The organism is Nocardia sp. 348MFTsu5.1 (assembly GCF_000383535.1).
Classification (GTDB): domain Bacteria; phylum Actinomycetota; class Actinomycetes; order Mycobacteriales; family Mycobacteriaceae; genus Williamsia; species Williamsia faeni.
On sequence record NZ_KB911517.1, the window covers coordinates 57,672 to 115,139 of the forward strand.

A 57,468-nucleotide genomic window follows, 5' to 3' on the forward strand; every position below is an offset into this window, starting at 1 on the left:
ACATGCCATGACAGGACCTCTGACTGGAATCAAGGTTATCGAACTGGCCAGTATCGGCCCCGGCCCGCATGCCGGAATGATCCTTGCCGATCTCGGCGCCGACGTGGTCCGCGTCGAACGTCGGGATGGACCGTTCGGCATCGGCGCCCAAGGCCGCAATGAGCAGCTGCGTGGACGGCGAATCATCGCTGCCGATCTCAAGTCCGACGAAGACCGGACAACGGTATTGGAGATGGTCAAGCATGCGGACGTGCTGATCGAAGGATATCGGCCCGGGGTTGCCGAGCGGCTCGGACTCGGGCCCGAGGAATGCCACGCGGTGAATCCTCGGCTCGTCTATGGCCGGATGACCGGTTGGGGCCAAGATGGTCCGCTGGCACATCAGGCGGGTCACGACATCAACTATCTTTCGATCGCGGGCATCCTCAACGCCGTAGGCCGCGCAGGACAACGACCCGTCCCACCGTTGAACCTGATCGGCGACTACGGAGGCGGCTCAACCTATCTCCTCATCGGCATCTTGGCTGCGCTGTGGGAGCGGGAACGATCCGGGCAGGGCCAGGTCATCGACGCCGCAATGATCGACGGCGTCAGCAACCTCGCGCATATGTTGTGGTCGATGTACGGCGGCGGCGCATGGAGTGCCAACCGCGGCGAGAACTTCCTCGATGGCGGCGCACCCTTCTACGACACCTACGAATGCGCGGACGGCGGCTACATGGCGGTGGGAGCCGTCGAGCCCCAGTTCTACCGACGTCTACTCGAGTGCACGGGTCTGGCGGGCGACGAACTCCCCGACCAGCACGACCGCGCCGGCTGGCCAATTGTTCGCGCCCGGTTGACCGAAGCGTTCCTTGCACAGCCACGCAGTCACTGGGAGAACATCTTTGGTTCGGTCGACGCGTGCGTGACACCCGTGCTGACCTTTGATGAAGCCAGCCGCCACGAACACGTCGTCGCACGAGGCATCGTCGAGAACATGGGTGGCATCGTTCAGCCCACCCCCGCACCGAGGTTCTCCCGCACCGAGCCCGGCACTCCGGGCCGACCACCGAGTCATCCCCTCGACGCCGACGCGATTCTCTCGGATTGGCGTAAGGCGTCAAATCAGTCCTGACTTGCCCGAAATACAGTGCCTTCAACGATTTCGAACAACACAGAAAACCTCCGCCCGGAAGACCGAGCGGAGGTTTTTTCTGTACATTGCATTACCAGCAGCAGAGAACTTCAACGAATGCTGCTGGGCTGCAACCGCTTACACATTGTCGGACAGCAGCGACCACAGATCATCAGCTCCGGCAGCCAGTGTCAGTGTGCCGACTTCTTCGGCCCACCCTCGCGCAGCACCGCACTCGTCACGCCAACTCCAGATCCGCGTGGTGCACAGCCGGAGGTCGTGCTCCTCGGTGAACCCGATCGCTCCGTGTATTTGGTGAGCAATCCTGGCGACCGAACCCGCAGACTCTGCGGCGGACACCTTTGCGGCAGCGATCGCGAGTTCCCACGACTGTCCGTCGTCGAGCGCCAGTGCCGCCGACTCGGCAACAGTCCGGCACAGCAGGACTTCACTGGCCATCGCGGCGATCTGGTGTTGAACGCTCTGAAACTTGTCGAGCGAGCGGCCGAATTGCTCGCGCTCAGAAGCATAGGTGAGAGACATCTCCAGGGACCGCTGAGCCGCTCCTGCCAGCATCGCCAGGCGTCCCAATGCACCACGAGCGACGAACTGACGTTCATCGACCCCGCATCCCTCGGGGAGTTCATGAACTCTACTCTCCGACAGAGTGTTACGGCGGATCACCACGCGATCGCGCGGCTCACCGGCCATGTTGGTACCCGGCTCCGCATCGAACTCTTGGCGAGTGAGGACCACGACGTGCTGTCCGCTCAACACCACCAGGTGGTCAGCGATTCGAGCCCACGGGACGCGGTTCAACTGGCCATCGATCACCCAGCCATCCGCCACTCGCACGAGAGTGAGGCCGGACCCGCCCACGGCCGCCGTCATCGGCCCTTCCGGAAGCTCGGCCTCACACGAGCTGAGCAGCCAGGCCGCCTGCAATGCGGTTTCCGCGAAGGGCACTGCGGCGCAATGTTGTCCGAGCACCCGCAACACGGCAGCAGCCGCGTGGGCATCACCACCCGAACCACCGCGCTCTTCGGGCACCGACAGCAGTGTGATGCCGATCTGCTCCAATGCAGACCACAGCCGAGTGTTCCACTGCGCGCCATCCACCGTCGTCTCCGGCGACGGATGCCGACCACACGCATCGGTCACTGCGTCGATGAGGGCCTCGGTAATATCGTTCATGCCACCTTCACCGCTTTCGCCACGACTCCGCGCAATATCTCGTTTGTGCCCCCGCGAAGAGTGAATCCGGGGCTGTGTAGGACCGCTTCGGCAAGCATGCGCGGCAATCGTTGCAACGAGGCGAGGTCGGGTTCGACGCCGACCATCAACCGGACACTGTCGATGAGGTCTCCCTCGAAACGGGTGCCGAGATCCTTGACGATGGCCGCAGCGGTGGCGGGGTCTGCTCCCTCCTCGAGACGGCCGGCAACAGACAATGACATCTGACGCAGGGCCCACAATCGAGACATCAGCTCCCCCAGGCGAACCCGGTCGACGTCGAGACCGCTGTGGATCATGTGGCGCAGCGCCTCCACCAGGAGCGGGAAGGTGGACAGGATCCGCTCGGGACCGCTTCGCTCAAACGCCAGCTCACTGGTGACCTGCTTCCACCCGGCACCGGGCTCACCGAGTACGCGAGAATCCGGCACAAACGTGTCGTGGAAGACGACCTCGTTGAAATGATGTTCGCCGGTCAACAGTTTGATCGGGCGCACGTCGATGCTCGGGTCCGGAAGCTCGATGATGACCTGGGTCAGACCGGCGTGCCGGGACTCACCGAGTCGCTCTGTTCGGATGAGCGCGATCATTGCGTGCGCATGATGGGCGCCACTGGTCCAGATCTTGGTGCCGGAAACTCTCCAGCCGCCATCCACCTTGGTTCCGCGGGTCCGAACCGAGGCAAGGTCAGAACCGGTGTCGGGCTCGCTCATCCCGATGGCGAAGTAACACTCACCGCGGGCTATGCGCGGCAGAAAGGTCTGTCGCTGCTCTTCGGTACCGAACTTGATGAGCGATTGACCGGATTGCCGGTCGGCGATCCAATGTGCCGCTACAGGCGCACCCGCGGCAAGCAGCTCTTCAGTCACCACAAAGCGTGCCAGGGCGCCTTCTGCCGAACCGCCGTATTGCGTCGGAAAAGCCATGCCGAGCCAGCCACGATCGGCGAGCCGACGACTGAAGCTCGGGTCCCACCCCGCCAGCCACTGATCACAGTGCGGAACTATCCGCCCCTCGGAGATCTCCTCGTGCAAAAACTCACGAACATGCCGGCGAAGCTCGACGAGCCGCTCCGGCAGTGTCACAGGTGACAGATTCAGAAACTCCATCGATGCCCTTCCCTAGTCGGGCCACGCCCGGTCAGCTCACGTGTGGGTTTACACCTGGTCACAGCGCCCATCGCCCGGTGTAGTGGGGCGGGTCGGACTTGTCCAGGAACGCACGGAATGCCGCCGTAGCGTCCTCGGTAGCGAAGTTCACCGCCTGGGCGGCGGCCTCATTGCGGATTGCAGCAGCCAGGTCGGTCCCAACACCTTCATTGAGCAAGCTCTTCGACTGCTCCAGCGCGATCGGGGGCATCGCCGACAGCTTGTGTGCCAGATCGGTCACGAACTCGTCGATCTCCTCCACCGGCCGAACCCAGGTCACCATCCCCAAGCGATGCGCTTCGTCTGCATCGATGACCTCCGCAAGCAGGGCGAGACGTTTTGCCTGCTGGAGACCAACAATCCGCGGAAGCAGCCAGGAGCCGCCGAAGTCCATCGAAAGGCCGCGACGGACAAAGATTTCGCTGAACCGGGCCCGGCTGGAGGCAACCACGAAGTCACAGGCCAATGCCATGTTGCAACCGGCCCCGGCGGCAACACCATCAACCTTCGCGATCACGGGCACCGGCAGCTCAAACAGTGCAAGGGCGACGTCGCCGATGCGACGGAGCCGAGGAATGGGGTGCTCGTTGTGTTTGCTCTTGGCAACATCGGCGCCGGCGCAGAAGGCACCGCCGGCACCCTGCAGGACGACGACCCGCGTGTCGGGGTCGTTGCGGATGCCTTGCAGCATCTCCGTGAGCGTCCCCCACATCGCGGTGTCGATGGCGTTCTTGCGCTCTGGCAGGTTCAGTGTGATGGTCGTGATGCCCTGATCAGATGTCAGGACAACCGGATCCTGCGAGTTCATGATTGCAACTGCCCTTATCGGCCGTGGAACGACGGCGTGCGTCGTTCACTGAAGGCGGCGCGCGCCTCTATGGAGTCCTTCGTCCCGTGCACGACGGCGAGGTGGGACGAAATCAGGTCGAGCGCGGTTCGCAGGTCGGTATGAACCGACTGCTGTGCCGCCCTTTTGATCATGGCGACGTTGATCGGTGGTTGCTCAGCCAGCTTGCGCGCGAATGCCTGGTAGCCCTCATCGAACTCGCTGTCAGCAAATACCTTGGTGGCCAGCCCGATTCGCGACGCCTCTTCTGCATCGACGAAATCTCCGGTCCACAACAGTTCCAGGGCCTTCGACATGCCGACCAGACGCGGAAGGTAATAGCACCCGCCGTCGCCGGGAACCAGTCCGACGCGGATGTATCCCTCCGACATTCGAGCCGATTGCGTCAGCACACGGATGTCACACATCAGGGCCATATCCATTCCGGCGCCTACCGCCACACCGTTCACGGCGGCGATGATCGGCTTGGACAATGCGTCAACCGCCCGCGCGACCTCGTGGATGCGGTCGGTGAGCATGGATTTCAGTGCGAAGGGCTCGTCACCGACGGCCTCGAGCACCGACAGGTCGATGCCGGAGCAAAACGCGTTGCCGCTGCCGGTGAGCACAACGACCCGAACATCAGGGTCGGTGCGCGCCGAACGCAACGCGTCAGCCCAGGCCTCGATCATGTCGAACGTGAACGCGTTCTTGGCCTGGGGACGATTCAGCAGAATCGTCCCTACGCCGTTTTCAGCTGTGTACTCCAGGTCAGCCATCGGTCGGCCTAGCGCGGTGCCATGCGAAGGGCGCCATCGAGGCGAATCGTCTCACCGTTGATGTAGCCGTTCTCCAGGATGTGGCTTGCCAGATGTGCGAACTCGTCGGGGGTTCCAAGTCGTTGCGGGTTCGGAACACTGATTGCCAGGCTTTCGCGTACGTCTTCGCGCAGGCGCCCGAGCAGTGGGGTGTCCATGATGCCGGGAGCGATCGAGCAGACGCGAATTCCCTTGCTGGCCAAGTCACGAGCTGCGGTGAGCGTCATGCCCACGATGCCGGCCTTGGTTGCGGTGTACGGAATCTGCCCGATCTGACCTTCGTATGCAGCGACCGAAGCGGTCATGATGATGGCGCCGCGTTCACCGTTGATGGCCTCGTGCTTGGCCATGCGGGCTGCACCGAGCCGCAGCGCGTTGAAGCTACCGACCAGGTTGAGCTTGAGGACGAACTCGAAATCGTCGAGCGATCCCGGGTTGCCTTCCTTGTCGAGCAGACGCAGCCGGCGACCGGAACCGGCACAATGCACCAGCCCCTTGAGCGGTCCCACCTCGTCGGCAGCGTCGAGCGCGTCCCCGAACGATTTTTCGTCGGTAACGTCGCCCGGGGTGAAGATCGCGTTGTCGCCGAGCTCTTTTGCGACTGCCTCACCGTTGGAGCCGGGAAGGTCCACAAGAGCGACCTTCGCGCCGGCGCCGACCAGACGCTGTGCCGTGGCCAGGCCTAGTCCCGAAGCTCCGCCCGTGACCGCGATGACAGATCCGTTCAATTGCATGTTGTTCTCCTCTTCAGTCGTTGGGGGTGGCGCCACAAGCGCCGCCCAGGCAACTCGCTCCTTCGATCAGGAGACGAGTTGGTTTGAATTGTCGTGCCGGTACCCGGACGGGAAACCGGTCAGAGCAACTCAAGGATCGTGGCGTTCGCCAGACCGCCGGCTTCACACATGGTCTGCAGGCCGTAGCGGATTCCGTTGTCGCGCATATGGTGCACCAAACGCGTCATCAGGATGGCGCCCGATCCACCAAGGGGGTGCCCCACGGCAATGGCCCCACCGAGCGGGTTCAAACGGTCTTCTTTGGCGCCGACCTCGGCCAGCCAGGCCAATGGAACGGACGCAAACGCTTCGTTGACCTCGAAGGCGCCGATCTCGTCGATCGAGAGTCCCGACTTCTTCAATGCCAGCTCGGTCGCGCGAATCGGACCGGTCAACATGATCACCGGGTCGTCACCGGCCACCACAGCGGTGTGAATCCGGGCAAGGGGTTTGAGCCCGGCTGCCTTGGCGATGTCGGAGGTGGTCAACAGCAGCGCGCCCGAACCGTCGGAGATCTGCGAGGCGTTTCCGGCCGAAACGACTCCGTCGCTCTTGAACGGGGTCGGGAGGGTGGCAAGCTTCTCGAGCGTGCCGCCACGTCGAACACCTTCGTCGGACTCGAGTCCGGCAATCGAGACCAGCTGGGAGTCGAAAGCGCCGGCGTCGATAGCCTCGGCAGCCAACCGGTGTGACCGCAGCGAGTACTCATCGAGTGCCGTCCGAGACATACCCCATCGCTCGGCGATCATCTCGGCACCAACGCCCTGGTTGAAGCCGTCAACGCCGTAGCGTTCGAGCAGAACGGTGGGTGCGGGCTGGCCGCCCTGAGCCGCACTCCCCATCGGGACACGGGTCATCGATTCCACTCCGCCGGCCACAGCGAAGTCGTAGTGTCCAGCAATGACTCCGGCAGCGGCGAAGCTGACTGCCTGCTGGCTCGATCCACATGCCCGGTTCACCGAGGTGGCCGGGACGGTCTCGGGCCAACCGGCCGTAAGGACGGCGTTCCTACCGATGTTGCTGGCCTGTTCGGATACCTGGCTCACGCAACCCCAGATCACATCGTCAACAGAAGACGGATCGAAGTTGTTGCGCTCGGCCAGTGCCCGCAGCACGGTGGCGGAGATGACGGCGGGGTGGACATCCGCCAACGCTCCATTCCGCTTGCCAATGGGTGTGCGGACGGCATCGACGATCACCGCATCTCTCATGTTCCAGCTCCCTGATTTTTATTGTCTGTCAACCAACAAACTTTTGTCTGATGGAAACACAAACTGCGTATCTTTACAAGACCCCCACCTGTGTCGCACCGGTGAGGTGTTACTGCTTCGCGGTCTCGCCACCATCGATGACGTACACGGCCCCGGACACGAACTTCGATGCCGACGACGAGAGGTAGCAGACCAGAGGCCCGATCTCGTCCGGGTCGGCCATCCGCCGAGCGGGAATCTTCCGCACCCGCTTGGCCAAAATGTCCGGGTTTCCGGTGACAAACGACTGTGCCTCGGTGGCGAACGCTCCCGGAGCGATGGCATTGACCTGGATGTCGTGGCGGGCCCACTCGGCCGCAAGCGCTTTCGTCAATTGGATGGCAGCACCCTTGGACGCAGAGTAAGCAGCGAGCGTTGCCTTGCCGAGAATGCCCGAGGTGGACACGACGTTGATGATGCGCCCGCCCTTCCCCGCTGCGACGAAGTGGCGTGCCGCAGCCTGCGAGAGGATCGCGATGGAGGCGACATTGACTTCCATGGTCTCGTCGAAGAGCGACATGTCCATCTCGAGAAAGTCTGCCGCCAAGGCGATTCCGGCGTTGTTCACGACGGCGTCAAGACTGCCGAGCTGCTCCACAGCAACCGAGGCGAGCGCACCCACCTGGTCACGATCGCGCATATCGCACACCTGGGGGTGGATGGTGCCGGCGAACTCTTCGGCGGCCAACTCTTTGAGGCTCGCTTCGGATCTCGCCACCGCCAGCACGTTCGCGCCTTCAGCGGCCAGCGCCCGCGCGGCAGCTCGTCCCAGACCTTTACTCGCACCGGTGACGATGACGCCGCGGCCGGTCAGCTTCAAATCCATGTAGTTTCCCTCTCTAGTTCGAACGTGCGATCGCAGCTCACGCGCCCGTCCATACCGGTGCGCGCTTCTCTGTGAAGGCGAGCGCACCCTCTTTGGCATCTGCCGAGGACCGCACGGGCGCGGTCAGCTCGGATTGCCGCTCGAAGGCCTCTGCTGCAGGCCAACTCGGGCTGTCCTGCAGGATCCGCTTGGTAGCCGCAACAGCAAGTGGGCCGCAAGCCGCGATGTCGGCGGCGAGTTCCAGGGCGGCCGCGACGGCTGTGCCCGGCGCGACGATCTTGTTGACCAATCCGAGGCGTTCGGCTTCTCTTGCAGAGATCTGCCGTCCGGTGAGGCACAGTTCCATCGCCACGTGGTACGGCAGACGCCCGGGTAGTCGCAAGAGTCCACCACCGGCCGCGACAAGTCCGCGCTTGACCTCTGGCAATGCAAAGAACGCGTTTTCTGCTGCGACGATCATGTCGCACGCAAGGACGATCTCGAAACCACCTGCGACAGCGGGCCCGTCGACGGCCGCGATGATCGGCTTGCGGGGCGGCTCCTGAGCGATACCGGCGAACCCGCGACGCGCGGTGATCGGCCGCTCCCCACGCAGAAACGCCTTGAGGTCCATGCCGGCGCAGAACGTGGGACCGTTTGCCGCCAGAACCGCAACGGCGAGGTCGCGCCGTTCATCGAACTCGGTCAATGCCGCATCGATTGCCGCAGACATATCCAGATTGACCGCGTTACGCGCGGCGGGCCTATTCAGCGTGATCGTGCGTACGCCGTTGTTGTCGGAAACGAGCACCGGTTGCTCGACGAGGGTGTCCGTTGAAGTCACGGTCAGCTCCAGAAAGGTAGTGGGTGATTCGAAGCGGTCGAGGGTTTGCCGCTCGAATCGAGTTCCCGTTGATTTATGCGATTGCTTTCGGCTCTATCCGCAGGAGCCGAGCGAGGTTGCCCCCGAGGATTCCGGACTCTTCCTCAGCGGTGAGACCGAGTGCCTTGATGGCAGCGATCTCCGTAGCGGGGTCCGTCATCGGCCAGTCGGATCCGTACACCACGCGGTCGGCCCCGTGCCGCCGAATGATGTTGATGATCCGCTCCTTGGGAAGCGTGCCCATACTGGGTGGCCACGATGTCTCGAGGTGGACATCGGTTCCGACGGACCATTGCTCGGCCTCGTCGAGAACCTGGTAGCCGCCATAGTGGGCGGCGATGAAGCGCAGACCCTTGACTTCAGTCAGCATGGCGTGGAGGTCTTTCGGCGCGCCGCGCTCATTCTGGTGCGCGTCTCCACCGGAGCCAACGTGCGCGATGACTGGGATGTCGTTTTCGGCGAGCGCCGTGAGAACCTCACGCGTACGGGCATCGGCAAAGGCCACCGATTGAAACAGTGGATGCAGCTTCACGCCGACCACGCCGTTGTCCCGGAGGGCCACGAGGTTCTCGTCCACAGACAGATCGGGATGCACCGTACCGAACGGAATGAAACGCGATCGATCGACCTTGCCGACGAATTCGTTTGTGCGCCAGACATTCTTACCGACGTTGGCGACAGCGAGGGTCATTGCCATGTCGATGCCGGCAGCGTCCATTGTGCGACGCAGGCCGTCGAGGGTGCCGTCATGCACCGGATCCAAACCGACAGGACGATCAGCCAGCACTTTGCGAGCGATCTCGTCGGGCCATACGTGGCAGTGCGCGTCGATGATCACCGGGCGTGCTCCTTGATGAGTTTCTTTGACAGCGAGTCGAGCAACACCTCGGTCGCACCTTCGTACACACGCATCGGGCGGGCTGCCCTGTAGAGACGTTCGATCCGCGATCCACGAATCAGACCGAACCGACCCATGACCTGCACACTGCGGTCAACGGCACGGCCGGCAACTTCTGTTGCGCCGATCTTGGCCATCGATGACAGGTGGAGACTGCCGAGCGGATCAGCCGCAGCGGCGCGGGCAACCTGGTAGGTGAACGTCCGGGCCATCTCGATCTCGGTCCACGACATCGCCAACATCTGAGGCACCGGACCAAGACGGGCGAGGGGTACCCCGAATTGTTCACGACCGGTGGTGTGCGCGAGCGCGTCGTCGAGCGCAGCCTGAGCTGAACCGATGGCAGCGCCGGCCACCGACACCCGGAAGGTCGCCAGAGTGGCTAGCACAAGAGAGAAACCTCTACCGGGGTTACCGAGCCGATGTGAGCTCGGCACTCGGACCTCGTCGAATACGATGTCGCCCAACACATGTGGAGCGATGATCTGGTGGGGCCGACTTGTGGTGACCCCAGGCGTGTCGGCGGGAACCAAGACCAGGGAGTAGCCCACACCACCGTCTGCAGCGTTCTCTTTGCCGAGTACACAGTAGTAGCTGGCGTCGCCACCGTTGGTGATGAAACTCTTTGTCCCGTTGACGATGACATGGTCACCGTCGGCCACGATCGTGGTGGACAGCGCCTTGAGATCTGATCCCACATCCGGCTCGGTGAGAGCCAGGGCAGCGATCGCGTCCATACCGGCGACCAGCGGAAGCCAGTGCTCCTTCATCTCATCGGAGCCCCCGACCGCAATCGCGTAACTTCCGATGCCTTGCATCGCGAAGAGTGAATCGAGGTGGCTCGAAGACGCCGCGAGTTGCTCGCGCACGATAGTCACACCGAGCGAGTCGGGACTCTCGAAATGACCCCCGTATGCGGCCGGAACCTGCACGGCCGCAAGGCCACTGTCTTTGAGGAGCTTGAGAACTTCGGTGTCGACCGAATCGCTCTCATCGGCGCGTTCTGCGTGCGACAGGGCGCTGTCGGCGAGGACACGGGCGCGGTCTTGAAGTTCGATGTACTCCGCCTCGAGCGGATTGAACTGCGCGCTCACAGCTTCACCACCACGAACCTGGTTTGCGTGTAATGGCGCAATGCCTCCATACCCTTCTCTCTTCCATATCCACTGTTTTTGACGCCTCCGAACGGCCCCTCGACCAGACCTGCCAACCAGTCGTTGACGTAGATCTGCCCTGCCTCCAGCTGAGACGCGACGCGGTGGGCTCGGCCCACATCGCCCGTCCACACGCCTGCGGCGAGGCCGAACTCGGAATCGTTTGCGATTGAGATGGCTTCGTCCTCGGTCTTGAACTTGAGGACGGCGAGCACCGGTCCAAACACTTCTTCGCGTGCGATCGCCATCGTGTTGGTCACCTCGGTGTAGACGGTCGGCTCTACGAGCCACCCCTCACCCGTCGCGGCACCGCCGGCAGCGAGAGTCGCTCCATCTTCGCGGGCAACATCGAAATAGGTCTTGACCTTGTTGAACTGCTCTTCGGTGGTCATCTGGCCATAGGACTCCCCTGGCCGCACCTTCTTGACCTCCTCGAGCAGGAGGACAACAAGCTCGTCGTGGATGTCTTCGGCGACCAGCAAACGGGTTCCCGCACTGCAGATCTGGCCGGCGTTCGCCGTGAACGCACGAACCGCTCCGGCGGCGGCTTCAGCGAGGTTCGCGTCGGCGAAAACGATGTTGGCCGACTTCCCGCCGAGCTCGAGGGTCAGCGGCAGTATGCGGTCTGCGGCGACACGTCCGATCTGACGTCCGGCCCGCAGCGAACCGGTGAAGGCCAGCTTGCGCACGTCAGGATGTTGGACGAGTGGTTGGCCCGCACCTTGTCCGGTGCCTGTCACGACGTTCAGGACACCGTCCGGAAGGCCTGCCTCGGTCGCGATGCGAGCAAGCTCGAGCGTGGTCGCGGACGTGAACTCCGACGGTTTGACCACGGCAACGTTGCCTGCGAGCAATGCGGGCGCCACTGCCCGAGCAGCCTGATTGAGCGGCGCATTCCATGGCGTGATCACGCCGATCACACCGTAGGGCTCATGCGTTGTATAGCCGTGCCGCCCCGGACCGAGGTCGATCACCTCACCCGCCGGAATGTTGGCCAATCCGGCATAGAAGTCGAAGTAGCTTGCAGCGGCTTCGATTTCACGGAGCGACTGCGCAGCCGGCTTGCCGGCCTCATCGCCTTCGAGCTGGGCGAGCAACTCTCGTTCAGCGCGCAGACCATCGGCGATGTCGGCCATCAATCGTCCACGTACGCCCGGCTTGAGGGTGCGCCACGCCGTGAATGCGGCTGACGCTGAATCAACTGCCGCCTCCACGTCGGAGCGGTCGCCCGCCGCGATCTCTGCAACCGTCGAACCCGTCCACGGCGACGTCGACGCAATTCGCTCGCCATCTTCCGAAACGCGCTCGGCACCGCCAATCCAGTGGCCGTACTTCTTCACGAGATCACCTCCTGCTCGGTCGACCCTGACCGTCTGCTGTTCATTCACTCAGCATGCCCGAAATTTTTAATTTGTCAACCAACAAAGATTTTCCTTCACTTCGGCGTCCGAGTGCGCTATGACTGTCTATGGGCAATTAAATTCAATTCCGGCGCATCCGCTCCTGGCCCCGGCAGTCACGCCATCGGGCCGCAAAAGCCGAGCCGCGAGCCTCCTTCCACCGGCTGCGCTACGCATCAGAGAGACGATTCATGGACTTTGACGACACCCCCGACCAGGCCCACCTTCGTGTTTCGGTACGGAAGTTCCTCGCCGAACACGACAGCGAACTCGCGCATGGTGACGGCGCATACCTGGAGGAGCCGGGAACCGACAGGGTCGACGAGCTTCGCCACACACAGGCCGTACTCTTCGACGGAGGCCTCATCGGTCTGACATGGCCGCAGGCCTACGGCGGTGGCGGCCGCACCAACGCACAGCAAGCCGTTGTCAACGAAGAAATGCATCGCGCCCGGGTTGCCGGGCCGATCGGACACGTCGGCCTGGGCATGTGTGGGCCAACTGTCCTCCGTCACGGCAGCGAGGACCAGAAAGAGCGCTACATCCGTCGACTCCTCCGCGCGGATGACATCTGGTGCCAACTCTTCAGCGAACCCGGAAGTGGCAGCGACCTGGCGGCCCTTCGAACCAAAGCAGTGCGCCGTGATGACGGCTGGCACATCCAGGGACAGAAGGTCTGGACCACTCTCGCTCAGTATTCCCGATACGGAATCCTGCTGTGCCGCACCAACCCCGAGGCAACCAAGCACCGCGGCCTGACGATGTTTGTCGTCGACATGCACGCACCTGGCGTCACCGTTCGCCCGCTACGCCAGATGAATGGCCATCAGAGTTTCAACGAGGTGTTCTTCGACGATGTCGTGATCGACGATTCCGAACGTCTCGGCGACGTCGATGACGGATGGCGCGTCGCCCTGACCACGTTGATGAACGAGCGGATGGCGGTTGGCGGTGGCGGCGGCGAGATCGGTGTTCGCAGCGACGCGTTGACAGCGCATGCGGCGCAACGACTCCCCCAACTCAGCGACGACCGGCGCACCCTCGCTGTCGAAGCGCTCGGCAAGGTACTGGTTGAGTCGTTGGCGGCCAGGTACACCGGCTACCGCTTGCAGACAAGTATGGAAAAGGGCGGTCGCCCTGGTCCTGAAGCCAGCGCCGGGAAGCTGACCGCCGTCCGGGTCGCGCACGCAACCGCAGACCTCGGTCAACGCCTCCTCGGCGATGATGCTGTCTTCGCGCGGTCGAGCGACGGAGACTGGCGTTGGGCGACATCCCAGGCCTCGACCCCCGGCATCGCGCTTGCCGGCGGCGCTGACGAGATCCTCCGCAACATCATCGGTGAGCGCGTATTGAGACTCGCACCGGATCGCACACCGCCCCAGACCAAGCAAGCCGAGAGCAGGTAAGGCACTCATGGATTTTGACATCAACGACGAGCAGAGGAACTTCGCCGAACACTCGCGCGAGTTCTTCACCGAGCACGCCGGACCAGAGTTCGCAAGGACACTGCTCGACAACCCCGGCGAGGCAGCACCGGGCCGGAAAGTGCTCGCCGAGTTGGGCTTTTCCTCGTTGACCATCCCCGAGGAAGCCGGCGGCATCGGAGCTGAGCTCCTCAACATGGCGCTTGTTGCCGAACAAGCCGGACGACAGCTTGCCGGCCCGTCGCTTGCCACTGCAGCGCGGACCGCAGTCCTGCTGGAAGGCGATACCGAGCGCCTACAAGCCATCAGCGACGGGCGCTTGGCGCTGGCGGTCATCGACGGTACCCCCCGTGGTTCCATCCCCTCGATGGACGTCGTCGGTGCAACCCATTTCCTCGCTCTCGACGGAGACGATCTTGTCCTCGGAGAAGGCATGGTGACACCCGGTGAGGCCATCGACGCAACACGCGGCATCGGCTATGTCGAACTGACGTCGTCGGAGATCATCCAGCGCGATGCCCGCAGCCGGTGGGAGAAGGCGAAACACATCGCGTGTGTGGTGCTTGCCGCAGAGGGGCTTGGTGCCGCCGACCGCGTTGTCGAGCTCGGTGTCGAACATGCCAAGGACCGCAAGGCATTCGGCCGAGAGATTGGCGGCTTCCAAGCCGTCAAGCACCGACTGGTCGACGATTGGGTTGCCGTCAATCAACTGCGGTCCCTCGTGTGGTGGGCGGCCTGGACAGCCGATAACGCGCCCGACCAGCTACCCATCGCCGCGTCGGCTGCGAAAGCCTACTGCGCGAACACGTTCCAGACCGTTTGCGAAAGCCTGATCCATGTACTCGGTGGCGTCGGTTTCACCTGGGAACACGACGCACACCTGTACTGGCGCCGCGCGAAGGTTGACCGGCTGCTCCTCGGAGATGAGAGCGAGCATCTCGCCGAGGTGGCCCTGAGAAGTATTGCGGCGGCACAGTCCTCGGATACAGATGCAGTAGCCGTCTCCGCCTGAGCAACAAGCAAAGGTCGAGCCTTTCCGATCCCCGAGATGTGGTCGAACACCACCTCGTGCGGATCGGGAAGGCCGACCTTTTTCGCGTGTGCGATCACATTTCCCCGTACCGCGAACGCACCTGACACAAAGGTGGTGGCGCCCGGGGATCACCCCGGACGCCACCACGATTTGTAGTGCACTAATGCATGATTCAGATGTAGTAGCCGCCGTTGATTGCGACGTTCTGTCCCGTCATGAACCGCGCACCATCACCGACCAGGAAGGTGATGACCGGTGCGATGTCTCGATCCGGGTCCCCGAACTCACCGCCGAGCGGTACCTTCTGCCGCATCACCTCGGCGTAGGTAGCCTTCTCTTCATCATTCATCTTGCTCAGATGCTGTTCGAGCATCGACGTCGCAGCCGACGGGTGGACCACATTTGCACGGATCCCGTACTTCGCCCACTCGACTGCGATCGTTCGGGTCCAAGCTGTCACGGCGCCCTTCGACGCCGCATATACCGCGCCATTCGGATATGCGGTCAGCGCAGCCGACGAGGCGAAGTTCGTGATGCTACTCCGCTCCCCCTTCTTGAGATGCGGAAGGGCAGCCTGGTTCGTCAGCATCGGACCCCGGCCATTGACGTCCATGACACGGGACCAATCCGCGTCGGTTGCTTCCTCGGCCGGACCCTGCACCAGGATGCCGGCAACGTGAACCAGTGCGTCGAGGCCGCCCATATCGGCTGCTGCTCCATCGACGGCGTCGAACACCTGGTCACGGGCGGTCACATCGCACAGCCGAAAGCGTTGTCCGGCTTGCTCTGCCACTTTCCGGCCCTGTTCCTCGGAACGGTCGAGCGAGACCACCGAAGCGCCTGCCGCGGCCAGGGACCGCACGCAGGCCGCACCCACACCGCTGGCGCCTCCCACGACGATGACCTTCTTGTCCATCTCAGTTCTCCTGTCCGGCAGTCCAATTGAGCCAACGCGCCGGATTCGACTCGAAGCTCCTGGGCTCATCCGAAGTCGCGACCTCGGTGTGCAGGATGTGGCCGGTCCGCGGATCGAGGTACTTGCGGGTTTCGACACCCTCGTTCACCGATTCCACCAGCACCGGGCAGCCGTCGCTCCAATGTCCCGGAGCCTTCGCCAGGACCGCACCCGAGCGGACGCTGACGGCAAAGCCGCCACGCTGCTCGACACCCGGCGCGATCGGCAGCGGCCGACTCGACTCGATACCATCCGCAGCGTCTTGATCCGGAGCATCGAGCGCCGGGCGCGCCTGCGCCAACCGTTGCTCGAGCAGTTCGGCACGACGCGAGGTGGTGAGGTCCGAAACATCGACACCGTACACATCACTCGCTTGCTCGGCAGTGAACAGGCCGGCTTCGACATCAGCAAGAACAGCGGAGGCGTCGCGATCGAGCGGGTCGCCCCAGCCGCCGCCGCCGGCAGCTTTGATGGCGTAACTATGCCCTTCCGGCAGCTTGAATCCCTGTGTCAGCGTGGAGATCTCGGTGGCACCGGCCTCGGGGTCACGCAGCTCGATCGTCGTGGGACGACCGGGGTCGGCACCCGCCGTACTGGCCATCGGGATCACGTTGTGCCCACCGATGCTCGATCCGGTCAATTCCGGGGCACCATCGACGGTGAAGGCGAAGTCCACGCCCCGGCCGCCGCGGTACTCGCCGGCGCCGGACACGCCCGTCGAACGGCGCCGGTAGTCGAAGCGCAGCGGGTACCAGGACTCGGTGACCTCGACGTCGTTCGTCTGGATCGCCGCCTGCTTGCCAACCAGATAGAAGTTGAAATCGGTGCCGTCGCGGTCGTTGCCTGCCGGAGAACCGACTGCGGTGCCGTCGATCATGATCCACGAGTCGGTCGCACCGGAGAGTCCCTTGCCGGAGAAGGTGACCACACAGTTTGCGGACATCGTCTGCGAACTCGACAGGTAGGGTCGGCTCTGACTGTCCGGCGAGGCGGCGACCGCCTGATGGAAGGTGCGCAGCGCGGCCTCACTGGCGTCGTGCGACGCCGCGAGGTGAGCGGCTCCCACCGGTGCCGGGTGGGTGCAGTTGAGCATGCTGCCGACGGGGCAGTACACGCTGATCGCGTCGTAGTACCCCTGGTTGAGGGGTAGTTCCTGTCCGATCAGGCGCTGGAGTTCGACGCCGATCTTGCCCTTGATGATGTACTCCTTCGAGTTGAAGAAGTGCGTCGTCTGGGGCGCGGTACCAGTGAAATCGAATTTGATCGAATCACCCTCGACGGTGGTCGTACACGGGATACGGAACTTCTCGTCGTTCCATTCCGTCCAGCTGGTGGACCGATAAACACCGTCTTCGAGGAGGGCAATCTCGCGTCGAACCGCTTCTTCGGTACGACGATTGAGCTCGTCGAAACCCTCCTGCAGTGCGTCTGCGCCGATACGCTGCGCCAGCTCCTGCAACTTTGCTGCACCGACGTCGACGCCGGCCATCAGTCCTCGGATGTCCATCTCCACGAGATGTGCCATGCGGACGTTGTTGAGGAGGATGTTCCAGGTGTCGCGCTGCTCGACGCCGGCGGCCGTGATCTTGACCGCGGGCAGCCGAATCGCCTCTTGGTAGCAATCGGTTGCATTCGGGGCGAACGAGCCCGGTGCCATCCCTCCGACATCCACCAAGTGCGACGAGTTGGCCATCCAGGCAACCAGTCGTTCCTGCGCGAACACCGGCTTCATGATGAACACGTCTTGAGCATGGAGCCCGCCACCACGGTGCGGGTCGTTGGCCATGAACACATCGCCGTCTTGGATGTTGTCGCCGTGTTCGATGAACACACCCGCGATGGCGTTGGTGGCCGCATAGAAGTGGTACGCGATGTGACCGCCGCCGGTCACCAGCTTCCCCTTGGCATCGAGCAGGGTGCACGAGTAGTCGCCGCCTTCAACGACCAACGGGCTCACTGCCGTGCGTTTGATCGTTGCAGCACCCTCGCCACAGAAGGCTTCGAGCTGGTGTCGCAAGACCTCAACCGCGATGTTGTCAAGCTGCATCGGTATTCACATCCAATCGAAGAGAGCGGCGTTCACCGACCACAAGGGTGGCGCCGCGGGGAATGAAGACTGTGGTGTCGACGTCATCGGCCAGGGCCGGGCCGTCGATCCGGTCTCCGGGAATCAGATCCGGGGTGCGGTAGCAAGGGACCTGCACACTTCCATCGCGGTCGAGGAACACGGTGCGGTACGACGCGGGCTTCACCGCTCCGCTCGTCCGGGTGCTGGTGTCGATCGGGAACGTAGCTCGGGGCAACCGGCCGGTCGCAACGGCCCGCAGGAACGTCACCTCCAGTTGGGCATCCCGACCGATGGCTCCGACGCCGTAGCGGGCAGCGTACTGCTCGAGGAAGGCAGTGCGAATGGCTTCCGCATCGAACGCTGTGGATTCGAGTTGCACCGATACCTCGGACGTCTGCCGGAAGAAGCGAACACCGACGTCGTAGGTGACGACACAATCTTGTTCGGGCACACCGTCATCACCGACATCCTTGGCGACACCCGTACCGAGCTTTTCGAGGTCCGCTGCGATTCCCTCGGCGTCCGCTCTGTCGAGCAGCACATCTGCCGATTTGATCCGCTGGCGTCGCACGTCAGCCGACGCCGCACCGAAGGCAGACAGAACAGATGCTGCCGGAGGAACAACGACACGTGGGATATTCGCTTCTGCCGCAATGCTTGCGGTGAACAAGCCACCACTGCCGCCATACGAGATGAGGGTCAGGGTCCGTGGATCGAGGCCACTGGCGCCGGCATGCAAGCGAGTTGCCTTGGTCATCTCTGCCAGCGCGATCTCGCGGATGCCCCACGCCGTCGCCTCTGCTGACAGTCCGAGCGACTCACCCAGAGTTCCACAGACCTTCAGCGCTGCGTCGCGGTCGAGGGTCATCGTGCCGCCGACAAAGCTACTCGGATCGATGTAGCCGAGCACAACCAACGCGTCGGTGATCGTGGCGTCGGTGCCGCCGTTGCCGTAGCAGGCCGGCCCGGGCCATGCCCGCGCAGAGCGAGGCCCAACTCGCAGCAGTCCGCGAGCGTCAACCCATGCAATCGAGCCACCACCGGAACCGATGGACAGGGTGTCGATCCTGGGCTGAGCGAGAATCATCCCGTGCAGCTCCCCGCGCTCGGAACGCTGCGGGAGCGCGTTCGCGATGACTGCGAGGTCGAAGCTCGTTCCGCCCATGTCGCCACAGATGGCATTCGTGATGCCTTCCGTCGCACAGACTTCCGCCGCCGCCATGACGCCGGCCGCCGGCCCGGACGCGACCAGGATGACAGGCGAACGGCGCGCCTCGGCCAGGGTGACCGTTCCACCACTTGTTTGCAGCAGCAGCAACGGAACACGCAGGCCACTGTCGGCCAATTTCTGTGCCAGCGCCTCGATTCCGTCGAGAGCCTTGCTCATGACCGCGTTGACCGCCGCCACCAGAGTCCGTTCGTATTCACGGATACTCGGGTGCAATTCGACGCCGCTGAACACAGGAATCGAAGGATATTCCGTGCGGAGGAACTCAACCACGGAGAGTTCGTTGTCAGAGTTCTTGAACGACCACAGGAACGACACTGCGAGAGCTTCGATCTGGTGGGTTTCGATGAGTTCGTCCACGGCCACGCGGACCGCGTTGAGATCGACGTGTTGCAGCACCTTTCCGTCGCGATCCACACGTTCGGAGATCCCGACAACAGCGGATCGCTCGATGGGACTCCAGGGCGGGACCAAGAAGCCTTCACTCGAGACACGACGTGACCGTGCCATGGCGATGGTGTCCTCGAAACCGGCGGTTGTGAGAAGTCCGGCCTTGACACCTTGCTTTTCAACCAGCGCGTTGGTCACGGCGGTGGTGCCCAGCCCGAAACGTTCCACCTTGTTCAGGAAGGTACCGAGATCCAAGCCGATCTGGTCGGCTACAAGCTTGCAGGCGCCGAGCACTCCGCGGCCGAAGTTCTGTGGGTCTGTCGGGGACTTGGCGCGCCACAACGACTCGCCGTCACCGCAAGCAAGGTCCGTAAACGTACCGCCCACGTCGATCCCGATCGAAAATCCTTGTGATGCCGAAGTCGACACCTCGCTCACACTCATCAAATCTCCTTGTCACTATCGATACAGCCATGTGCGAATCCGTAGACGGTGGGCCCGTCGGTGGTGTCGAGCAATATCGCTCGCACCGGAGTGCCCGGCGTCAATGCTTGGTTGCAGGTGCAGAAGATTCGGCCCGGGAGCCGAATTCCGGCCACCATGTCAACTGCACCAGTCAGGTAAGGCGCCATACTGCGCCAAGGTTCGGGAAGCGCCGCGCCACTTGCAGGCAGATTTGCGACCGCGTCATGCACGCGGATGGCAACGTTCACCGTGCCATTCGGGTCGATGGGCTCCCACTCGTAGTCGCCGCTCAGACACTGCTGGCAGTTGGTCGACAGGGGGAACCGAATCGTTCCGCACTCACCACAGCGTTGCACCGACAGATAGCCGCTATTCAGTGACTCCCAAAAGCCGGCGACATCGGGATGTACGTGCTGACCCGGACCCGGCGCGGCCGCGATCTTCTGCAGCCGGATTGCGGAATCGGCTCTGTCATCTGAGGTCATTTCAGCTCACCTTTTCGTTCGTGAACACCAGGGAGTCTCCCCACGGGGTACCCCACTGCAACGACTTCGCGCCCCCGATCTGGCGCACGCCTGCCTCGCCCCGCAACTGCCGGACCATCTCGAGCATGTGTCCGTAGCCGTACAGGTGACCCTCGGCAAGGCTTCCACCTGACGTGTTCATCGGCAGCGGGGAGTCCAAGCCGATGCCCTTTTCGCGGCAGTAGTCGGCAGCTTCGCCCGCAGCGCAGAAACCCCAGCGCTCCAACCCCATCCAGACCAGGTGCGAGAACGGGTCATAGGTATAGAAGCCGTCCAGATCGTCGCGGGCGATGCCGGCCATCTCGAGAACGGGGAATGTCGCTGGCGCCACGTAGTCGTAGCTGGCGCTCATGCCTGCGCCCATTCCGGGGCGGGAAAAGAAGGAGAAATTGTCGCGACTGGAGGGGATCCCCTGCATGCCCGCGATGTGCACCACCGGGCGCCCGAGATCGGCGGCGCGCTCTTCTGTCGTGACGAGCAAGCAGGTCGAACTGTCGACCATCTGGCAGATGTCGGCCTGCCGAAGCGGCCCGAGCAACTCGGGCTGCTCCAGGTACTGCTCGACGGTCAGGTCCTCGTCGCGCAACACCGCCAACGGATTCTGGTGGGCGAACTGGCGCAGAGTCACCGGGATAGCAGCAAGGTCTGCGGAGGTGGCACCGTAACGATCCATGTATTGCTGCGTGGCGAGTGCGGCTCCGGCTCCCGCACCTTGCGATCCGTGCAGCGTCCAGTTTGCGTAGGGTCCACCGCCATCGCGCAGGGATTCGTCCATGCCCCCGAGCGGATTCTTCATCGGCGTCAGTTCCCGGGCGTAACCCGTGGCCGATACGGAGCTGTTGATCACCGCCACCACGTCGGCAAGTCCCATCGTGACAGCCATGGCTGCCTGCTGCACCGTTGTTGCTGTCCACCGGCCATGAGTCCACAGCTGACTGACCCAGGTGAGATCGAGACCGGCGGCCACGGCGAACTCGTCGTAATCAACGCCTCGAGGTGCACCCCATGCGGTCACCAGTCCGTTGATGTCTGCCTTGTCGAGGTTGGCGTCGCGCAGCGCAGCGCGGAACGACTCGAACTGCAACCGCAGTGGACTTCGCCCCGGTGCGCCTATCTGTTCACTGGTGCCCAAGCCCACTACACAGGCATTTGGCTTCACGACGTGGAGCTCCTCTCTGGTGGGACCGTTACCGCTCCCGCCGTCACAGAACGTGGCGTTCGTCATCGCGCCAACGTGACCTGGACCATAACAGTTTAATAAGTGATCAGCCAACTATTATTTGCGTGGCACGACCCACTACACACCCGGGCGCCGACGAACGAGTCCAGAATTGCGCCTCCACCTGCACTTTCATCAAACCGGCAAAACTTGTTCGTTGACAAACTTTAATTTGTCGTCATCATGTAATACATGAACTCGAACCCCGTCCGGGCTCCAGCCCCGCACGAATCTGCGTCCGGCGCTTCCGTCGGACAAGGACCATCGCAGGGCGCGCGCAACCTCGGCGACCCCGACCTCGACTCCTTTCCACTCGTCCCCAAGGGCAACAAATACGAGGACTTCACGGTCGGCCAGACAATGACCCACCACTGGGGTCGAACACTGACGCAAGCCGACAATGTGTCATTCTCCACGGCGACCTGTGCCTGGTTGCCGATGCACCTGAACACCGAATACGCCCGATCCCAAGGCCACCGGGACATGGTCCTCAACCCGATGTTGGTGCTGTGCACCGCCGTGGGGTTGTCCGTCGAAGACCTCAGCGAAAGCGGTGGTCCATTCCTCGGCATCGACGACTGCGTCTTCCTGCGCCCCGCCTACCCCGGCGACACCATCGTGGCCAGCTCACGCGTCACCGAGATGCGCCTCTCGTCCAGCAAACCGGGCGTCGGCATCGTGACCTGGCACACCACCGCAACCAATCAGGACGGCGAGACAGTTGTCGAGTTCGTCCGCACGAACCTGGTCGCCACCCGCGACCGATCATCCACAACAACGTAGGGAAACCCCATGTCTAACAATCGTCTTCGACGTAGCGAGCTCTCCACCCCGGGACACAGCCCCAAGATGATCGCGAAGGCTGCTGCCAGCGAAGCCGACCTGGTCTTCCTCGACCTCGAGGACTCCGTCGTCGCGGCGCAGAAGGTTCCCGCTCGCCGCAACATCATCGAAGGTCTGAACACACTCGACTGGGGAGTCAAGACCCGCGCCGTCCGCATCAACCCGGTCAGCACGCAGTGGTGCAACGGAGACCTCATCGACATCGTGTCCGAGGCCGGTCAAAACCTCGATGTCATCATCATCCCCAAGGTATACAGCCCCCGCGACGTGTGGTTTGTCGACGATCTCCTCACGCAACTCGAGACCAGCCTCGGACTCGAAGTGGGCCGGATCAAACTCGAGGTGCTCATCGAAGAAACCCAGGCCCTGTCCTGTGTCGAGGACATCGCATCGTGCTCGCCGCGCCTGGAAGCACTGATCCTTGGCGTCGGCGACCTGTCGGCCAGCCAGGGAATTCGCTTGGGGCACATCGGCGCTGCATCCGAAGGCAACTATGGCTACCCCGGAGACGTGTGGCACTACGCTCGCAACCGGATGATCGGAGCGGCGCGCGCCAACGGCCTCGATGCCATCGACGGGCCTTTCGGTGCCATCTCCAACCCGGACGGCTACGAGCGTGAGTCGAACTGGGCCGCTACGCTGGGCAGCGTGGGTAAGTGGGCCATCCACCCCAGCCAGATCGCGATTGCAAACAAGGTGTTCGCGCCGACTGAGGTCGAGATCGAACGTGCCACCGCGGCGGTCCAGGCAGTCCAGGAGGCCGAGGCGGCGGGACTCGGCGCCGCGGCGGTCGGCGGCATGATGATTGACGCCGCGACCGCACGCATCTTCGTCGGTGTCCTGGAACGCGCCCGTCAATGTGGTGTCGCATGACGGCAGCCCCCGCCGTCGGTCCCCTGAGCGGCATCAAGGTACTCGACCTGACCGCGATGCTTGCCGGACCCTTCACCACCATGTTGCTGACCGACCTCGGGGCCGACGTCATCAAGGTGGAGCCCAAGACCGGGGATCGAACCCGCGGTCTTGGGCCCTACCGGGACGGCGACGACCCCGACCAGGCACTCGGTGGCTACTTTCAATCGGTCAACCGAGGCAAGCGCAGCATCGTCCTGGACCTGAAAAGCGATGCGGGATCGGCAAAATTCCGAGAACTGGTCCAGGTTGCCGATGTGGTTGTGGAGAATTTCTCGGCCGGCGTCATGGAACGCATGGGATTGGGCTACGAAACCCTCGCCGAACTGAATCCGCGACTGGTCTATGCGGCCCTGCGAGGTTTCGGCGACGCCAGATCCGGTAAGAGCCCGTACGAAACGTGGCCGGCCTTCGACATCGTTGCCCAGGCCATGGGCGGCTTTGCCGGAATCACCGGACCGCTCGACGGAACGCCCCTGAAGTCGGGGCCGGGCATCGGCGACATCTTTCCGGGCGCTCTACTCGCTTTGGGTGTTGTTGCCGCGGTGCGGCACGCCGAACACACCGGCGAAGGGCAATTCGTCGACGTGGCCATGTACGACGCGGTCCTCGCCATGTGCGAACGTATCGTCTACCAGCACTCCTATCTGGGAATTGTCCCGCGTCCCATGGGAAATGGACACCCGCTGCTGGCACCCTTCGACATCATGCAAACCCGCGACGGTTGGATGGCCGTCGCGGCGCCCAGTGACAACCACTGGCGCATTCTCGCCGAGACGATGAATCGACACGACCTCGTCGACGATCCGCGATTTGTCAACAACGCTGCGCGCCTGGCCAATATCGTCGAAGTCCGGGAGATTCTCGGGGCGTGGCTCGCTGACCAGACAACCTCAGCGGTCGTCGAAGTGCTCGGTGGCCGTGTGCCGATCGGGCCCGTCAACGACGCTGCCGACATCTTCAACGACGAGCATGTCCGCCTGCGCGAGATGCTTGTCGAAGTCGAACAGCCCGGTTCCGATACACCGGTCACCATTGCCGGCTCACCGATCAAGTTCAGTTCCACGCCCGCACTGGTCCGTGGACGCGGTCCCAAACTCGGCGAAGACGACGTGGACACCGTGCTCGCCGAGTGGTCCGCAGCGCACGAAAACGTCTTGAACTCACCAAATACAAAGGGGGACGGCAGCGATGGCTGACCACCAGAACGACCACGATGCGCTACTCGGCCCCAGTGGGTGGTTCGAAGACTTCCATCCCGGTCAGAAGTTGCGGCACTCACGCGCAGCCACCGTCGGAGAGGTCGAAGGGAGTGGACCGGCCAAGCAGGTGATGAACACCGCTCAGGCGCATTTCAACGACCACTTCCTGAAAGGCTCGCCGCTGGGCAACGAGCGTCTGGTGTTCGGCCTTGCCACCGCATCCCTGGTTTACGGTCTGGCATCGCAGGACACCGCCGAACACGCGGCAGCCGAGTTGGGCTGGTCGCGGTTGCGTTTTCGCGCACCTGTACATCACGGCGACACCATCGAGGCCTTCACCGAGGTCGTCTCGGTGACGCCCGACATCGACCCGGCCGCACCCGGCACCGTGGTGTTCCGGCATTGGGGCCGCAGGAACGACGGACGCATTGTCTTCGAGGGCGAGCGCTCGACGCTCATCCGCCGGCGAAGTGCGCAGGCGTCAGTGTGATGTTCGTACCGAATATTCCGGTGGGAGAAATAGATTCATGATGGTGAGGCACCTACGATGAGTGAACCCGACAGCGACCAGTCCCCCACTGTCGGGACAGTTGAGCAGACACTCACCAGCGACGTCATCAGGCGGGTTCGGAACCTCGATCATCTACCCGAGCATGTGGTCACCGGTGCACTGCACTGCATTCTCGACACACTTGGGGTGGCCATCGGTGGGATCCATGAACCGGTGACCACCTGTGTGCGAGCCGATGTGCTCGACGAAGGCAGCAATCCCCAGGCCACCCTGTGGGGCACCGGAGAAGTTGTCTCTCGGGCCCAGGCCGCTCTGGTGAACGGCACGGCAGCCCACGCCATCGACTTCGACGATGTCGTGTCACGGATGGACGGGCACCCGTCCGCTCCGTTGTTGCCGGCACTCATCGCTGCCGCGGAAGGCACGGCGATCAGTGGACGAGATTTCATTGCGGCCTTCGTGTCAGGGTTCGAAACCGAAGCACTGATCGGCCAGCTGATGAAGCCGTCGCACTATGCGCGCGGCTTCCACGCAACAGCCACGGTCGGCGCGTTCGGCGCGGCTGCAGCGGTCGCTCACCTGCTCCGACTCAATGAGGACCAGTGGGCGCACGCATTCGGTATCGCCGGGTCACGCGCCGCCGGCCTTAAATCGATGTTCGGCACGATGACCAAGCCCCTGCAAGTTGGTGCGGCCGCCGAGAACGGTCTGCGGGCAGCAACTTTGGCTGCTCGCGGGGTCACCGCTCACGTCGATGTGCTCGGCACGACGCAAGGCTTCTGCGACACGCAGTCCGATGCCGGCGGCACCTCCGAGGTGTGGACCTGGACCGAGCGCGCAATCACCGAAGTCCTGTTCAAGTACCACGCGGCATGCTATTTGACGCACTCGGCGATCGAAGGTGTGTTGTCACTGCGCAAGTCGGGAGTCCAACCCGAATCGATCGAATCGATCACTGTGCTCGTCCCGGCGGGACACCTTCGAGTGTGCAATATCGCCGAACCTTCCACACCGCTGGAAGGGAAGTTCAGCCTCCGGTTCACCACAGCCATGGCGTTTGTGACGGGCGACCTCAGCGAAGACGCTTTTTCGCAGGCCACGTTGATCGATCCGCGGATCGTCGCCCTCCGTGACCGCGTGCAGGTAGAGGCTCGCTCCGGCAACAGCCGGTCGTCCATCGTTCGGGTGTCCCTCTCCGACGGATCCGAGAAGGTCGCCGAGGTGGACGTCAATCGACACACACCGGCCGACGAGCTGGGCCAACGCTGGGAAACCCTTGTCGCCAAGTTCCATTCACTTGTCGATCCAGCCATGGGCGCTGATACCGCGGATCGCATCGTGTCCGAGGTAGCCCAACTCCCCGCTGCAGACAACATCGCCTCGTTGTTGAGTGCCCTCTCTCCGCGCGGACGCTAGATGAAATCACAGTACGGCCCCACCGTTGGTCTGAGAAGGAGTGCTCACGTAGAAAATCGGTATCGTCGGGGCCGGGAGTATCGGTAAGACCCTGAGCCATCGACTCAGTGCTGCCGGACACGATGTGAAGGTGGCAAATTCCCGCGGGCCTGAAACGATCGACGCCCACGCATTGTCGTCGGGCGCAACAGCGGTTCCCGTGACCGAAGTGGTGAAAGTTGTTGACGTTGTCATTCTCTCGATTCCGCTGAATCGAATCCCCGGCGTCGCAACGCTGTTTTCCTCGCTTCCAACGGCCTCGCCAAGAAGAGCGCACGACACGACGTCTAGTTAGCGGTCGTCAGGAAACGGATTGCACCTTTCTGGCACGCGAATCGGGGAACCTCAATTTGATCAGTGCCCCTGCCCGACACCTCGCACGCACCGCCGCCAGCTGGGAGAACCCCTCAGCTCAATACGACTGTTCGTGCAGGCGCAGGACTTGCCTCCTGTGCGCTAATTGGATTTAGCGCAGCAGGCAGCCTGGGGGTTCTGGTGGAACCATGTGCGTCGTCCAGGCTCGCAGTCCAGGTTTCTGCGATGCGGCAGGTCGCGTCGGCCCACGCGTGCGCTGAGCCGGGCGACGGCCTTCGTCGCAACAAGCGAGTGCCCGCCGATGTCGAAGATGAGGTGTACACGCCGATCGACGGACGCCCGAGGACTCGGCCAGAACCTCGCAACAGCTCGCTCGATTGAACGACAGCCCCGACACCGTCGTGGACGACCCCGGCGCCGATCTCCCTGGGACGAAGGTCAACAGCTGTATCATTTCATCAGAGCCCTCGTTCATCCGAAGACTCGGAGCCCGGTACGCAGAGGGTACGCAGTAGCCTCGAAACCGGCCAACAGCTGTCCAACACCGCAAACACGAAAGGTGCTCCGCCACTAGACAATCCATCAACTCTCAACAGCGCCAACGATCTGCAAACTTCCACAACCACAAGTTCAAAACCCGTCCAGTGTCAGTTCGAGTCTGACCGGGGGCACAAAACCGCAGGTCAGAGCGTTATATGCAAGTGCATTAACGAACGCTATGCGTTGGGTACGCAGAGGGTACGCAGGAACTTTCGGAAGTGGCCGTTCTGGCGGGGTAGGAAGCCCAGCAGTGCGGCCACGACCGAACAGCGCAGCGGGCCGCATGGCGAACCGACTGGATTGCAATTCCCCACCCGCACAACAGATCTGAAGAATCTGAGCCGAGCCTCCCAACTATACCCCCCGCATACTCAAATTTGGGATCCGCAATCGAGACGGCGACTGGACGGATTTTCCCGATACGTACCCGTTGGGCCGAACGCCAAAATTCACCAGACCCCGCGCACCGCGACGATCTGCAAACATTTACAACGGCAGGTTCAAATCCGTCCAGCGTCCATTCAGGTCTGACCGGGGGCACCACATTTACGCCGGTAAGAGGCTATTTTTGTGAACATTGAAGTCGCTCAAATCTTGACGATGCCCACTCGGTACGCAGGAGGTACGCAGCAATCTCAGCGCCAGCGTGACCTGCCTAGGCAAAATATTCGTCCAGATCTTCCGACATCAGACGCCCGCAGCACTCAAGTGGCATCGTCACTGTCCGCCCCGACCAACACCGATTCTTCGGTCCCCGTCACGATTGCCACCGGGCTCGAGCAACCGGCCGCCCTTGCCCGCGTGGTGCTTTCATTCTGGGCGGAGCAGATCAACGAAGCCGACGCGGTCAGCCAGCAGATCGCGCCCGACGTATTCTCACCAACGAATAGAAGGCGATCAACCGTTGAAAGACGTCGGTCCCGGACCGATAGGTGGTCGTTGGCGAACATCGCCCATCGTGGATTCCTGTCGTGGTAGGCCGATGTGGCGGCGGGTCGACGGTCGGATCATCGACGGCTCACAGTCCGACGGCATGCTCCAGGGCGTCAAGTTCGGTATCGAGGTGGTCGAGGATCGTGGCCAGGTCAGACACGGTGCGTCGGCAGCTGGTAAGCCCGAAGACGACCTGGTCATCGGTGCTGGTGCACGTGATGTTCAACGCCTGACCGTCGGTGGGGATCGACAGCGGGTAAAAGCCGTCGAGCCGGGCACCGTTCCAGTACTGCGGGGTCAAAGTGCCGGCGACGTTGGAGATCACCACGTTGAACGGGGGTCGCCACGGCCCGCGCCGCCCGGCCAGCATTTCCATGGCGAGCGGAGCGACGCCGAGGGCGCTCGTCGCCAGTACCTGCATCTGGCTCATGCTGCGCAGTGTCGCTTTGCCTTCGTTCATGCTGGTGCGCACGGTTGCCAGGCGTTGACCGGCATCGGCGTGGTGGGTGCCCAGGTTGCACATCAGGAGCCCGAGCCGATTCCCGGATTCGGGTTCGGATTCGGATTGTCCGCGCAACGAGACCGGGACCATCGCGACCAGCGGGTCGGTTGGCAATGCGTCCAGAGAGTGTAGGTAGGTGCGCAGCGCCCCAGAACACAAGGCCAGCACCACATCGTTGATGGTGGAGTCGGCGTGTTTGGCGATCATTCGGAGCCGTTCCAGTGGCCAGGTGCGGGCGGCGAAGTCCCGCGCACCACTGATCGGGACGTTCAGCAGGGTGTGCGGCGCCGTCAACGACACCGGACCACCGCGGCCATGTACGGCGTGATTCACGGTCCGGGTCAGCACCGGCACCAATCCCGCAATCTCGCCCACTGCATTGCGGACGGTGGATGAAGCTGCGCCCGGCAGTTGCAGTAGACGGGTACCGGGCGCACCGTCATTCGAGGCGGGCCGGGGCCCGGCAGTCGCTGCCACCGGCGGCTCCCACGGTGCGGGCATGCCGCGCTCGTCCGGGTTCTGGTTCAGTGCGCTACGCAGCAGTTTCATTGCCGCCGTACCGTCGGCGAGTGCGTGATGGATTTTGACGTATACGGCCAACCGGCCATCGTCCAATCCCTCGATCAGGTGCATCTCCCACAGTGGCCGACCGCGGTCGAGGAGGTTTGCGTGTAAACGGGAAACCAGGACCATCAGTTCAGCCATGCCACCGGGTCTCGGCAGGGCATCGCGGCGGACGTGATGACCGAGGTCGATCTCGGTCTCGACATCCCAGCCCCACTGACCGAGTGAGGTCACCGAGCGTCGAGCCATCTTCCGAAACAGCGGTGCCACCACATCCTGGGCCAGCGCGTCCTCGAACAGCGCGGACAAATCAGCCGCGTCGCCATCGTCAGGCGGGGTGAACAGCGCCAGAGCCCCGACGTGCATCGGGTGCTCGCGGGACTCTCCTAGCAAGAACATCGAATCGGTCGGGGACATCGGCAACAACATCAATAGCGGCCCTTCATTTTCAGAACCCCGAACTCTCGGGAGAAGCAGTCGGAGGGCAAAATACACCTGCCGCTCGCGATCGGCTACGTGTCCCACATCACGAACCGGTCACGTACGTTTAGTTATACGTCACGTGCAAGAAGTGCGCACCTCGAAGCGAAAATGACTCGCGTTCTATTTCATGGAGTTCGGTAAATTTTCCGTACGTCCTTCGGTGGCTGCGGTACTGATGCGCAGGCATTGTTGGTTCAGTCGCGAATCGACCCTGCGTCTGGGATGCTGTGGTCCGGGTGGTCTTGGTGGGATGAATGTGAACATTAACTTACGTTGGGGCAGTAGTTATTTCGACACTCACCACCACGTCGGGTAGACGATCGCTGGCACGGGTGACTTCGAGAGGAAGCAACGGCCCATGCGACAGGTGTTTCGCCGAACTCGACGTGACATTGAGCGGTGTGCGGCACCCTCGCGGGGGGAGCAGAGGCCGGAACTGTTGGCCCTCGGCTGTTCGTCTGTTCATCCGGTGTTCATAAATAGAGCAATTCACAAAGAAGCCAGGACACATCCGGCGACTCCTTCGGTGGGTTGAGGTCCTGGTGAGCTGTCAACCCCTGCGTATCCGCGTAGGCCGTTCGAGCACCTTGCGTGCATGCAAGGTGCTAATAGCACTTTGTTACCATTCGATACCACTCCCCCACGTTCTCACTTCCAATGTCGCGTCAGAACGTCGCCGGCCTCCTGCAGCGCCAGATGCCCGGCGCCCGCAGTTCGAAGTTAGTCGACTCCGCGTACTCCGGCAGCCACAAGGAGAAATACCCCAAATCTACTGCGTCACTGCGTCTGTCGAGGCGCGGCCCTACCGTCGCGCCATGACAGACGAGGACCGATCGTCCGCGGCCCTTACATCAGGTCGCGGAAGCGTTCGGTATCGCCGACCTGGCCGACGATGATGATCGTGTCGCCCGACTCGACGACGGTATCGGCGGTGGCGTGCGTGAAGCCTCGCGGGTCGTTTGATCGCCACCACTGTGACCCGACATGTGTCTCGGATGGTGTTCTGGCCCAAAGGTTTCCCGATGATGATCGCCTGCGGGGTCGCCTTGAACATCGCGAAACCGCCCTCGAATTCGGCGTAGTCCATCATTCGTCCCCGTACGAGATGAGCCACCCCTCGCCCATGTCGAACACGGGACGCACGACGCGATCAACTCATGGAATCAGCAATCGGCGTGTACACGACCGAACTGATCGACCGGGATCGTTCCTGGAGCGGTCGGGCCGAAGTGGAACGCGAGACCGTGGCCTACGTGCACTGGGTACAACATCGACCGTCTGTACTCGTCAATCGGCTACTGCTCGCCCGTCGAGTACGAGAACCGCTACCGTGAGCACGTCACCTCCGAGGCAGAGGTGGATTGGACTAGGTCTCCACCCGTTCTACGTGTTCAATACACGGCCTCCGGCCCACCACACCGGTTGACCATGTCAGTAGGTTTTCGGTGCAGTCAAACCAAGGAGCAAACACCCGCCGGTCTCAACACCTTTGATACGTTTCCGCCACTGTGGCCTTTTCATCGAGCACACTGTGCATATGACATCCGCCAAGTTGCCAGAGGCTCCGATCCCCGATTCCCATTTCAGTATCCTGGAGACCGCTTTGCTGGCCATGGTCAGCACGATCAGTCATAGGGACGGACTGATCTCGACGAACCCGGTCGGCTTCGACTGGGACGGTGAGCATGTTCGCCTGAGCACGCTAAAATCGCGCGTGAAGTACCGCAACCTCATGGCGAATCCGCAGGTCACCTTCTGCGCGGTCGATCCGGTAACGCCGACGCGCTACATCGAGATTCGCGGCTATGCGCAAATAACCGAAGACCCGGCACGCGCCCTGAGCAAGAAGTTGGTCGGCCGCATGAGCGGCAAGGAAATGGATCTTGACGAACCGGGCGCTGAGCGAGTGATCATCACGATCATCCCCACCCATGTCTCGACGCCGACGATGTACGGCGGACGCATGGATCAGCGCGCCACAGCGTTTGTAGAGTCCCAAAAACCTCCATCCCCGTGACACCGTCCTGTGGACCGAGGCCGAGATGCGCGAGGCATTCACCAAGGACGTGACACACCCCCGTCAGGGTAATTGCCTGACATTCGAGTAGCGGATCGAAAGCCAGCGCGGTCACGTCAGGTGAGTGCGTAGTCCGCAGAACGATCGAACTGTGTGATCGCTGGGGGTCGGGGCGGGCAACAAAGAACGAGGGCCACCTCGGATGCGTGGTCAGCATCGCCGCCGATCCGTCCTCGACACCCACCTTGATACCGAGTTCACCGAACCGGCATAGGGCTTGTCCTGGCAAAACCCGGTGGTGACAGTGGCTTTGGCGTTTCAACTCGTCGGGCCACTGTGTAGGAATGATTAATCTGGCTACAGCTGGGCAGTGTCCGACGTGCTATTGACTGTGAACTGGACGCGGACTGACACTTTCGAGCCGCATCCCGAGGTTCGAGAGAACGCAAGCACCGGATGTCGATCGATGACTCCGCGGGCGAAGTCAGTCTGCAGTGTGGCGAAATGCAATTTGTCCGTGACGACCGCGTGCGTCTGTTGCTGCAACGGAGACTCGTGTGCTCCCCCACATCAAGTATTTTCATATTTCAGGTCGAGGGCACCAACGACCACGACGCCGCCTGCCTGCCCAAGTGTCAACTCTGTTCCACATCGGCAAGAACCCCGCCACGAACCGGCAGAGGCGATCGCCAATGACCAGGTGCCCAGCTGGGTGCCACCTGTTGCCACACTTGGCTGTCCCTGGGCATTACGAACGGCCGACGAACTGGCAACTGCGTCACGGCAGAGAATCGTGGATACGCCGATCGGACCAGCACCACCCTCAGTCAACGGCCCGGCGAGTTGCAGGTCACGCCGCCACTCTCGTCGCAGGCAGATACTGCACCGGTACGCAGAGGGTACGCAGTAGCACCCAGACCACCCAACGCTATTCAACGCCGCAAACACGAATCACGCTCCCCCACTGCATGATTCATAGACCCTCAATAGCGCCAACGATCTGCAAACATCCACAACCACAAGTTCAAAACCCGTCCAGTGTCAGTTCGAGTCCGACCGGGGGCACAAAACCGCAGGTCAGAGCGGTATATGCAAGTGCATTAAAGGCCGCTAAGTGTTGGGTACGCAGAGGGTACGCAGGAACTTTCAGAAGTGCCCATTTGGCGAGGATTGAACGCCTACGACTGCTACCACCATCCAGCAACGTAGCGGGCCCTATGGCGAGCCGACTGGATCGTAATTCCGTACCCGCACAACGGATCTGAAGAATCTGAGCCGATTCTCCCAACTTTCACCCCCTGCACACCCAGATTAGAGATCCGCAATCGAAACGCCACTGGACGGATTTTCTCGATACGTACCCGTTGGGCAGCTGCGCGCCGCCAAATGGCTCGGCCGCGTGTGCCGATTCGCACCACCATCTGCCGCCAGCGGTTGCACGCCAATGCGCCGAGCGCCGAAATTCACGAGACCCGGTGCACCGCAACCCGATCTGCACACATCCACGGTGGCAGGTTCAAATCCGTCCAGTGTCCCTTCAAGTCTGACCGGGGGCACCACATTTACGCAGGTTAGAGGCTATTTTCGGGAGATTGAACTCGCTCACATCGTGCCGATACCCACTCGGTACGCAGTAGGTACGCAGCGATCTCAGCGCCAGCGTGACCTGCCTTGGCAAAGCTTTTTGTCCAGATCATCCGACATCAGACGGCCCGCAGCACTCGAATGTCATCGTCACTGTCCGCCCCGACCAACACCGATTCTTCGGTCCCCGTCACAATGCCGCCGGGCTCGGCCTCGACGGGCGACATCGGTGTGGCCGATCTCGCCCGGCCCGGCATCGGCCCGGTGTCTGACCGATAGTCGTTGTCGACGCGGACGGTCAACTGGGATCGTTCCGGGGGACTTCGTCAGTCGTTGGAGAAGTCCGGCGGTCCGTTGTGTGGTCGCTGTAGCTGCGCGAACGACGGCGTGCGTGCCAGTGTTGCGATGGCGTCGAAGAGTTGGTCGCCATCGCTGCGGCCGGGGATGGCGGTGAGGACTGGCCCGAAGAAGCATTGCCCGTCGATGCAGGTGATGGGGCTGCCGCCGGTGTCGCCGAGTTTGTCTTGGCTTTGTTGGTGTGCGACCCGGACCGCGCCGTCATACAAGGTGCTGGTCATTTGATCGGCGAGTTGGGGGTCCAGGCCGCTGTCGGTCAATGCTGCCGCGACCATGTCGGGGGTGACGGGTTCACCGTTGTTATGGATCCGTTGTCCCAGCGCGGTATACAGCGCTCCGATGGCGGCGTCGCCGCCTTCGTTGTGCGCGGCGGCCAGGACACGGCCCAGTTTCCGGGAGACTTCCATGTGGTGTTGCTGCTTGTCGTTGAGGTCGGCTCGTTCGTTGAGGACGGCGAGACTCATTTGCCGCCAGCCGATATCGATGGTGCGCCGCTGGGTGGTGTCCATCAGCCAGCGTGAGGTTGCCCAGGCGAAGGGGCATGCGGGGTCGAAGTAGAACTCAATGGTGGTCACGGGATGCTCCTTTGCAGCGCGCTGACGGCGCTCGGCGTGTATCGGTGGTGGTTAGGCGTTGAGTGCGGCGATGGCTGCTGTGAGCTTTTCTGTCGCACCCTGGGCGACCGGCACGAGCCCGGCTTCCCCTGACACCTCGACCATGAGGTCGGGGTTCATGGCTTCGACGATGGTGGACGAGCTGTTTTCGGGGTCCGTGCGAACGACGACGTTGCAGGGCAGCAGGAGTCCGATCTGGCGGTTGACTCCCAACGCGCGGTGGGCCAGGGGCGGGTTGCAGGCGCCCAGGATCAGGTAGTTCTCCATGTCGACGTCGAGCTTCGTCTTCAGAGTGTCCTTGACGTTGATCTCGGTGAGGATGCCGAATCCCTGATCGGCCAGTGCTGCCCGTGTCTTGGCGACGGCCTCGTCGAAGGGGAGTTTCAGAGTGGTTGAAATAGCAAGCGCCATAACAGTTTTCCTTTCGGGTTGACTACTTGTCTGCGGATTGAAGGATGTCACACTGCCGAGGCAGGCCCAGTCGATGCATCAGCAGGCTGGCAGGGCACCACCCCGCGATGCTGTAGAACACCAGGTTCAGGGCCACGAAGACTGTGAGGAGCAGCCACCAACCCGAGAAAACAGTTGCCAGCGCCAGGCTCACCAGCACCATGGTCCCGGCCAGTAGCGGAACCGCTCGCTCCACCGTCCATGCTCTGCGAGTCGTGTCAGTGTTCATCGGTTCGAGTCCTTTCAGTTCATGTCGGTTGGGGTGTGCTCAGTGGGAGAAGGTGATCGAGGGCAGGATTCGCTGGAGCCAGGTCGGCGACCACCAGGCTGCCCGTCCGGTGAGCCGCAGCAGTGCCGGCAGCAGCATCAGCCGGATCAAGATGGCGTCGAGCAGGACCGCAACACCGAGGATGATGCCCATTTCCTTGGGCGGCAACGGATCTGCAAGAGCGAAGGTGAAGAACACCGCCACCATCACCGCGGCAGCGGCGAAGATGATGCGCCCTGAATGCGCCATCCCGTCGATTTGCGCGGTCGCCGGATCGCCGGTGCGCTCATAGTGTTCTTTGGCGGTGGCGAGCAGGAAGACGGTGTAGTCCATGGCGATGGCGAAGATCATGGCGAAAAAGAACACCGGTCCCCAGCCGTCGAGAAAGCCCTGCGGAGTAAAGCCGAGCAGCCCGGACAGATGCCCATCCTGGAAGATCAGCTTGGCAACACCGAACGCCGCAGCCGTCGACAGCAGGCTCACCACGGTCCCGATCACCGCGATCAGCGGGGCCTGCAACGCGACCAGCAGCAGCACGAACCCCAAGACCAAGATGATGGTGATGATCAGTGGCAGATAGTCGTTGAGTGCCTGCTGGAGGTCGAGATTCTCTGCTGCGGCGCCGCCCACCACGGCATCTGCGGGCAGGGCACCGCGTAGGTCGGACACGATGGTGGCCATGTGCGCATCGGACGGGTCCACCGAGGGCAGCGCCTGCAGCATCACGTAGTCCGCACCGTCAGCGGCCGGCTGCGCAGGGGTGACCATTTCGATCCCCGGCGTGTTCGCCGCGGCCGCTGCCACCTGCTGCGCTTGTGCCGAGGGCGCGATGATCTGCAGCATGCCAGGAGCGCCCTGGCCCATCTGCTGCTGGACCAGTTCATAGCCTTGTCGCACCGGAGCATCCTGCGGCACCACCGCAATCGACGGCATCGCCACTTTGAGGCCGATCACCGGAATCGCAAGGACGATCAGGACGGCCAACGAACCCAGGGCAAAGGGCCACGGATGGTTGTTCAACATGGTGCCCCAGCGTGCGAACAACGGTGAACGATGCTGCTGACGCTTGGCATAGGGCAACGATGCCGCATTCACCTTTGATCCGAGCGCACCGAGCGTCGCGGGCAACAGAGTCAACGTGGCAACGAGAACGAACGTCACCGCCAGCATGATCCCGACAGCCATCGTCCGCACCGCCGGCGCCGGCACCAGCAACACCGCCGACAAACTCACCAGCACGGTGATACCGGACAGGACAACAGCTTTGCCCGCGGTGCCCATGGTTTCGGCCACCGCCGCCGCTTTGCTGTCATTGCGCCCCATCGCATCGCGGAACCGGGAGACGATAAACAGCGCATAGTCAATTCCCAGGGCCAGGGCGAACATCATCGCAAAGTTCATGGCCCACACCGAGATCGGTGTCACCTGGTTCAGAAGAACCAGCCCACCGGCCGAGGCGACCAGGCCGGCGATGGTCAACAGCAGCGGCAAACCCGCCGCCACCAGCGAGCCGAACGCCAACACCATGATGGCCAACGTGACAGGCCACGAAAACAGCTCCGCCTTGATCATCGCCTCATGGTTGGCCTTGTTGAAATCGCTCCACAACGCAGACGCACCGGTGGGATACACCTCGATACCGTCCCCCGACAGATCAGTGAGATCACCCTTGATGTCGTCGACCGCACGGACCATGTCGTCAGTGTTCGCATTCGCACCGGCGATCATGATGCCCGTGTGCTGATCGGGACTGATGGTCATACCCGGCTGCGGAGCCACCACCGCGGCGAACCGGGAATCTCCCTGAAAGATCGCAGTGGCCTCAGCAATCACGTCCTGCACCCGCGGGCTCTGGACGGTGTCGCGGTCCGAGTGCACAACCACCTGCACCGCTGCCGACGAATTGCCGCCGAAATGCTGCTGCGCCAACTCGCGCACCTGAACCGATTCCGAACCGTTGGCCTGCCATCCCGCACCGGCCAACGACGAAAACACCGACGGCGCGGCCGCACCCAACCCGATCAGCACCAACAGCCACACCCCGAACACCACCCGTGAGTGCCCCGCCATCAGCGCCCCCCACCGCCCCAGTGCGCCCGGTGACAGTGGCGGCGAGTTCAGCTGACTTTCAGTAGATGCACTGCGGGCCATCGCGCAACAACTCCTTCAACCATCCAAACGAATACCCCAGGGGGTATATACTCTGAGGCGAGACAATACCCCCTGGGGTATGATCGGTCAAACAACGCCCGTCGTCCGCCCATTACCCCCCAGGGGTACTTTGGTCCGTGACGGTGACACGAGAGAGGCCCTTACAGATGACTGGTGACGAAGAAGCAATGGGCGCGGTACTGAACCGGCTACGGCGGGCGCAGGGCCAACTGGCCGGGGTGATTGCCATGATCGAGGCCGGACGGGACTGCAAGGACGTGGTCACCCAACTCGCCGCGGTCTCCCGGGCGCTCGATCGCGCCGGCTTCAAAATTGTTGCCTCCGGAATGCGTCAATGCATCAACGGTGCCGACCCCGGCCAGGCGCCGATGACCGAGGCTGAACTCGAGAAACTGTTCTTGGCCCTCGCGTAAAAGGCGCCAGTCGGTGGCGCCAGTTATGTTCCGGAGCAACGGGTGTCATCGATGCCCACTGATCGGGGAGCACGCCATGGTGGTTCAGCAGCGTTACCGGTCGGCGACGCTGAAGAATCCTGGACGGTGCTCGATGACACATATGCGGTCGTCGAACCGGCAGAAGCATTCCTGGCACACCCGACAGTCATCGAACGCTCGCCGACGACGATCCCTTCGTTCGCCTTAGACCTACGTGACTACTTCACGTTCCTTAGAACTACGTGACTACTTCACGTTCCTTCGTAGGCACCAGATCGACTGGACTGCAGCCACGGGTTACGTCGGGCATCGAGGCGTGCCGCGGATTAGGCACCCCGGGAACGAACGACGCTGCCGTGCGGTACTTCGGTGGGCCATTCAGTCATGCCCAGTGCGTAGTTGGTCTCGGCGGATGCGGTACTCCTCGGCGTCGATCTCCCCACGGGCGAAGCGTTCGTCGAGGATCGTCTTCGCGCTCGGCCTGCTGTGGGCGTCGGTGTCGTAGGGAAGTTGCCGGCCAATGCCCACAGTGCGGAACAGTGCCACGACCCCGACGATGACAACCCCCCAGAACGCGGCCATCAGCAGGACCATCAGCACCCAGCCACCCCAGCCCATCCCGTTGTTCCACCACATCATGGCCGGTCACCTCTCGTTGCACTCCATCGTGGAGTCCGGATGCGGTGAATCGGTGCGGGTTTTATGTAGTTTCGCTGAAGATTAGGTCGGGTCGGGGCGACGCGTACCGGAACTGGAAGGACAGCGGCGACGATGGAGACCATGGACAACACGTCGCCGCTGTCGCGAGAGAGCGCCTCGGGATATCGGGCCTTGGTCGTCGACGATGAACGCCCGCTGGCCGCGGTCGTCGCCAGTTACCTCGAACGGGAACACTTCGAAGTCGCCGTCGCCTACAACGGTGTCGATGCGCTCACCCTCGCCCGGGAAATCGACCCCGACGTCGTGGTCCTCGACCTCGGCCTGCCAGGCATGGACGGAATCGAGGTATGCCGCGCACTGCGGACGTTCTCCGACGCCTACGTGGTGATGCTGACCGCCCGCAGCGCGGAAATGGACACCATCATCGGGCTGTCCGTCGGCGCCGACGACTACGTCACCAAACCGTTCAGCCCACGGGAGCTAGTGGCTCGCATCCGCGCCATGTTGCGCCGACCGCGCACGGCGCCGGCATACGAGACACCGGCACCCGGGCCGGGCGTCACCGAGGCTCCGCCCCGAGTATTCGGGGCACTGAGAATCGACGTGGCGGGCCGGGAGGTGTGGCTCGACGATGGTCCGGTGATGTTGACCCGCACCGAGTTCGACGTGCTGTCGGCCTTGGCGTCCCGACCGGGTATGGCCTTTAGCCGGCGCCAGTTGATCGAGGCCGTGTGGGGAGAATCCTGGGTCGGGAACGAGCACCTCGTCGACGTCCATGTCGGCCACCTGCGCCGCAAACTCGGCGACGACCCCGCAGCTCCGCGGTACGTCACCACCGTGCGCGGCATCGGGTACCGGATGGGAACCGGGCAATGACCTCCCATCGGGTCCGACCCCGCGGCGTCGGCCTGGTCCGCGGCCGTGGCGGTACCAGCCTCGGCGTCCGACTGCTGCTGGCCCAAACGATGGTGTTAATCGCGGGCGCTGCCACCTGTTGGGTGGTCGCGGTGTTTGTCGGGCCCCCACTGTTCCGCGAGCACCTGCACCGCGCCGGGATGCCGGCCTCGTCCGACGAGCAATTCCACGCCGAGCAGGCATACCGATCAGCGACAGCCATTTCCCTGGCGGTGGCCCTCGGGGTGGCCATGCTGGCCGCGCTGGTGGTGACTTGGTATTTCAGTCGACGCCTGCAGCGGTCGGTGACCGAAGTATCGTCTGCGGCGACCGAGGTGGCCGCCGGGCGCTACGACATTCGGGTCACTCGCCCGCATCTCGGGAACGAATTCGATGCACTCGCCATGGCGTTCAACCGGATGGCTGCCAGGCTCGAATCGGTCGAGACCACCCGCCGCCAACTTCTCGGTGACTTCGCCCACGAGATCCGCACCCCGGTATCGGTCCTCGAGGCGTACATGGAGGCACTCGAGGACGGCGTCGAAACACTCGATGCCGAGACGATCACGATGCTCCGCGACCAGACCCGCAGGCTGGCCCGCTTCTCCGAAGACGTCAGCGCACTCACCCATGCAGAAGAGAGCCGGACCTCGATCAAGCCCACCTGGGTGGACCCCGCCGTATTGCTCTGCACCACCGTGACCGCCGCGGCCGACCGCTATGCAGCGAAACAGGTCGCACTGGACTCCCGTGTTCCTGCGCACCTGCCCCGCCTGTGGGCCGACCCGCAGCGGCTTGAGCAGGTGCTGGGCAACCTACTCGACAACGCCTTGCGCCATACCCCTAGCGGCGGTCGGGTGAAGGTCACCGCCGGCCGGCAACACGAACTACTGGTGATCGAGGTGACCGACACCGGCGACGGAATCGCGGCCGAACACCTCCCGCACCTGTTCGAACGGTTTTACCGCGTCGACGCGGCCCGCGACCGCGAACACGGCGGAGCCGGGATCGGGCTGGCGATCGCCAAAGCCCTCGTCGAGGCGCACCACGGTCACATCACCGCCCACAGTGACGGCCCCGGAACCGGCAGCACCTTCACCATCACCTTCCCGATACACCCGGACGAGCCCGGAGAGAATCGGGGATGGTGATCGCCGGCACCGGTTCACACCTTCTCCCCCGCCGGCTGACCTGCGGCGACAGCCCCAGGGCCGGGTCGGGTTGGTGCGCGTCGTCCAGCGAACATCCGGCCTCACGTACCTGCTCGAGCGACAATGGCCAGCTACTGGTGACCCTCGCGAAATCCCCACCGGGGACCAGCTCGATGTCCACGCTCGTCGTTGCATCGAGACTGTCGAGTTCCTCGGTGACCACCTCACGCCATGCGCGCAGGTGATCCCGGAAACGTTGCAGCTGGCGATGGTGCTCAGTGTGATCTCCTCGAATGACGTCAGCGGCGGGTGGTCAAATCCACGAAGCCGGGTGTCAGAGCGAGACCAGAATGTTCTGCATCGTGATGATCTCCCGCTGCTGGGTGTCGGCGATGGAGCGGGCCATCGCAATGGTGTCAGGATACTGGCCGGAGTCGATTTCGTTCTGCGCCATCGCAATTGCGCCCTGGTGATGGACGATCATCTGCGTCAGGTAGAGCCGGCTGGCGTCCACGCCCTGAGCGTTCTGCAGCGCCGCCATGTCCTCGGCGGACATCATTCCGTTCATTCCCATGCCACCATCGCCTGGCATCCCCATACCCGGCATAGAACTCGTTGTGCGCTGGCCGGAAGGCATCATGCTCTGGCCCCACTCAGTCAACCAGCCCTGCATTCGGTCAATTTCCGGACCTTGCGCCGCCTTGATCTGGTTGGCCAGCTCGATCACCCGAGGGTCGATACCGTCCTTGGCCAACACCACATCGCTCATCTCGATCGCCTGCTCGTGATGCGGAATCATGTGCTGGGCGAACATCACATCCGCCTGGTTGTGGGGCTCGGCGGCCGCCGAGCTGGCGGTCAGGCTCGCAGAGCTTCTGTTCTGCGCTGACTGATCGTCATTGGTGTCGCTGCAAGCGGTCAACATGACCAGAGCAGCGACCGCGGCTACACCCGCAAGGAGGGACTTCATCTTCATGACGGGAATTCCTTTCATACTGTGTGTACGTGCTGATCAAGCAAGGCCTCGGGCATTGGGCGCGAAGCGGTCCCGCAAACGGGCAACTTTCACCGCGGACCTGTCGGTGTGGGTTCAGGGACAGGCCGGGGCGCGGCCGGGTGTGGTTCGGGCGGGGTGGGCAGCTTGAGTCGTTTGAGCATCAGGGCGTTGACGGCGACGATGAGGCTCGAGCCGGACATCGACAGGGCCGCGATCTCCGGTCGAAGTACCAGGCCCAGTGAGGGTTCGAAGACGCCGGCGGCGATCGGCAGAGCGATGACGTTGTAGCCGACGGCCCAGCCCAGGTTCTGCCGCATCTTGCGCAGGGTGCCCCGCCCGATCTGCAGGGCGATGGGCACGTCGAGCGGATCCGAACGGATCAACACCAGGTCGGCGGTTTCGATCGCGACGTCGGTACCGGCACCGATCGCAATGCCGAGGTCCGCCTGTGCGAGGGCCGGAGCGTCGTTGACACCGTCACCGACCATCGCGACCTTCTTGCCGGCGCGCTGCAGCGCAGCAATCGTGGCGGCCTTGTCGCCGGGGAGCACCTCGGCGATGACGGTGTCGATGCCCAACTGTCCGGCGATGCGCTGTGCGGTGGCCTCGTTGTCGCCGCTGAGCATCACCACCTCGATACCCAGGTCGTGCAGGGCAGCCACCGCGGCGGCGGAGGTGTCCCGGGCAGCATCGGCCAGCGCGATCACCCCGACCCCGCGGCCGTCGACGGCCACCAGCACCGCGGTCCGGCCGCTCGAGGCCAGCTCGTCACGCCGCTCCGTCAGCGCACCGAAATCGACGTGTTCGGCGACCATGAGCTTGCGGTTACCGACCGCAACGCGTCGACCCTGCACCTCGGCAGTGGCGCCGTGACCGGGCACGCTCGCAAACTCGGCCAGCGGCAGTGGCGCGACACCGCGGTCGGTGGCGTACCGGACGATCGCCCCAGCCAGAGGGTGCTCGGATTCACGTTCGACCGCCGCGACGAGCGCGAGGAGTTCGTCTTCGCCGATGCCCACACAGACCACGTCGGTGACCTCCGGTTCACCCCTGGTCAGGGTGCCGGTCTTGTCCATCACCACACTGTCGATACGCGCCGAGGTCTCCAGCGCAGTGGCGTTCTTGAACAGCACCCCGCGCTGCGCTCCGAGGCCTGTGCCGACCATGATCGCCGTCGGAGTGGCCAAACCCAACGCGTCGGGACAGGTGATGACCACGACGGTGATCGCAAACAGCAACGCCATCTGTACGCTCTCGCCCGCCAGCAGCCACACCACGAAGGTGCCGGCGCCGCCGATCAGCGCGACAAAGACCAGCCAGAACGCGGCCCGGTCGGCGAGCCGTTGCCCGGGCGCCTTGGAGTTCTGTGCCTCCTGGACCAGGGCGACGATCTGGGCGAGGACGGTGTCCGAGCCCACCTTGGTCGCGCGTACCCGCAGTGTGCCGGTGGTGTTGATCGAGGCACCGGTCACCTCCGAGCCGGGTGTCTTGGTGACCGGCAGACTCTCGCCGGTGACCATGGACTCGTCGACCTCGGAGTGCCCTTCCTCGACTGTGCCGTCGACCGGGATCTTCGCGCCCGGGCGGATGAGCAGCAGGTCCCCGGCGGTGACCTCGGCCGTGGGGACCTCGACCGGTTCCCGGTCGCGCAGCACCAGCGCCGTCGGCGGCGCCAGTTCGAGCAGAGTACGGATCGCGTCGTTCGCGCCGCCGCGTGCACGCATCTCGAACCAGTGGCCGAGCAGGACGAACGCGGTCAGCACGGTGGCGGCCTCGTAGAAGACCTCTCCGCCACCAGTGAATGTGATTGCGGCACTGTAGATCCATCCGGTGCCGACGGCCACGGCGACCAGGACCATCATGTCCAGCGTCCGCGCCCGCAACGCCCGGTAGGCGCCGTCGACGAAGATCCAGGCCGAGTAGAAGATCACCGGGATCGACAGAAAGAATGAGAAAACATCGTCGCGCAGACCGAATGGTGCGGCCACCGTGAATCCGAGGACGTCGCGTCCGATTGGAGACCACAACAGGATCGGGATCGACAGCACCGCGGCAACCAGGAACCGGTTGCGCATGTCCCGGACCATGGAGTCCATCGACATCCCGGCATGACCACCACCGTGGCCCATCATCTCCTGCGGCGAGGGTCCCTGTGCCTCGTGTGTGACCGCTGCCGCGGGTACCGCGGGCGGCGGGACGTGGAGGTGCTGTTCGGCCGCGGCGGCCGGCTCGGACATCGGGTCGCAGACGTGATCGGGCACCGAGCGCCCGGCGCAGTGATAACCGCAGTCCCGCAACCACTTCGACAGTTCGACGACCGACGTCGTCGCCGGGTCGTAGGTGACCGTTGCGGTCTGGTTGACAGCGTTCGCCTCGACAGAGGTGACTCCTGGGCGACGGCGCAGGGTGGCCTCGACCGAGGCTTTCGAGCTCGCCCAGTTCAATCCACCCACTTCGAGGACAGTGGTTCGATTCATTCGCTGTGGCACCTTTCCTGGTCGCGGCACCGGGCCGTCATCGCCCGTCCGAGCAGCAGTGGTTATCCGCACCCCATGGGGACCGAGATCCGCCATCGTGATCCACACCAATCAGATTTTTCTCATCGGAAACATCATCGCCGCCAGCATTCCCATGCAGCCCAGCGCCAACACCAAGCTCCCAATTCCCACCGTCGCGCTGATGATCAGCGCGACAGCGACAACCAGAATCGGAATACAGCACACGATCATCATCTGGCGGTGACGACTGTGACCACCGGAGCTCTGATGCTCCGGGTCGTTGTTAGCGCCGAGGTGGGACTCACCCCGATCCACGTTCATCATCGAGTTCGACCCTTGGACGATGGGAGGATTCGGGCAATCGGCTCAGCCCGGGTGATGTTGCCATTCCACTTCTGCGTCATCATTACTCCTCGAAGTCTGTTGCACGGTGCGAAGATCCGGACCATCTGATGTCACTGGCTATCGGGGCAACTGTCCTGTCAAGTCGGAGCCTGCCTCCATCAGATGTGGCTTGGCTAGTGGTTCGGTGAAGATTCGATGAAGGAGGCACGCCCAGGGACTCCAGCCTCGGCCCCCGTCGATTGGATCGACCCAAGGTTCCCGCGATGTGACCCAACATCCATTACATATACCCCCTATGGGTATATGGCTTGCGATAGGAACGCTGACTGAGAGTTCGAGAAAGACAAGTCAACGACTGCAACGACATACACCGTCCAGGAATGACCTGCGGGCACTGCGTGGCGACGGTGAAGGCTGCGGTTGGCTCGGTCACCGGCGTGACCGGGGTGGAGGTGGACCTGTAGTCGGGTGCCGTGACCGTTGCCGGGACGTCGAGCGATTCTGCTGTCGCGGAGGCAGAGTACGACATCGTCTCGACGAAACCTCAGGTGCCGGCAGATCGAGATCTGCTCCTGGCCGATGCGGGCTGCTGCTGCGGATGACGGATGACGCCAGGTCGGCGGCTCACCCACCGGCCTTGCCCGTTGCCAGCGGTCGCAAGGACTTCGAAAACCACGACGCCCGTAGGTATCTGGTGACGTCGAGGGTCACGCCATGCTGGCCGACCGAGTTACACCGGGCACGATCCACTCCGGATAGGTGACGGGGCGGCCGAGGCAGCGATCGAGCAGTCGCGCGTTTGGTGATTCAGTGTGTCCGCGGCGGAGATTCGAGCGCTCGGTCTAGGTGTGTCGCCAGACCCTGGCAGAGGACAGCTCCAGTAGCGCGGATCAGTTTGCAGCCCGAACCGGCAGTCCTGTCGCGGACGTCGTCGGTGTCAGGAGCTTCAGGCCTGTCCGTCTGCGTATTGTTCCGGGGTTTGACCGGTGGCTTGGAACACGACCCGCCGGCCGATGAGGACTGCGTGGTCGGCGAATCGTTCGTAGACGGGGAGCGGATGGGAGCACTTGCGTTGCACGTGGCCAAAGTCGCTCGACGGCGTCATCCCGGCGTGTGGGAAAAGCGTTGATGCACAAGCAGGTCAACGCCGCCGATGCTACCCGATTGTGGATGCTGCAACCTCAACCTTTCCCGAGAATCGCGCCAGCATCGCGTTGCATCACGCATCGGGCTACCGCACCGTGGGCGTCCGGGAGAAGGTCGCGCAATTGGGCGGGTGTGGCGCGACACCGTCATGCTTGAACAGCGCCGCACCGACTGACGCGTGGGTGACTGTCTGGCACCCACGGACCGCTCTCAGTCGAGGACATCACGGACAAGGTCGGTGACGGCGTCGCGGGCGGTGCGTCCGACCCCGATGATCGTGGCCGATCCGGGACCGGTCCAATCGCCGTAACCCAGGAACACGAGCGACGGCTCACCGTGTACGTGGTTGTGGTCCAATGCGATTCCCGCTGCACTGTCCGAGCGCAGATGCAGCGGTTGAAGATGGCGCAGAGCGGGCCGAAAACCGGTACACCAGATGATCGCATCGAGCTTGTCGGTGGTGTCACCGCCGCGGACCCCGTCGGCGGTCAGGGTGGTGAACATCGGCTGTGCGTGCAGGACTCCACGGTCGCGTGCTTGCTTGACCGGCGGGACCATGACGATGTCGCCGAGGCCGGCGACGCCCCCGGTATCGCCACCGCCGGTGGCGAGAGCACGGGCGCGCTCACTGGCCACCTCGAACAGGACGCGCCCGTCGACGTCGTCGGGCAGGAACTTCGGTGGACGCGTGGTGAACCAGACGGTGTCGGCGACGGTGGAGACTTCGGCCAGGATCTGTGCGGCCGAGTTGCCGCCGCCGACAATGCCCACGCACTGCCCGTTGAACGGTGCGGGAGTGCGATAGTTACTGGCGTGCAGTTGAGTACCTCGGTACTCGTGCATCCCGGGATAGCTGGGCCAAAACGGCCGGGACCAGGTGCCGGTGGCGTTGATAACCGCTGTGGCGTTCCAGGATCCGGTGTCGGTGTCGACGCGGTACCCACTGCTGGTGCGGTGGACTGCGGCCACGCGGACAGGCCGCTGCACCGGCAGCGTGTACTTCTTTTCGTATGCGCTGAGGTAATCCACGACATGTGGTGCCGGCGGAAAACCGTTGGGCCAGGTGGGCATCGGCCATCCTGGTAGCCGTGCGTACTCGGCAGGGGAGAACAGATGCAGTGACGGCCAGTAGTGCTGCCAGGAACCGCCGGGTGTGAGTTGGTCGTCCAGGATCACAAAGTCGCGCCCAGCGCGGCGCAGGTAGTACCCGGCCGCCAATCCCGCCTGGCCGCCGCCGATGACCACGACCTCGGTCGAGGTGGTGGTCATCGGGCTGTCAATGTTGTTTGCGCTCACCGGGTTCAGCTTAGTCTGGTCAGAGGTGGCGGTGTTCAGTGCAGTTGATGCTGGTGGGGTGGCCAAGGCGATGCATGAGGATACTGGCAGGGCACCATCCCACGATGCCTCCGGGCTTCATGAGTCGGGCATCGGTCGCGAATCTGATATGCGTGGCCGCTGGGCTATCTGCGATACGGTCGAGCCGGGACGTATCTCCCGCTGCCCGACATTGGGAGGTGCGGTGCTGCGATCGTGACCCTTGCGGGTGTGTCGGTGGCACCGGTACGGTCCGGCTCAATGGGCATCATCGATGCTCACTCATCCGGGAGCGTGCCATGTTGGTTCAGCGCGCGTTACCGGTCGGCGACGGCGACGAATCCTGGACGGTTCTCAGAGACGAATACGCGGTCGACCTACGCGGCTACTTCACCTTCCTGCATGGTCACCAGACCACTTGGACTGCAGTGGTTCTGGAGGATCTGGGCCAAGACTACCAACTTTCGCCTCCGCCCAGCCAGGTTGGGGAGCCACGATCGAAACGGCGGGACATACTGCAGCCCTGCATTATTCGACCCGACCTGCAGGTACGTTGCGGAACACGCCACTGGCGGCGACGCTCACAGCGGTGGCAGAGTGCGAGAATGCCCTGTTTAGCCTGGATGCACTGATTTGCCTGTGATCTTGGCGTGGGATGTGTTGCGGGCGTGGATGATCATCCGACCCCCGCTGCTAGAACACTACGAGAAGACACTCCACGATCGGGATGCTCAGTCCCATCGATTGCGAAATGTCACTGACCGCGGGCCTTCGGGCCGCCTAACCACCCGCCACCACTCTGGGGGGACGCAGATCATTGTTTGGGTTGTCGCCGTTGACGGTCAGTAGTCGTTGTGTGGCCTCGACGCGGAGGTCTTGGTTTGGTCCGGGGCCGTGCGCTCGCTCAATGTGGCGGTCGTGCGGCGCACCAACCCTACGACGAAACCGGTCGTCGTCATTGACAGGTCCTCGTAGTAGTCCGCGACGGCGTGCACGACCAGCTTTCGCAACTCTCGGTCGTCCACGATGGCAGGCACGGCATCGTCGAGGCGGTCGATGAACTTCCTGATAGCCACGATCGCTGCCCGCTGCGAAGCTTGGGTCTGGTCAAGGACCGCGTCGGACTGCTCGATCACCCTTCTTGTTGCATTTCGCACCTTCGCACTCGCCGGCATGTTCCCCCCTCGGGAATCTGAAATTAGAGCGAGCGTACCGTCTGCCTCCTTCCCGCGAAGCTCAGCTCGGCGTGTCGAACCTAGGACCGGATCAGGCCTACTGAATTACCGGTCGTTCTGCGCCAGACGGGTCGTACGCGAGCCGTCGACGGCGCCGCGCATAGGCGGCGTTTTGTTTCGCGCACAGCGCCTTCCGTTCACTCGTCCATCGAACACAGCTGCCGGCGAGCTCGAGCGCCATGTATCGGTCCTACATGCGTAGCGATGGACCGCAGCCACATGCCGCATTCGTGGCACAAGGCACTGCTCCCGCCGTCCTCGAATATTCGGTATCGCCCGTGGCCGCTGGGTTCACCGCGTTCCATCACACAACACCATGAACATCACGAGGCCGACGAAATGTACTGATCGTCGACACAGCCACAACCACAACCACAACCACAACCACAACGTATCCGACGATCTGCCCACCGCTGGACGGTGCCAAACACTCCGAAAGAATGCCCCACCACACGGTCGACGCCCAGGATATGAACCGTCCGGGGGTCTGGTCGACACCGGTGGTCTCATCAGAAGAATACGGACATGACTGCACTGATGAAGTTCGATCAGGAGACCCGTGAGCGGGCTGTGAGGATGTGTGAGGAGTGACTCGAGGAGTATGGGCGACCATCCGGCCGGCACCTTTACCGGACCCGGCTTACCGGCCCGCCACCGGATTCCGGCGATCACCGGCGCGGCCTGGTCGGTGCTGATGGTGGCACCCGGTGGCGACAGACCTTTCCGCAGGATCTGTTTCCCGGCACGTCTGGTGCCTCACGGATCATCCTGTTGACCAAGCCGAATCTGCCGACGTTCTCAATGTCGGCCACACTTGCGTCATGGACCGTCAAACTGGTCTGCGCTGATCCCTACCATCCACACATGCCTGCCTCAGCGAGCTCACAGCGAATATCCGGATCGTGGTTATCAGGTCCGATCGTGGACTTACCAATGCCGAGGAGGCCAGCATGGATACACCCGAGTCCGGTTTCCGACGCACCCGAGCCGCCACCGCGACGATCGTGGCAGTCAGCGCTGCAACCGTCATCGGAACATCAACGCTGGCCTACCTCGACACCCATTCGACAGGCAGCAGCAACTCCACATCGACCCGGTCCACCACGACGGCGGGCGAATCAAATGGTTCGACCTCCGATTCTTCGTCGACTCTGTTCGGATCTTCGCCGAACGTGTCGTCGGGAACCGGCGGCGGACACACAACATCGCAGGGCTCATGAACGTCGACACCGCGGCCAGCGATCTCGCGCAGTCCTCGTGGGCGGTGTGGGGAACCGACGCACACCTGATCGTCACCGAGCGAGCTGCGCTCGAACAGGCCGAGGCCCTCGTGCGCGAGGAATTGGCGGCGATAGATCTCGCGTGCAGCCGTTTTCGCGAAGACTCCGAGATCGCCGCACTGATGCGATCACACGGACGGCCCCTGACGGTGAGCGCGCTACTCGCAGACTTCGTCGATGCCGCCCTCGACGCCGCACGAAGAACCGATGGCGCAGTCGATCCCACCGTCGGATCGGTGATGATCGACCTCGGCTATGACCGTGATTTCGCGATGTTGGGCTCACGAACACCCAGTGATCACGCCGGTCGCCGCGCGGTACCACACTTTGCTCAACGCTCCTCGTGGGAGATGGTGACGCTGAAGAATCGGGAGTTGACCGTGCCCGATGGCGTGGTCCTCGACCTGGGTGCAACCGCGAAAGCCCTTGCTGCCGACAGGTGCGCCGCCATCGTCACCGAATCGCTCGGGTGCGGCGTGTTGATCAACCTCGGGGGCGACATCTCGATCACCGGTCCCCCACCTGCCGGTGGCTGGCAGATTCGTGTGCAGGACGGCGATGACCAGCCGGCAACGGTCGTCGAAATGCGCTCAGACAGCGGGATCGCCACCTCGAGCACGCTGCGGCGACGTTGGCACCACGCTGGAGAGAGCGTCCATCACATCATCGACCCGGCGCTCGGGAGGAGTGCCGAAGCATTTTGGCGCACAGTAACAGTCGCGGCATCGAGTTGCCTCGTCGCCAACACGGTCAGCACCGCGTGCATGGTACGCGGTCGTGACGCACATCGGTGGGTCTCGGAGGCTGGACTACCAGCCCGATTCGTCGATCGCAACGGCCTCGTCACCCACACCGCCACCTGGCCCGACGAATCGAGGGACCGGTGATGGATCAGGCATTGTGGGCACTGGGCCGCGGCACCGGTATCTCAGCACTCATCATCCTCACCCTGTCGCTCGCGTCGGGCATCGTCGTCCGCTCCGGTCGCCCACTGCTGACACTGCCGCGGTTCGGCGTCGTCGAACTACACCGCAATACATCCCTGCTCGGAACACTCTTGATTGCAATCCATGTGGGAGCACTGTTCTTTGATCCCTACGCGCAGCTGAACCTCGTCGACTATGTGGTGCCATTCTTCGGGAACTACCGTCCGTTCTGGTTGGGGTTGGGCACCCTCGCACTCGACTTGATCATCCTGATCGTGATCACCAGCCTCCTCCGACACCGTCTGGGGCACAAAGTCTTCCGGACAGTGCATTGGTTGGCCTACGCACTGTGGCCGATCGCCTTGGCGCACGGCCTGGGCAACGGCACCGACACCGGACACCTGTGGTTCCTCACGATCGCCGCGGGGTGCATCGCAGTGGTCGGCGCAGCGGGCGTGTTCCGACTCCGTCACGACTTCCTCGAACACCACAGCACCAGAATGAAAGTGCCCACATGACAACAACAACGCCATCACATCCGACGGTCTCCTACCCGTGTCGGGTGCTATCCGGGGCAGGCCACGACCTGGCCCGCCACGCCGCCAGATTCGGTCCGCGCCCCCACTCGGGACCCGACCTCATCGGGGTCGTGGCGGCAGCAGGGCTGCGCGGTCGCGGCGGCGCCGGGTTTCCCGCAGCGCGCAAAATGGCCGCGGTCGCCGGTGGCAGACGGCCTGTACTCATCGCCAACGGATCCGAGGGTGAACCGCTGAGCAGCAAAGACGCCGTCCTGCTTCAGTCCTCACCACACCTGGTGCTCGACGGAATGGCTGCGGTCGCTGCGTCCATCCGCGCTCGAGAATCCTTCCTGTACGTACCGGCCCACCTGAGCGCGGTGATGCGCCAACTCATCGCTGACCGCCGAGTCGCCGGCTGGGATTCGACGGACATCAAGGTCATCGAAGCACCACGGCGATTTGTCGCCGGTGAAAAGACCGCGGTCATCGCCGCGATCGCCGGGAAAGCAGCGATTCCGAGCGACTCCGCGGTCAGCACATCGGAATCGGGATTGCACGGCCGCCCGACCCTCGTTCAGAACGTCGAAACTCTCGCGCACATTGCGACGATCGCCCGCTACGGAGCTGACTGGTTCCGCACACTCGGCACTCCCGACGAACCCGGCACCATGCTCATCAGCCTGACCGGCGCCTGCAGTGCCCCAGGTGTACTCGAGGTTCCGGTCGGAATTCCGTTGGATTCACTCCTCAAGACCACGACCGCCGGCCACCCCGACCGACTCCGCGCCGTGCTGATCGGCGGATACCACGGAACCTGGCACGGCACAGAGCAATTGCGTGGTCACACCCTGTCGAGGAGTTCGCTGCATTCGCTGGGTGCGAGCCCCGGTGCAGGGGTCGTCCACACCCTCGCCGTCGGTTCGTGCGGACTCGCCGCCACCGCCGAGATCGTCGCGTACCTGGCGCGCGAAAGTTCAGGCCAATGCGGCCCCTGCCTCAACGGACTGCCCCGCCTCGCCGAATCGATGACGACCCTGGCCCGGGGGCATTGGAGCGGTGATGTGGTGGCCGACGTGCGTCGGTATGCCGCGCTCGTCGACGGCCGTGGCGCATGTCACCACCCCGACGGCACTGCCCGGCTCGTCCGCTCAGCGATGACCACTTTCGCGCGCGACGTCGGCCTCCACCTGCGTGGCCGCTGCGAAACGAGCCACCGTGACGGCCGGAGGAGAGTTCCATGAGCCACAACGACAACGGGTCGATACGCCTACACATCAATTGGACCCGGTGCGACGGGCGAGGCGTCTGCACCGAACTGCTGCCCCGGGAACTCAGTCGCGATGAATGGGGATATCCCCTACCGAAAGATGGGTCAACCGAACCGATCATCCGCCGCGAGTCGATGAGACGAGCCCGCGACGCCGTCCGCCTGTGTCCACGACTCGCCGTCACCTTGCGTGCGGGCGGCAAGTGAAATCCTCGCAACCCCGATGATCGCTATACAACAGAGTCGAAAAGGTCTGCCATGCAATCGGACCAATCAACCCGAGTTCTTGTGTCCATCCTTGGTGGTATTGACGCTCGTCGCGGGCCGCTTGCAGCGATGACGACGACACGCAGCCCTGCACGCCAACGCAGTCGATGCCGTAGATCGGTCCCTGTTCGCAACGTCTGACGTTGTCGACCTGATCCAAATCGTCGACTTTCGTGGGTACCTCCCCGAGACCAGCAAACCTGTTGGTCACGGGTCTGCGCGTTCTTACCGCAACCTACCGACAGCAAAGTGTCGGCGCTGGTGACACGCCCGCGCCCTGCGCTAAATGGATTTAGCGCAGCAAACAGCCTGGCGCGTTCTGGTGGAACCATGTGCGTCGTCCAGGGTCGCAGTCCACGTATCTGCAATGCGGCAGGTCGCGTCGGGCACCGCGTGCGCTGAGCCGGGCGGCGGGCCCTCGTCGCAACAAGAAGTGCGCGCCGATGTCGAAGATGAGGTGGACGACCCCGGCGCCGGTCTCTCTGGGATAAAGGTCAACAGCTGTATTATTTGCTGAGAGCCCTCGTTCATCCGAAGACTCGGAGCCCGGTACGCAGTAGCCTCGAAACCGGCCAACATTGTCCAACACCGCAAACACGAAAAGTGCTCCCCCACTACACAATCCATCAACCCTCACCAACGCCAACGATCTGCAAACAACCAGAACCACAAGTTCAAAACCCGTCCAGTGTCAGTTCGAGTCTGACCGGGGGCACCCATTTCCACAGGTCAGAGGCTATTCCTAGTCCATTTTCACGATAACCCGCCTGCGACGTCGGTTTCAGTCCAATCTTGCTCGCCATCCAACGATCCGCGACGGCCCGAACTCTTCGGTGCTCTTTGCGGGATCGACCCACGTGCCCGCCACCACCGCCGCGATGATGCTGTCCAGCCAGCCCTGCGCATCGCCTTCGTCCGGAAGGCTCGGGTGTGTTGAGTTGCCATCGTGTCGACATACACAGCACGCCAACGCATCCCACGGCCATACCGCAGCGTTCGTCTCTTCGTGAACCGCGCGCGCCACAGGTCCTGCACACGGGCACGCCGATTACGACGCACCCGCACTTCCGAACACCGACCGACACTACCGACTCGTCCGGCACCGCCATCGTTCCAACCAGACAGTGGCGACTCCACCCGCCATCTGAGATCACAAGTAGCAATTGACTTTTCGGACCGCTCACCCCGCCAACGCCAGGCACCAGATCCCGCAGGAAACTGCTCAGATACCGACAACTCAATCCGAATCCAGATTGTCGAAGTCATCAACTCCGCACCTCAGATACTTTCCCTACAGGCAACATGACCGTGCGTGCCAGACGCGAAGCGCGTGCAACGCCGACCACGGGCACGCCCGCGTCGACCGGTACTCCGTCAACCCTTGCAGTGCAGAGTTCGGGAGTGACGACCGGTGGTCAATCAGCGGTGCCCTCCATACAGTCGATAGACCGACTGAAAAGAAGGGACCAGGTTGATGTCCGCAATAATTTCTGACGACGGCCTGTACCGATACTGGCTCCGACGTGACCTACCTCCCACGCTCGCCAATCGTAAGAAAGACGCCGTCACCTGCACCTTCATCATGCTCAACCCGTCGACCGCAGATGCCGACGACGACGATCCAACCATTCGGCGCTGCAGCGGATTCGCGGCCTCCCTCAGATGCACCAGACTCGAGGTGGTCAACCTCTATGGCTACCGCGCCACCGACCCCGCCGAGTTGCACACAGTCGACGATCCAGAAGGCCCGGAGAACACCCTCCACCTACGAGTCGCGCTCAGCACACCCGGACCCACAATCGCCGCCTGGGGCACACTCGCACCACCCGACAGAGTCGCGAAGATTCTGGCGATGCCTGGCGCCGACAATCTGTATTGCCTTGGCACCAACCAAGACGGAAGCCCTCGCCACCCCCTCTATCTGCGTGCGGACGCAGCAATCAGAACGTTTTTGCCGTATTCACCCGACAACAGATCACAGCGCTGATCGCCGAGTGGGTGGATTCGTCCCTCCGCATCGGGCCTAGCTATCCGTAGAAGTCGAGTGTTGTCTTGTCGGAGCAACCGAGACAAGCTCACCGCCAACGAGGCCTCACCAGTATCCCGCTCACTCCGAAGGTCGAGAGGACGATCTTCCTCATCCGGGTACGCGGCCGACGCGCGACGATCGGCGCGAGTCAGGCCGTTTGTCCCGTCGATTGTGCGGCGAGCGCCACCGACATCGCGGCGTGCAGGGCCTCGATTGCGGTGTGACTGATGGCGGTGTCAAGCATGGTGAACCCGTGAAAGGTGCCGTGCCACTGCCGGAGATCGACAGGCACTGCCGCAGTCCTCAGCCGCTCGGCGTAACGAAGTCCTTCGTCGCGGAGGGGGTCGAGTTCATTCACGGTGAGGTAGGTCGGTGGCAGGCCGGTGAGGTTCGGATGGCGCGCGGGAATGGTACGCGAGTCGAGGCGATTGCCGGCCAGGAAGAGTTCCCAGCTTCGTTCCGCCAGCGCTCCGGTCCAGAACACGGTGTCGGTTCCCTGCTGCATCGAGGTTGTGTCGCAACGGTTGTCGAGGACAGGTTCCAGCAAAGCCTGGCAGGCGAGAGCCGGTCCGCCCTGATCACGCGCCCGGAGTGCGGTCGTAGCTGCAAGGTACGCACCCGCGCTGGCACCGAGTATGCCGATGCGAGCCGGGTCGATACCGAGTTCGAGATGACGGCCCGCAACCCACAACAACGCCGCATAGCAGTCGTCGACTGCAGCCGGATGAGGATGCTCGGGTGCCAACCGGTAGTCCACCGACACCACGACGGCGTCGGTGGCGTTGGCCAACTCGCGGTTGGCGGCGTCGTTGTCGGCCGCCGAACCGAGAACAAAGCCGCCACCGTGGATTTCGATGATCGCCGCACGCGGCCGTGCGCCCGCGGCATCGGGACAGGTGATCCGCAGCGGCACCCGTGGGCTTCCGGCCGGTCCATCGATCTCGACGAGTGATGGCCCCGTGCCCGACGCATCCTCGACCCGGCGGGGCGCCCGCCCGTCGAGAGCTAGCCGCATCGCCGGAACATCTGACAGGTCCAGTGCAGGCATCTCGTCAACGAGATGTTCGAGATCGGGGTGAATGGTGCCGGGAACGATCATCCCGCCTTCCGGCATCATCAGACGACGGTTCGTCGACCGCTGTGGCCGCCGTCGATGACCAGCAACAGGTCACCGCCCTCGACTTGCTGCACGTCGCCGACCGCGACGCGGCCAACGACACCAGTCGACGACGCGGTGATCGCCGCCTCCATCTTCATCGCCTCGATGGTCGCGACAACATCGCCCGCCGCAACCTGATCGCCGACGGCGACCGACAGGGTGATGACACCGGCGAACGGAGCGGGTAGATGCGCGGGATTGTTCGGGTCGGCCTTTTCTGCTGATGGGGTGTCGTCGACGATCGAGCGGTCACGGACCGACACCGGACGTAGCTGCCCGTTGAGGATGCACATCACTGTGCGCATACCGCGCTCGTCGGCATCGGAGATCGCCTCGAGGCCGATCAGCAATTCAACCCCCTTCTCGAGTCGCACCCGGTGTTCCTCACCCTGACGCAGACCGTAGAAGAACTGGTTGGCCGACAGCCGCGAGGTGTCCCCGAACTGGATTCGATGCGCCTCGAAATCCGCTGTCGGCCCTGGGAAGAGCAGCCTGTTCAACGTGTTTCGACGCTGCTGCGACGTCGAGGCGAGCCCCTGTTCGTCGTCGGCACTCAGGCGCGTCTCGGTCTTCGCCGCTGCCCGGCCTTCCAGCGCTCTCGTCCGCAGGGGCTCGGGCCATCCTCCCGGCGGGGTGCCCAATTCTCCTCGGAGGAAGCCGATCACGGACTCCGGAATGTCAATCTTGTCGGGGTTCGCGACAAACTGCTGTGCCGAGGCACCCGCGCCCACCAGAGCCAAGGCAAGGTCGCCCACGACTTTCGAGCTCGGTGTCACCTTGACCAGGCGACCCAGAGCGCGGTCAGCGTCGGCGTAGTTCATTTCGACCGTCTCGAACCTGTCGCTCAGCCCGAGCGCAACTGCCTGCTGACGCAGATTCGAAAGCTGTCCGCCGGGGATTTCATGGGTGTACACCCGTCCGGTAGGTGCCTGTAGACCCGATTCAAACGGGGCGTAGACCTTTCGCAGTGCCTCCCAGTACGGTTCGAGATCGCACACGGCCTGCAGATCGAGTCCGGTGTCCCGCTCGGTGTGGGCTGCGGCCGCGACGATGGCCGACAATGCCGGTTGCGAGGTGGTCCCGGCCATGGCCGCCGACGCGCCGTCGACCGCGTCTGCCCCGGCCTCCCATGCCGCCAGATAGGTCGCCAACTGACCACCCGGGGTGTCGTGGGTGTGGACGTGCACGGGTAGATCAAAATTGGACCGCAACGCCGACACCAGCGTCCGCGCCGCTGGGGCCCGCAGCAGCCCGGCCATGTCTTTGATCGCCAGCACGTGCGCGCCGGCGTCAACGATTTGTTCGGCGAGTCCCAGGTAGTAGTCAAGGGTGTACAACTGCTCGCCGGGATCGGACAGGTCACCCGTATACGACAGTGCCACTTCGGCAACCGCCGTTCCGGTATCGAGGACGGCGTCGATCGCCGGGCGCATCTGATCGACGTTGTTCAGTGCGTCGAAGATCCGGAAGATGTCGATCCCGGTGGCGGTGGCCTCGGCGACGAAGGCCCGCGTCACCGTATCCGGGTAGGGGGTGTAGCCGACGGTGTTGCGTCCGCGCAGCAACATCTGAAGTGCGATGTTAGGGACCGCCTCACGCAGCAGCGCAAGCCGTTCCCAGGGATCCTCGTGCAGGAACCGCAGCGCGACGTCGTAGGTGGCGCCGCCCCAGCATTCGATCGACAGCAGTTGCGGCGTCGTACGTGCCACGTGTGGCGCCACCATCACCAACCCGGACGTTCGCACCCGAGTGGCCAGCAGCGACTGATGGGCATCGCGGAAGGTGGTGTCGGTGACCGCCAGTGCCTTCTGGGCGCGTAACGCTTGCGCGAATCCGACCGGCCCGAGCGCCAGCAGCCGTTGCCGCGAGCCATCTGCAACCGGCTCGGAGACGTCGAGGGGCGGCAGTTTGTCTTGCGGATAGACCGGGGAGGGTCGCTCGCCGTGCGGTTTGTTGACCGTGACATCGGCGAGGTAGCTGAGGATCTTCGTGCCCCGATCACCGGACGTACGCGC

At 63.2% G+C, this 57,468-nt stretch carries 50 protein-coding genes and 5 pseudogenes (1 of these 55 cut by a window edge); 22 read left to right on the plus strand and 33 right to left on the minus strand.

Features of this window, described 5'->3' with window-relative positions; all coding sequences use genetic code 11:
* Window positions 1–7: 7 nt before the first annotated feature.
* Window positions 8–1,117 (plus strand): CaiB/BaiF CoA-transferase family protein, encoded by a 1,110-nt coding sequence (locus H290_RS0117380; protein WP_020108100.1) that lies wholly within the window; start codon window positions 8–10, stop codon window positions 1,115–1,117.
* Window positions 1,118–1,255: 138 nt separating this feature from the next.
* Here H290_RS0117380 and H290_RS28955 read toward each other — a convergent pair whose 3' ends face one another.
* The 11 genes from H290_RS28955 to H290_RS0117435 all read right to left on the minus strand — a co-directional run bounded on the left by H290_RS28955 (window position 1,256) and on the right by H290_RS0117435 (window position 12,245).
* Entirely contained in the window at window positions 1,256–2,311 is a 1,056-nt protein-coding gene (locus H290_RS28955) for an acyl-CoA dehydrogenase family protein (protein ID WP_020108101.1), read from the minus strand.
* Window positions 2,308–3,459, minus strand: a complete 1,152-nt coding sequence (locus H290_RS0117390; protein WP_020108102.1) for an acyl-CoA dehydrogenase family protein — start codon at window positions 3,457–3,459, stop codon at window positions 2,308–2,310. Before H290_RS0117390 ends, H290_RS28955 begins: the two co-directional genes overlap by 4 nt.
* Before the next feature lie 58 nt (window positions 3,460–3,517).
* Window positions 3,518–4,306, minus strand: a complete 789-nt coding sequence (locus H290_RS0117395; protein ID WP_020108103.1) for an enoyl-CoA hydratase-related protein — start codon at window positions 4,304–4,306, stop codon at window positions 3,518–3,520.
* Window positions 4,307–4,320: 14 nt separating this feature from the next.
* Window positions 4,321–5,103 carry an enoyl-CoA hydratase/isomerase family protein gene (locus H290_RS0117400; RefSeq protein WP_020108104.1) on the minus strand — a complete coding sequence of 261 codons (783 nt, stop codon included), beginning with the start codon at window positions 5,101–5,103 and terminating at the stop codon, window positions 4,321–4,323.
* An 8-nt stretch (window positions 5,104–5,111) separates the two neighbouring features.
* Entirely contained in the window at window positions 5,112–5,876 is a 765-nt protein-coding gene (locus tag H290_RS0117405) for an SDR family NAD(P)-dependent oxidoreductase (RefSeq protein WP_020108105.1), read from the minus strand.
* 119 nt (window positions 5,877–5,995) lie between these two features.
* A complete protein-coding gene (locus H290_RS0117410) occupies window positions 5,996–7,126 on the minus strand; it encodes an acetyl-CoA C-acyltransferase (RefSeq protein WP_020108106.1) in 1,131 nt (376 codons plus the stop codon).
* A 109-nt stretch (window positions 7,127–7,235) separates the two neighbouring features.
* Window positions 7,236–7,991 carry an SDR family NAD(P)-dependent oxidoreductase gene (locus H290_RS0117415; protein ID WP_020108107.1) on the minus strand — a complete coding sequence of 252 codons (756 nt, stop codon included), beginning with the start codon at window positions 7,989–7,991 and terminating at the stop codon, window positions 7,236–7,238.
* Between the two features lie 37 nt (window positions 7,992–8,028).
* Window positions 8,029–8,814, minus strand: a complete 786-nt coding sequence (locus H290_RS0117420; RefSeq protein WP_020108108.1) for a crotonase/enoyl-CoA hydratase family protein — start codon at window positions 8,812–8,814, stop codon at window positions 8,029–8,031.
* Window positions 8,815–8,887: 73 nt separating this feature from the next.
* The gene (locus H290_RS0117425; protein ID WP_020108109.1) at window positions 8,888–9,691 is read right to left on the minus strand and encodes an amidohydrolase family protein; all 804 of its coding nucleotides are present in this window, start codon (window positions 9,689–9,691) and stop codon (window positions 8,888–8,890) included.
* The gene (locus tag H290_RS0117430) at window positions 9,688–10,845 is read right to left on the minus strand and encodes an acyl-CoA dehydrogenase family protein (RefSeq protein WP_020108110.1); all 1,158 of its coding nucleotides are present in this window, start codon (window positions 10,843–10,845) and stop codon (window positions 9,688–9,690) included. The genes H290_RS0117425 and H290_RS0117430 overlap by 4 nt, the downstream gene beginning before the upstream one ends.
* Complete coding sequence (locus tag H290_RS0117435; RefSeq protein ID WP_036519435.1) at window positions 10,842–12,245, minus strand: aldehyde dehydrogenase; 1,404 nt, start codon at window positions 12,243–12,245, stop codon at window positions 10,842–10,844. The genes H290_RS0117430 and H290_RS0117435 overlap by 4 nt, the downstream gene beginning before the upstream one ends.
* 251 nt (window positions 12,246–12,496) lie before the next feature.
* Here H290_RS0117435 and H290_RS0117440 point away from each other — a divergent pair, with 251 nt between their 5' ends.
* Together H290_RS0117440 and H290_RS0117445 are read left to right on the plus strand one after the other, a co-directional pair.
* Window positions 12,497–13,711 carry an acyl-CoA dehydrogenase family protein gene (locus H290_RS0117440; protein ID WP_020108112.1) on the plus strand — a complete coding sequence of 405 codons (1,215 nt, stop codon included), beginning with the start codon at window positions 12,497–12,499 and terminating at the stop codon, window positions 13,709–13,711.
* Window positions 13,712–13,718: 7 nt separating this feature from the next.
* Window positions 13,719–14,741, plus strand: coding sequence for an acyl-CoA dehydrogenase family protein (locus H290_RS0117445; RefSeq protein ID WP_020108113.1), 1,023 nt, complete (start codon window positions 13,719–13,721; stop codon window positions 14,739–14,741).
* Window positions 14,742–14,934: 193 nt separating this feature from the next.
* On the opposite strand, the gene H290_RS0117450 is transcribed toward H290_RS0117445, so the two are convergent.
* From H290_RS0117450 to H290_RS0117470, 5 genes are read right to left on the minus strand one after another with little or no spacing between them, the layout of a single operon-like run.
* On the minus strand, window positions 14,935–15,678 hold the full coding sequence (locus H290_RS0117450) for an SDR family NAD(P)-dependent oxidoreductase (RefSeq protein ID WP_020108114.1): 744 nt from the start codon (window positions 15,676–15,678) through the stop codon (window positions 14,935–14,937).
* Window position 15,679: 1 nt separating this feature from the next.
* Window positions 15,680–17,764 (minus strand): hydantoinase B/oxoprolinase family protein, encoded by a 2,085-nt coding sequence (locus tag H290_RS0117455; protein ID WP_020108115.1) that lies wholly within the window; start codon window positions 17,762–17,764, stop codon window positions 15,680–15,682.
* Window positions 17,754–19,847: a hydantoinase/oxoprolinase family protein gene (locus H290_RS0117460; protein ID WP_020108116.1), complete on the minus strand. Its 2,094-nt coding sequence runs from the start codon at window positions 19,845–19,847 to the stop codon at window positions 17,754–17,756. The genes H290_RS0117455 and H290_RS0117460 overlap by 11 nt, the downstream gene beginning before the upstream one ends.
* Window positions 19,847–20,353, minus strand: a complete 507-nt coding sequence (locus H290_RS28960) for a Zn-ribbon domain-containing OB-fold protein (protein WP_020108117.1) — start codon at window positions 20,351–20,353, stop codon at window positions 19,847–19,849. Before H290_RS28960 ends, H290_RS0117460 begins: the two co-directional genes overlap by 1 nt.
* 1 nt (window position 20,354) lies before the next feature.
* Entirely contained in the window at window positions 20,355–21,617 is a 1,263-nt protein-coding gene (locus H290_RS0117470) for a hypothetical protein (protein WP_155976901.1), read from the minus strand.
* A 186-nt stretch (window positions 21,618–21,803) separates the two neighbouring features.
* Here H290_RS0117470 and H290_RS28965 point away from each other — a divergent pair, with 186 nt between their 5' ends.
* The 6 genes from H290_RS28965 (at window position 21,804) to H290_RS32050 (ending at window position 26,829) form a co-directional block, all read left to right on the plus strand.
* Window positions 21,804–22,394, plus strand: coding sequence for a MaoC family dehydratase (locus tag H290_RS28965; RefSeq protein WP_020108119.1), 591 nt, complete (start codon window positions 21,804–21,806; stop codon window positions 22,392–22,394).
* A gap of 9 nt (window positions 22,395–22,403) precedes the next feature.
* The gene (locus H290_RS0117480; RefSeq protein WP_028463332.1) at window positions 22,404–23,327 is read left to right on the plus strand and encodes a CoA ester lyase; all 924 of its coding nucleotides are present in this window, start codon (window positions 22,404–22,406) and stop codon (window positions 23,325–23,327) included.
* On the plus strand, window positions 23,324–24,565 hold the full coding sequence (locus H290_RS0117485; RefSeq protein ID WP_020108121.1) for a CaiB/BaiF CoA-transferase family protein: 1,242 nt from the start codon (window positions 23,324–23,326) through the stop codon (window positions 24,563–24,565). Before H290_RS0117480 ends, H290_RS0117485 begins: the two co-directional genes overlap by 4 nt.
* The gene (locus tag H290_RS0117490) at window positions 24,558–25,058 is read left to right on the plus strand and encodes a MaoC family dehydratase (protein WP_020108122.1); all 501 of its coding nucleotides are present in this window, start codon (window positions 24,558–24,560) and stop codon (window positions 25,056–25,058) included. Before H290_RS0117485 ends, H290_RS0117490 begins: the two co-directional genes overlap by 8 nt.
* A 57-nt stretch (window positions 25,059–25,115) precedes the next feature.
* On the plus strand, window positions 25,116–26,495 hold the full coding sequence (locus H290_RS28970; protein WP_020108123.1) for an MmgE/PrpD family protein: 1,380 nt from the start codon (window positions 25,116–25,118) through the stop codon (window positions 26,493–26,495).
* 61 nt (window positions 26,496–26,556) lie between these two features.
* Window positions 26,557–26,829: an NAD(P)-binding domain-containing protein gene (locus H290_RS32050; protein ID WP_369758833.1), complete on the plus strand. Its 273-nt coding sequence runs from the start codon at window positions 26,557–26,559 to the stop codon at window positions 26,827–26,829.
* 1,578 nt (window positions 26,830–28,407) lie between these two features.
* Here H290_RS32050 and H290_RS0117505 read toward each other — a convergent pair.
* Both H290_RS0117505 and H290_RS31710 read right to left on the minus strand, forming a co-directional pair.
* Window positions 28,408–29,817, minus strand: coding sequence for a wax ester/triacylglycerol synthase family O-acyltransferase (locus tag H290_RS0117505; RefSeq protein ID WP_020108125.1), 1,410 nt, complete (start codon window positions 29,815–29,817; stop codon window positions 28,408–28,410).
* Window positions 29,818–30,717: 900 nt separating this feature from the next.
* Window positions 30,718–31,026: pseudogene (locus H290_RS31710) on the minus strand (TrkA C-terminal domain-containing protein); the annotation flags it as partial.
* Between H290_RS31710 and H290_RS31210 the strand changes: the two are divergent.
* Window positions 31,008–31,230 (plus strand): annotated as a pseudogene (locus H290_RS31210) (IS3 family transposase); the annotation flags it as partial. The pseudogenes H290_RS31710 and H290_RS31210 sit on opposite strands and share 19 nt — an antisense overlap.
* A gap of 178 nt (window positions 31,231–31,408) precedes the next feature.
* The gene (locus H290_RS28980; RefSeq protein WP_020108126.1) at window positions 31,409–31,888 is read left to right on the plus strand and encodes a PPOX class F420-dependent oxidoreductase; all 480 of its coding nucleotides are present in this window, start codon (window positions 31,409–31,411) and stop codon (window positions 31,886–31,888) included.
* 1,703 nt (window positions 31,889–33,591) lie between these two features.
* Here H290_RS28980 and H290_RS0117530 read toward each other — a convergent pair.
* Genes H290_RS0117530 through H290_RS0117550 form a run of 5 tightly spaced genes read right to left on the minus strand, consistent with a single transcriptional unit; the run spans window position 33,592 to window position 37,312 of the window.
* The gene (locus tag H290_RS0117530; protein ID WP_020108128.1) at window positions 33,592–33,774 is read right to left on the minus strand and encodes a hypothetical protein; all 183 of its coding nucleotides are present in this window, start codon (window positions 33,772–33,774) and stop codon (window positions 33,592–33,594) included.
* Between the two features lie 24 nt (window positions 33,775–33,798).
* Window positions 33,799–34,404, minus strand: a complete 606-nt coding sequence (locus tag H290_RS0117535) for a DsbA family protein (protein ID WP_020108129.1) — start codon at window positions 34,402–34,404, stop codon at window positions 33,799–33,801.
* 51 nt (window positions 34,405–34,455) lie between these two features.
* The gene (locus H290_RS0117540) at window positions 34,456–34,854 is read right to left on the minus strand and encodes a DUF302 domain-containing protein (protein WP_020108130.1); all 399 of its coding nucleotides are present in this window, start codon (window positions 34,852–34,854) and stop codon (window positions 34,456–34,458) included.
* 22 nt (window positions 34,855–34,876) lie between these two features.
* Window positions 34,877–35,122: a DUF2892 domain-containing protein gene (locus H290_RS0117545; protein WP_028463333.1), complete on the minus strand. Its 246-nt coding sequence runs from the start codon at window positions 35,120–35,122 to the stop codon at window positions 34,877–34,879.
* A gap of 39 nt (window positions 35,123–35,161) precedes the next feature.
* Entirely contained in the window at window positions 35,162–37,312 is a 2,151-nt protein-coding gene (locus tag H290_RS0117550; protein WP_081631623.1) for an MMPL family transporter, read from the minus strand.
* Window positions 37,313–37,479: 167 nt separating this feature from the next.
* Between H290_RS0117550 and H290_RS0117555 the strand changes: the two genes are divergently transcribed.
* The gene (locus tag H290_RS0117555; protein ID WP_020108133.1) at window positions 37,480–37,746 is read left to right on the plus strand and encodes a metal-sensitive transcriptional regulator; all 267 of its coding nucleotides are present in this window, start codon (window positions 37,480–37,482) and stop codon (window positions 37,744–37,746) included.
* Between the two features lie 399 nt (window positions 37,747–38,145).
* On the opposite strand, the gene H290_RS0117560 is transcribed toward H290_RS0117555, so the two are convergent.
* A complete protein-coding gene (locus H290_RS0117560; protein ID WP_020108134.1) occupies window positions 38,146–38,406 on the minus strand; it encodes an SHOCT domain-containing protein in 261 nt (86 codons plus the stop codon).
* Between the two features lie 132 nt (window positions 38,407–38,538).
* Between H290_RS0117560 and H290_RS0117565 the strand changes: the two genes are divergently transcribed.
* Together H290_RS0117565 and H290_RS0117570 are read left to right on the plus strand one after the other, a co-directional pair.
* Window positions 38,539–39,303 (plus strand): response regulator transcription factor, encoded by a 765-nt coding sequence (locus H290_RS0117565; protein ID WP_020108135.1) that lies wholly within the window; start codon window positions 38,539–38,541, stop codon window positions 39,301–39,303.
* Window positions 39,300–40,472 (plus strand): cell wall metabolism sensor histidine kinase WalK, encoded by a 1,173-nt coding sequence (locus tag H290_RS0117570; RefSeq protein WP_020108136.1) that lies wholly within the window; start codon window positions 39,300–39,302, stop codon window positions 40,470–40,472. The genes H290_RS0117565 and H290_RS0117570 overlap by 4 nt, the downstream gene beginning before the upstream one ends.
* Window positions 40,473–40,806: 334 nt before the next feature.
* Here the strand turns inward: H290_RS0117570 and H290_RS0117575 are convergent, their stop codons facing one another.
* The 3 genes from H290_RS0117575 to H290_RS0117585 form a co-directional block, all read right to left on the minus strand.
* Window positions 40,807–41,448, minus strand: a complete 642-nt coding sequence (locus tag H290_RS0117575) for a DUF305 domain-containing protein (RefSeq protein ID WP_028463334.1) — start codon at window positions 41,446–41,448, stop codon at window positions 40,807–40,809.
* 89 nt (window positions 41,449–41,537) lie between these two features.
* The gene (locus H290_RS0117580; RefSeq protein ID WP_028463335.1) at window positions 41,538–43,946 is read right to left on the minus strand and encodes a cation-translocating P-type ATPase; all 2,409 of its coding nucleotides are present in this window, start codon (window positions 43,944–43,946) and stop codon (window positions 41,538–41,540) included.
* 111 nt (window positions 43,947–44,057) lie between these two features.
* Entirely contained in the window at window positions 44,058–44,291 is a 234-nt protein-coding gene (locus H290_RS0117585) for a hypothetical protein (protein WP_020108139.1), read from the minus strand.
* A 401-nt stretch (window positions 44,292–44,692) separates the two neighbouring features.
* On the opposite strand from H290_RS0117585, the gene H290_RS32055 reads away from it, so the two are divergent.
* Window positions 44,693–44,776 carry a cation transporter gene (locus H290_RS32055; RefSeq protein ID WP_155976913.1) on the plus strand — a complete coding sequence of 28 codons (84 nt, stop codon included), beginning with the start codon at window positions 44,693–44,695 and terminating at the stop codon, window positions 44,774–44,776.
* Between the two features lie 482 nt (window positions 44,777–45,258).
* Here the strand turns inward: H290_RS32055 and H290_RS31720 are convergent.
* Window positions 45,259–45,357, minus strand: a pseudogene (locus H290_RS31720) (phosphate transport system regulatory protein PhoU); the annotation flags it as partial.
* 8 nt (window positions 45,358–45,365) lie between these two features.
* Between H290_RS31720 and H290_RS31725 the strand changes: the two are divergent.
* A pseudogene (locus tag H290_RS31725) lies at window positions 45,366–45,633 on the plus strand (N-acetyltransferase family protein); the annotation flags it as partial.
* Between the two features lie 35 nt (window positions 45,634–45,668).
* On the opposite strand, the gene H290_RS0117595 reads toward H290_RS31725, so the two are convergent.
* The 3 genes and pseudogenes from H290_RS0117595 to H290_RS31230 form a co-directional block, all read right to left on the minus strand.
* Window positions 45,669–46,727 (minus strand): ArsO family NAD(P)H-dependent flavin-containing monooxygenase, encoded by a 1,059-nt coding sequence (locus H290_RS0117595; RefSeq protein ID WP_020108141.1) that lies wholly within the window; start codon window positions 46,725–46,727, stop codon window positions 45,669–45,671.
* Window positions 46,728–47,614: 887 nt separating this feature from the next.
* Window positions 47,615–47,908, minus strand: coding sequence for a hypothetical protein (locus H290_RS28985; RefSeq protein WP_020108142.1), 294 nt, complete (start codon window positions 47,906–47,908; stop codon window positions 47,615–47,617).
* Window positions 47,909–48,611: 703 nt separating this feature from the next.
* Window positions 48,612–48,760: pseudogene (locus H290_RS31230) on the minus strand (IS1380 family transposase); the annotation flags it as partial.
* A gap of 197 nt (window positions 48,761–48,957) precedes the next feature.
* Between H290_RS31230 and H290_RS31235 the strand changes: the two are divergent.
* The 6 genes from H290_RS31235 to H290_RS0117640 all read left to right on the plus strand — a co-directional run bounded on the left by H290_RS31235 (window position 48,958) and on the right by H290_RS0117640 (window position 54,252).
* Window positions 48,958–49,227: a hypothetical protein gene (locus H290_RS31235; RefSeq protein ID WP_155976903.1), complete on the plus strand. Its 270-nt coding sequence runs from the start codon at window positions 48,958–48,960 to the stop codon at window positions 49,225–49,227.
* Window positions 49,224–50,174, plus strand: coding sequence for an FAD:protein FMN transferase (locus tag H290_RS0117615; protein WP_020108145.1), 951 nt, complete (start codon window positions 49,224–49,226; stop codon window positions 50,172–50,174). The genes H290_RS31235 and H290_RS0117615 overlap by 4 nt, the downstream gene beginning before the upstream one ends.
* Window positions 50,174–50,731, plus strand: a complete 558-nt coding sequence (locus H290_RS0117620; protein WP_020108146.1) for a ferric reductase-like transmembrane domain-containing protein — start codon at window positions 50,174–50,176, stop codon at window positions 50,729–50,731. The genes H290_RS0117615 and H290_RS0117620 overlap by 1 nt, the downstream gene beginning before the upstream one ends.
* Window positions 50,728–51,972, plus strand: coding sequence for an NADH-ubiquinone oxidoreductase-F iron-sulfur binding region domain-containing protein (locus tag H290_RS0117625; RefSeq protein WP_028463336.1), 1,245 nt, complete (start codon window positions 50,728–50,730; stop codon window positions 51,970–51,972). The genes H290_RS0117620 and H290_RS0117625 overlap by 4 nt, the downstream gene beginning before the upstream one ends.
* On the plus strand, window positions 51,969–52,205 hold the full coding sequence (locus H290_RS0117630) for a ferredoxin (protein WP_020108148.1): 237 nt from the start codon (window positions 51,969–51,971) through the stop codon (window positions 52,203–52,205). Before H290_RS0117625 ends, H290_RS0117630 begins: the two co-directional genes overlap by 4 nt.
* Before the next feature lie 1,534 nt (window positions 52,206–53,739).
* Window positions 53,740–54,252: a DUF1643 domain-containing protein gene (locus H290_RS0117640; protein WP_020108150.1), complete on the plus strand. Its 513-nt coding sequence runs from the start codon at window positions 53,740–53,742 to the stop codon at window positions 54,250–54,252.
* 190 nt (window positions 54,253–54,442) lie between these two features.
* Here the strand turns inward: H290_RS0117640 and H290_RS28990 are convergent, their stop codons facing one another.
* Together H290_RS28990 and H290_RS0117650 are read right to left on the minus strand one after the other, a co-directional pair.
* Window positions 54,443–55,411, minus strand: coding sequence for an alpha/beta hydrolase (locus H290_RS28990; RefSeq protein WP_020108151.1), 969 nt, complete (start codon window positions 55,409–55,411; stop codon window positions 54,443–54,445).
* Window positions 55,411–57,468: the 3' portion of a pyruvate carboxylase gene (locus H290_RS0117650; protein ID WP_020108152.1), read on the minus strand. 1,374 nt of this gene lie beyond the right edge of the window; 2,058 of the gene's 3,432 nt are visible here — the last part of the coding sequence; its start codon lies beyond the right edge, outside the window — the gene reads right to left on this strand; it ends in the stop codon at window positions 55,411–55,413. The genes H290_RS28990 and H290_RS0117650 overlap by 1 nt, the downstream gene beginning before the upstream one ends.

Excerpts from the sequence above, each read along its gene's own strand:
- H290_RS0117380 (WP_020108100.1), top strand. The coding sequence starts at position 8 with ATGACAGGACCTCTGACTGGAATCAAGGTTATCGAACTGGCCAGTATC.
- H290_RS28955 (WP_020108101.1), bottom strand. The coding sequence starts at position 2,311 with ATGAACGATATTACCGAGGCCCTCATCGACGCAGTGACCGATGCGTGT.
- H290_RS0117390 (WP_020108102.1), bottom strand. The coding sequence starts at position 3,459 with ATGGAGTTTCTGAATCTGTCACCTGTGACACTGCCGGAGCGGCTCGTC.
- H290_RS0117395 (WP_020108103.1), bottom strand. The coding sequence starts at position 4,306 with ATGAACTCGCAGGATCCGGTTGTCCTGACATCTGATCAGGGCATCACG.
- H290_RS0117400 (WP_020108104.1), bottom strand. The coding sequence starts at position 5,103 with ATGGCTGACCTGGAGTACACAGCTGAAAACGGCGTAGGGACGATTCTG.
- H290_RS0117405 (WP_020108105.1), bottom strand. The coding sequence starts at position 5,876 with ATGCAATTGAACGGATCTGTCATCGCGGTCACGGGCGGAGCTTCGGGA.
- H290_RS0117410 (WP_020108106.1), bottom strand. The coding sequence starts at position 7,126 with ATGAGAGATGCGGTGATCGTCGATGCCGTCCGCACACCCATTGGCAAG.
- H290_RS0117415 (WP_020108107.1), bottom strand. The coding sequence starts at position 7,991 with ATGGATTTGAAGCTGACCGGCCGCGGCGTCATCGTCACCGGTGCGAGT.
- H290_RS0117440 (WP_020108112.1), top strand. The coding sequence starts at position 12,497 with ATGGACTTTGACGACACCCCCGACCAGGCCCACCTTCGTGTTTCGGTA.
- H290_RS0117445 (WP_020108113.1), top strand. The coding sequence starts at position 13,719 with ATGGATTTTGACATCAACGACGAGCAGAGGAACTTCGCCGAACACTCG.
- H290_RS0117450 (WP_020108114.1), bottom strand. The coding sequence starts at position 15,678 with ATGGACAAGAAGGTCATCGTCGTGGGAGGCGCCAGCGGTGTGGGTGCG.
- H290_RS0117455 (WP_020108115.1), bottom strand. The coding sequence starts at position 17,764 with ATGCAGCTTGACAACATCGCGGTTGAGGTCTTGCGACACCAGCTCGAA.
- H290_RS0117460 (WP_020108116.1), bottom strand. The coding sequence starts at position 19,847 with ATGAGTGTGAGCGAGGTGTCGACTTCGGCATCACAAGGATTTTCGATC.
- H290_RS28960 (WP_020108117.1), bottom strand. The coding sequence starts at position 20,353 with ATGACCTCAGATGACAGAGCCGATTCCGCAATCCGGCTGCAGAAGATC.
- H290_RS0117470 (WP_155976901.1), bottom strand. The coding sequence starts at position 21,617 with ATGACGAACGCCACGTTCTGTGACGGCGGGAGCGGTAACGGTCCCACC.
- H290_RS28965 (WP_020108119.1), top strand. The coding sequence starts at position 21,804 with ATGAACTCGAACCCCGTCCGGGCTCCAGCCCCGCACGAATCTGCGTCC.
- H290_RS0117480 (WP_028463332.1), top strand. The coding sequence starts at position 22,404 with ATGTCTAACAATCGTCTTCGACGTAGCGAGCTCTCCACCCCGGGACAC.
- H290_RS0117485 (WP_020108121.1), top strand. The coding sequence starts at position 23,324 with ATGACGGCAGCCCCCGCCGTCGGTCCCCTGAGCGGCATCAAGGTACTC.
- H290_RS0117490 (WP_020108122.1), top strand. The coding sequence starts at position 24,558 with ATGGCTGACCACCAGAACGACCACGATGCGCTACTCGGCCCCAGTGGG.
- H290_RS28970 (WP_020108123.1), top strand. The coding sequence starts at position 25,116 with ATGAGTGAACCCGACAGCGACCAGTCCCCCACTGTCGGGACAGTTGAG.
- H290_RS0117505 (WP_020108125.1), bottom strand. The coding sequence starts at position 29,817 with ATGTTGTTGCCGATGTCCCCGACCGATTCGATGTTCTTGCTAGGAGAG.
- H290_RS28980 (WP_020108126.1), top strand. The coding sequence starts at position 31,409 with ATGACATCCGCCAAGTTGCCAGAGGCTCCGATCCCCGATTCCCATTTC.
- H290_RS0117540 (WP_020108130.1), bottom strand. The coding sequence starts at position 34,854 with ATGGCGCTTGCTATTTCAACCACTCTGAAACTCCCCTTCGACGAGGCC.
- H290_RS0117545 (WP_028463333.1), bottom strand. The coding sequence starts at position 35,122 with ATGAACACTGACACGACTCGCAGAGCATGGACGGTGGAGCGAGCGGTT.
- H290_RS0117550 (WP_081631623.1), bottom strand. The coding sequence starts at position 37,312 with ATGGCCCGCAGTGCATCTACTGAAAGTCAGCTGAACTCGCCGCCACTG.
- H290_RS0117555 (WP_020108133.1), top strand. The coding sequence starts at position 37,480 with ATGACTGGTGACGAAGAAGCAATGGGCGCGGTACTGAACCGGCTACGG.
- H290_RS0117560 (WP_020108134.1), bottom strand. The coding sequence starts at position 38,406 with ATGATGTGGTGGAACAACGGGATGGGCTGGGGTGGCTGGGTGCTGATG.
- H290_RS0117565 (WP_020108135.1), top strand. The coding sequence starts at position 38,539 with ATGGAGACCATGGACAACACGTCGCCGCTGTCGCGAGAGAGCGCCTCG.
- H290_RS0117570 (WP_020108136.1), top strand. The coding sequence starts at position 39,300 with ATGACCTCCCATCGGGTCCGACCCCGCGGCGTCGGCCTGGTCCGCGGC.
- H290_RS0117575 (WP_028463334.1), bottom strand. The coding sequence starts at position 41,448 with ATGAAGATGAAGTCCCTCCTTGCGGGTGTAGCCGCGGTCGCTGCTCTG.
- H290_RS0117580 (WP_028463335.1), bottom strand. The coding sequence starts at position 43,946 with ATGAATCGAACCACTGTCCTCGAAGTGGGTGGATTGAACTGGGCGAGC.
- H290_RS0117585 (WP_020108139.1), bottom strand. The coding sequence starts at position 44,291 with ATGATGAACGTGGATCGGGGTGAGTCCCACCTCGGCGCTAACAACGAC.
- H290_RS32055 (WP_155976913.1), top strand. The coding sequence starts at position 44,693 with ATGACCTGCGGGCACTGCGTGGCGACGGTGAAGGCTGCGGTTGGCTCG.
- H290_RS0117595 (WP_020108141.1), bottom strand. The coding sequence starts at position 46,727 with ATGACCACCACCTCGACCGAGGTCGTGGTCATCGGCGGCGGCCAGGCG.
- H290_RS31235 (WP_155976903.1), top strand. The coding sequence starts at position 48,958 with ATGGATACACCCGAGTCCGGTTTCCGACGCACCCGAGCCGCCACCGCG.
- H290_RS0117615 (WP_020108145.1), top strand. The coding sequence starts at position 49,224 with ATGAACGTCGACACCGCGGCCAGCGATCTCGCGCAGTCCTCGTGGGCG.
- H290_RS0117620 (WP_020108146.1), top strand. The coding sequence starts at position 50,174 with ATGGATCAGGCATTGTGGGCACTGGGCCGCGGCACCGGTATCTCAGCA.
- H290_RS0117625 (WP_028463336.1), top strand. The coding sequence starts at position 50,728 with ATGACAACAACAACGCCATCACATCCGACGGTCTCCTACCCGTGTCGG.
- H290_RS0117630 (WP_020108148.1), top strand. The coding sequence starts at position 51,969 with ATGAGCCACAACGACAACGGGTCGATACGCCTACACATCAATTGGACC.
- H290_RS0117640 (WP_020108150.1), top strand. The coding sequence starts at position 53,740 with ATGTCCGCAATAATTTCTGACGACGGCCTGTACCGATACTGGCTCCGA.
- H290_RS28990 (WP_020108151.1), bottom strand. The coding sequence starts at position 55,411 with ATGATGCCGGAAGGCGGGATGATCGTTCCCGGCACCATTCACCCCGAT.